The following is a 56,621-nucleotide window of genomic DNA, read 5'->3' as shown; positions in this document are numbered from 1 at the left end:
CTGCGGCAATCCCGTCCTGCTGGAGACCGTCGACCGGATGTGGACCGCGAGCGAGCTGGCTCGCCGCTGGTCGGCACACCGCAACCCCGACCGGGACGGCGTCGACGAACACCGCCGACTGGAGGAGGCGGCGCTGGCCCGCGACGCCGACACGGCGGCTGAGGTACTGGCTCAGCACCTCACCCAGACCGCGGCCGGACTGACCGGCTCTCCCCACGAACCCGCGAAGTAGCCCTGCCGCACAGCGATAAGGAGTTGAGGGCTACCGGCAACCTTGTTACAAACGGGGGCCGGCCGTCAGTCGGCGGGGCGAGGCGGGGCGGTGCATGGCGTGGCACGGGCGGCGGTGGGCGACGGTACGGGCCATAACGGCTCAAGGCGCTGGCCACTCTTGGTGGCGGTGGCGGTCGACTCATTGGGCACGGGCCTGTATCTCCCGCTCTCGCTGCTGTACTTCCTGAGGGTCACTGATCTGGACTTGGCCGCCATCGGCGTGCTCGTCAGTGTGGGTACGGCCCTGACCTTGCCGGTGCCGTTGGTCGTCGGGCGGCTGGTCGACCGGGTCGGGCCGCGACTGGTGGTCGCCGGCGGCCAGGCCGTCCAGGGGTTTGGTTTCCTGCTCTACCTGGCGGTCTCCGGGGCGGGTTCGCTGGTGACCGCGGTCCTGGTGGCATCGGTCGGCCTACGCGTCTACTGGTCATCGGTCTTCACGCTCATCGCCGATCAGGCGGACGCCGAGGATGCGGGAGCCAAGGACCACTGGTTCGCCCGGACCGGAATGATGCGGGAGACGGGGGCCGGTGGTGGGGCGCTGCTGGCGGGCGCGGTGCTCGCCGTCGGCTCCGCGCGCGTGTACGACAGGCTGATCATCGCCAGCGCACTGGCGTTCCTGGCCGCCGCGCTGGTGGTTGTCCTGGCGGTGCCCTCCACCCCGCACGCCCCGCCACCGGTCGAGGGAAGTTCCGGCTACCGGGTGCTACTGCGGGACCGGCCCTACCTTGCGCTGATCGGGACATGCACGATCTTCGCCCTGTGCAGCACGTTCCTCGCCCTGTCACTGCCCGTCTACGTCGTCCAGGGCCTGTCCGGACCCGACTGGGCGCCCGGCCCTCTCCTGGCCCTGAACACATTGCTGCTGGCCACCTGCACAGCCGCCGTGACCCGCTTCGTACGGCGCCGCTGCACGCGCGTCCGCGCCATGGTGTGGGCCGGCGGACTGTGGGCGCTGTGGTGCGCCGCGTCCGCGGCGGCCGCACTGCTGCCGTCCCGAGCGCTGGTGCCGTTCCTGGTGGCGGTGGTGGTGTGCTACACCGTCGCGGAGATGACCTACGGGCCCGCGTCGAACGCGCTCGCCGCGGACGCGGCGCCATCCGGGTCGCGGGGCACCTACCTGGCAGCGTTCCAGTACTCCTTCGCGGGCGCGGACATCCTCGCGCCGGCCCTGTTCGGTCTGCTCTTCAGCCACGGCCACCAGTTGCCGTGGCTCGCCGTCGGTCTCCTCGCCTCACTGGGCGTAGTGCTGATGCTGCGTTTGGAGCACCGACTGCCACGAGAAGACCGAACGCCCCAGCGCAAGACCGACATCCGGAACGAGGCGCAGGAGAGTAAAGCCTGAGAGACCGCTCGCTCAGGCTGTCACTGCGCTGACCGGTGTGCCGTGCTCCGGCAGTCGGCAGTCGGCAGTCGGCAGTCGGCAGTCGGCAGTCGGCAGTCGGCAGTCTGGGCTCGGGCGCACGCGCGCGGACTATTCCTTGCGCGGCCATCTCTGCGCCCCGACGACGACGGTGACATGTAGGCGGCTGGGCAGACGGATGCTGGTGCCACGGCGGACGGGACCGTACCGTCCGCCGTCGCGGGCGGGTGCGGTGGTGGACCCGACAGTTCCTCACCGACGGGAAGGCTGCCGCTGGACGTGGACGTGGGCGTGGGCGTGGACGTGGACGTGGACGAAGCCAGTCGGAGTTCTATCGTGGATGGTGTGACCTACCGCGAGTTCCGTGCGCCGACCGGGCTGCTGCCCGTGGTGGCTTGTCTGTGGCGTAATGACACGCTCGTGGACGGGACGGAGCGGGTGGTTCCGGACGGCTGTGTCGATCTGGTCTGGATGGGCGACGGCCCGCCACTCGTTGTCGGCCCCGACACCGGCCCGGTGCTGTGGGAGCCGACCGGCGCGCCGACCTGCGGCGTACGCCTGCGACAGGGTGCCGCGGGCGACGTGCTGGGGCTGCCGGCCTCCGCCGTCCGCGACCTCCAGGTCCCTCTCACCGAGGTGTGGCCGGAGGCCGGGGCCCTGAGCGAGCAGGTGGCCACGGCCGGTGACACGGCCGAAAGCCTCCGCCTGCTTGCCGGAGCCGTTCTCCACCGCCGGGCCACGCCTGATCCGCTCGCCACCGCGGCGGCCCGCCGCCTGGCGGATCGCGAGATCCGGGTGGCCGATCTCGCCGCCGAACTCGGAGTCGGCGAGCGGCAGCTCCACCGGCGGGTGACCGCCGCGGTCGGGTACGCCCCGAAGACGCTCGCGCGCGTCGCCCGGCTCCGCCGGCTCATCGGGGCCGACGAGGCATCAACGATGTCGCTGGCCGATCAGGCGCTTGCGGCCGGCTACGCCAGTCAGGCCCACATGACCGATGAGGTCCACCGGCTGACGGGAGTCACGCCTGTCCGATTCCTGGAAGACGTCCGGCTGACCGCCGCCTAGCGTCGATGGCATGACTACTCGAACGACCACTGGGACCAGCAGCGAATCCCGTATCGACTCGGCGCGACAGTTCATGGAAGGCACGGCCCGCGTGCTCGAGCGGCGCCAGCTCGAAGTGTTTCTCGACGACGCGCCGGTCGAGCCGGTGCTCGACGCGCTGCGGCCCTACCGGAATCCCGACGGCGGCTTCGGCCACGCGCTCGAACCCGATGTGCGCTGTCCGGGCAGCCAGCCTTCCGCGGCCCTCACCGCACTCGGGGTCCTGGCGGAGACCGGCGCCACGAACGACCCGATGGTCACTGCGACCGCCGACTGGGTCGCCTCGGTCGCCCGAGCCGACGGCGGTGTCGCACAAGTACTGCCCTCCGCACTCGGCCACCCACGTACCCCCTGGATGGAGCCGAACGACGAGTCCAGCTTCCTGACCTTCGCCATCGCCGGCCGGCTGCACCAGTTGGGGGTCGAGCACCCGTGGCTCGACGCCGCGACGGCCTGGAGCTGGCGGGAGCTCGAATCGCAGAAGGAAGCCGACGGCTACACCGTGGAGTTCGCCCTCCAATTCCTCGACGCGGTGCCCGACCCGGACCGCGCCGCCACCGCGATCGACCGGCTGCGGACAGCGATTCGCCCCGACGGCACCGTCCCCGTCCCGGGCGGCATCGAGGGCGAACACATCAAGCCGCTCGAACTCTCACCGCGGCCGGAAACCCCGAGTCGGGCACTCTTCACACCCGCTCAGATCGATGCCGACCTCGAGCGGCTGGAGAGCGAGCAACTGGACGACGGCGGCTGGGACTTCCACTTCCTCCACTGGATGCCGGCGCAGAGCACCGAGTGGCGGGGCATCGTCACCCTCGGCGCCCTGCACATCCTCCGGGAACACGGTCGGCTCTGAGCGGCCCCGGCCGTGTCCGTCCGGTTCAGCGATGCCGGCACGCCTGCGGAAGGTCACGTCCGGGCGCACGATCTGCGCCTCCGACGCCGATCGGCACGGCCCTGGGCGCCGGGAGAACGACTGCCGACGCCGCGCGCGCGGACCGCTGACGGCCAGTACGCGCGACGCGGTTCGGATCATGGCTGTTGTTCTCTGGTGGGAGCCGGTTTTGCCGTGTAGCGTCACTCTCAGATGTCGTGGTTCGCAGTACCTGCCCGCGCTCCGGCGCGGGCGTTTTGCTGTGCAGTGCCGGACCAGGGCGATCACCTCCGGGGCCGCGCGGTGCGGGTCCGATATTGACTGGAAGGCATCAGCATGGCCAAGGGAACCGTCAAGTGGTTCAACGCCGAAAAGGGCTTCGGCTTCATTGCTCAGGACGGCGGGGGACCGGACGTCTTCGCGCACTACTCCAACATCAACTCCACCGGCTTCCGTGAGCTCCAGGAAGGCCAGGTCGTGACCTTCGACGTCACGCAGGGCCAGAAGGGCCCGCAGGCGGAGAACATCACCCCCGCCTGACCCAGCGGTCGGACAACGTCGGCCCCCGGAACACGTGTTCCGGGGGCCGACGCGTCTCTTGAGGAGCGGAACAAAGCAATCGCCCCTCGGAAGAGGGTCCCGTACGGTGCGTGGGTTGTCGTGCGGGAGAGGCGGTTCGGACGTGGCATCCAAGGCAGAGACGCGTGCGCAGTTGGCCGGTGCGGCGCGGGCCGCGCTGGGCGGTGGGCGGCGGCTGGCGGCCGCTGAGCGGATCGCGGGCGGTAGCAAGAAGGGCGTCTACCGCCTGGTGATGGACGACTCGACGACTGCGATCGCCTACCTGTGGGACGACGCCGAGAACTACTGGCCGACGGCCGAGGGCGACGACGACCTCACCGACCCGTTCGCGCCCGGCCTCGGGCTCGACCTGTTCCAGGCCGCGCACAGGCGGCTCGACTCGCTCGGAGTTCGCGTCCCCGCGATCCGTCTGGTCGACCGAGACGGCGCCCACTGCCCGGCCGACCTAGCGGTCGTCGAGGACATCCCGGGCGAGAACTTGGAGGACCTGCTCGCGCGCGACCCGGGCGCGGCCGCCCCGGTCATGGCCCGGCTCGGCGAGGCCCTTGAAGCGATGCGGCAACATCGGGCGTCCACGTACGGCAAGGTGGCCGTGGTCGACGAGGGAGGCACGTCGCTCGGGACGTCGTGCGAGTCGGTCGTGCTGGACCGCGCGCTGCGGGACCTGGCCGAGGCGGCGTCGCGTGATCCGCGGATCGCGGGGGCGCGCGACCGGCTGGAGGAACGGCTGCGGGGTCTGGCGGCGGAGGTGCGGCCGCGAACGGAGTACGCGGTCGTGCACGGCGAACTGGGGCCCGACCACGTGCTGGTGGACGCGGTCGGGAACCCCGTGGCGATCGACATCGAGGACTTGATGTACTTCGACGTCGAGTGGGAGCACGTCTTTCTGCGGATCCGCCTGCACGACGCCTACCGGCCATTGGAGGTGGACGGACTGGACGAGGACCGGCTCGCGCTCTACATGCTGGCGCAGCGTCTGTCGCTGACGGCGGGGCCACTGCGACTGCTCGACGGGGACTTCCCCGACCGGGCGTTCATGGCGGGCATCGCCGAGTACAACCTGAAGCAGGCACTGGAACTGATCCGCACCTGAACGCCCGCCACGTCTCACCTTGTTCCGTCTGCCGGTGTCAGTCCTGCCTCCGGATCCAGGCGTCGGCGAACGCATCGACTCGCAGGCGGCCAAAGCGCGGTGGGGCACCAGGTTCCCGCAGGACTACATGGCCTTCATGTCGTAGTACGGAGTCGGCTTGATCGTCTCGGAGAACTCGATCGGCGAGATCGGAACTCTCGCGCCGTTCCCAACGGAGTCCGGTCTGCTTCCTCCCGATGACTTCGAGGACGAAACGGGGAACGCCCGCTACGTCTGGGAGATCGAAGGCGTAGACCAACTGGCGCAGGCAGCGATGAGCTGCTGCCCCTGAGGGCCGCGCGGGCGAAGTTCCCCGCGGAGACTTGTCCGTACGGCGTCCGGGCGTGTGCTCGGTGACTGGCCCGGGCCGATCTGCTCGACCAAGGTGGTGTCATGCTCGGCGGCGCGCCACCACGGTCGCCAGCGTGATCACGAAGGCCGCGACGGGGAGGCCCACCAGCCAAGCCACGGGGTGAAGGGCCGTTTCGATCCAGCCGTGGTCGGCGTCGTAGGCGTATACCCCCGTCATCAACGCGATGGCCTCGACGACAAAGCCCGCCCAGAAGGCGAACAGCGCGACGAGCGCCGCGATGGTTATGGGTTGAGCGCGCGATGGCGAAGGCCTGCGCGCCTGGGCGATCCTGACCGCAGCCGCGGGTACGGGTGTCCAGCCCTCGCCGCGCCTGAGCATCCACACCTCGCGCAAGGCCTCCACGTCGCGCGTGAAGTCCGGTCGGCTGCGGTCGTTGAGGTGGGGCAGGGTGAACCGGCCGCCCGCCGCGTCGTAGAGGACGGTGAGGTGCCGCGGTGCCACGTCCGAGCCCCTCTGGGGGTTCAACTCGGTCTCGATCGCCTGCACTTCCGGCCACGGCGTCTGGCGGCTGCGGAACACTCCCCGGATCGTCAGGTGCCGCTCGTCGCTGATCGTCGCCGTCGCGTGGATCGCGAGAAACAGGAGGACGAACATCACCGTGAACGCGGCGCCCACGGCTATGGGTACGGCGATCGGCACCCCGTCGTCCGAGGCCATCTCGTAGGTGAGCCCGGCAGCGCCCGCGAGGGGGGCGGCCATGGCGGTCCAGACCCAGCCCTTGCTCCCCGCATAGCGGTACTCGCGACGGTGGACGCGCCCGTGCATGTGCGTCACCCCCGCCTGAACCGCTGTCGGAGCTTGCCCCAGAACGACTGGGACGCGGTGTAGCTCGCGAACCGGGTGTGCTCGTGCGGTGTGGCGATGGCGTCGAAGATGGTCCGCGCCTCGCGGCGGCGCGCTTCGTCGTCCTGGACCATCTGCGGGAACAGCAGATCCCAGCAGGTGCGGCGCAGGGCAAGCAGCGCAGAGTCGCCGACCTGGGAGTGCGAGGACAGCCGGTGCAACGCGCGGGCGAACCGCAGAGGATCGTCCAGTTCGGAGGCGTGTACCCCTAGGGCGAGCCGCAGGGCGAGGAGCAGTTCCTGGGCGTCCGGCTCGGGTGAGTCCTGGGTGAGCGTGGCCTCGACGGCTCGCGCGGCGGGCGGAGTATGCCGAATGCGGCGCAGCCTGCTCGTCAACTCCCGTTCGTGGCCCGGCGGTTCGCCGTGGGCGGCCAAGGCGATCGCCGAGCGGATGACATCGGCCGGGGGCGGCGCTTCCCAGTCGGAGAATATGTCCCTCTCGACCGTGCTGTTGTTGATCTCGTTCAGCGATTCGACGGCCTGCCACCGGCTCGTGTTGTCCTTGTCGTCGAGCGCCAGAAAGATCAGCGAGTCTCTGATCTGCGACCCGGAGGGCCTGACGGTGCCGTCGTCGGGCAGTTGCGTCATCAAGTGCATCAGTCGCACCCGGCCCTGCGGGGAGGTCTCGGCCTCGAACCGTTCCCGCGCCTGAGCCATGGAGACCCCGTAGTGCCGCAGCGAGGCCAACAGCGGATCGAACGCGATGCTCTTGTTGGTGTTGTGGTCGATGAGGGTGACAGCGTTCAGCAACGCAGGCACGGCTCGGTCGGCGTGGATGTCACACAGCGCCTGGGCGGCCGCGGGAATGCACGTACGGTCGGTCAGCGCTGCCGTGAGCACGGGCGCCGCCCGCCGGTCACCGAGCTGATGCAGAGCCTCGATGATCCCCTGTTTGAGGTCGTAGGGGTCCCGATGGTTCGTGTCCTCCACCGACCGCTGAGGGAGGCTGTCGCTGGGGATCGTGCGATAGCGTTCGAGGTCGATGCCCAGTCCGTGCTCGTCACTGAGTCTGTCGCTCTCCTCGTACCAGGCGGTCCATGCGGCCTGGACGGCGTCGACACGCTCGCGATGCCCCGCAGTGGCGGCCAGGAGACCATCGAGCCGCTCGATGAGCGCCTGCACTGCTTGCGGCCCCATCGTTCGCAGCTCGGCGATGGCCAGGTCGCGAGGACTTGGAGCGTCTACGTCGCCGTAGTCGCCCGTCTGCCAGATGCTCAGGCTCTCAACCAGCTCTTCGAGCTTCTTGCCCATCCGCGTCGTGATCCTTCTGTGTGGCCCTCCGGCACGCGCGTCCGAGCGACTGTGCTCGAACGCCGGGCACTCTACTGAGGGGCGCCGGGAGGGGTCCCGAGTAGGAGAGAACCCCACCGATACCAAGGAGGTTCAGATGCTCGAAGGTGTACTGATCGCCGAAAGCCTGCGGGTCGGGGCCCAGCTGACCGGGATCCCACTGCAGGTCACCAAGCTGACACGGGTCGAGATGACCGACCCCGGGCAGGGCCAGCCACGGTTCTGGACGTTGCTGGACTTCGCCGCCGATGAGCTCGAAGCCGAGCGACTCGCGGATCAGCTGGCGTCCAGTCTCTCGTCAACGGGAGGTTGGTACACGGACTTTCACACCTCGCGCGACACGTTCGTGATCTTTGCCGACAAGGTCTTCCGCTACCCCCGCGGGCAAGCCGAAGGCCGTCGCGAAGCTCTGGAGTACGGCCGCTCCGTCGGTGTCCCTGAACAGCAACTCGACTGGCGCGCCTGATCCGGGGGCCCGCTCGCGCGGAGCACGGAGCCCCGGAGCATGGGGAGTTGCGTGATCGGCAGGACAAGTCCCGGCTGCGCCCTAGTTGGTGACGGTGACAGCGACAGCGGTCCCCACAGAGACCGCTGCCACGGTCCGCATCACAGCGGTGTTCACCGCTTCGGCGCCCCAACTGGCCTGCTCCAGTTGCTTCGCACGCTTGTAGACCTTGCCCGACCACGGGATGGAGCGGTGCAGGCTCGGCAGGGTGCCGCTTGCGGAGAGGAGCCCGATCACCGCCGCCGTACGGGCATCTGGCTCCTCGCCATAGGCCAGGACGGCGCGGACCTTCTCCAGGAGGGCCTTCTTGTGCTGGGTGTCCGCGGCCGTCGTGGAAGTCGAACGGAACACGCCCAGCGTCTTCTTGCTCTCTCGGCGCAGCATGCCCCGCTCGACGAGTCGGTCGAGAAGGGTCTCGCCCAACCCGGTGCCGATCTCGATGAGGAGGGTCTGCACACCTCGCAGTCGTTCGGCGACCTTCTCATGGGCGGTCTGGAGCACGGGGTCCGACAGCGGCTCGCCGGAGACGGCGTGGACCTTCAGACCGTTCATTCCCTTGTCGTTCTCGTCGACCGTGATGTGTCCGTCGAGGCCGAGCTCGACGAGAACGGCGCCGCCGAGGGTGTAGTACAGCGTGCCGGCTCCCGCGATCGCTCCCGACTTGTCGTCCATCAGCAGCAGCATCAGATCTTCGACAATGAGGGTCTTGTTCTGCATGGTCCATTTCCAACCGTTGGCGTCCGGAGAGGCCCTCGGGAGCGGGCCTCAGCCCAAGCTAGGCCCGAATGGACAGTGAGAATGGCGGGGCCTGTCATCACTGTTCATGACAGACGTCATGCGTGTCGCAGCTGCTGGCTAGGTGGGGGAGGAGCGTCCTCATGCGCTTTGGAGGCTCCTGTTTCAAATCTCGGCCATTGAACATGATCGTCCTATGAGTCGGCGCCGGGTGACCTTGGACAAGATCGCTTCAGAGGACTGGTCGGCGATTCACTCGTGGGCATGTCGCTCGGAGGCGTGCCGCTACCAGGTGTGGGGACCGAACACGGAGGCTCAGACGCAGGAGTTCGTGGAGGGTGCGGTCCGAGCCTGGTCGGACACGCCCCAGTGCCGGTTCCCTTTTGTCGCCCGCCTGGCGGGCAACGTTGTGGGTATGGGCGAGCTGTTCGTTCGCAGTCATGTCCAGCGCCAAGGCGAGATCACATACATCGTGCATCCGCAGGTCTGGGGGCAGGGCATCGCGACGCAGATCGGGCGGCAGCTCCTCGCATACGGATTCGGCGAGCTGGGGCTCCACCGAATTCATGCCACGTGTGATCCGAGGAACGTCGGCTCCTCCCAGGTACTGGCCAAGCTTGGCATGACGCACGAAGGAAGCCTTCGGCACACTCGGCTGATCCGCGATGGCTGGCGGGATTCCTTGATCTTCGGCGTGTTGGAAGACGAATGGCCCTCGGCTGCCCAGGGGACGCCGTCCGCTCGCAACTGCTGAGTGAGGTGTTGGGCGGCTCACGGGTCGTCTGCCTGTCTGCCGACGGAGTTGCCGTCCGGCGTGCGGTGAACGAGGCCGAAGCCCGGGGCGACCAGGCGCCAACTGGCCTTCGGGTGACCGTAGTTCGTCGCGGCTGCCTTGGAGCACACGCTCTGGCGAGCCGGCCGCGTCGATCGCCGCGTGCCCATGCGCGGCAGTGCCCGCCTCTCGTGTGGCAGAGGCGGGCACACGGCGGTGGATAGCTCGGTCGGTCAGACTCCCGTCGAGTTCTTCACGTACGGCGGCTCCGCCGCGGACTCCGGTGCGGCCGTGGGCGTGGGGCCGCCCTCGCTGAGGCCGAACCGCCCGTGGAACTTTCGCAGGAAGCCGGGTGCGTACCAGGCCGAGCGGCCGAGCAGGCGCATCGCGGCGGGGACGAGGATGCCGCGTACGGCGACCGCGTCGATGAGGATGGCCAGTCCGCTGCCCAGGCCGAACAGCTGCATGAAGCTGAGCTTGGCCGTTCCGAAGGCGAAGAAGCTCACCGCGAGCAGACAGGCCGCCGCGGTGACGATGCGTCCCGTGTGTCCGAGGCCGTTGGTCACGGCGGACTCGTTGTCCTCACCCAGGTCGTGGAGTTCCTTGATCCGGCTCGTGACGAACACCTCGTAGTCCATCGAGAGGCCGAAGGCGATGCAGAACATCAGCACGGTCATGGACACATCCATCGGCTGTGCCGTGAAGCCGAGCAGGGAGGAGAGGTTGCCGTCCTGGAAGATCCAGGTCATGACGCCGAGGGTCGCTCCCAGGCTGATCATGTTCAGGACCAGCGCACGCAGCGGCTGTACGACGCTGCCGGTGAACAGGAAGAGTAGGAGGAAGGTGGTCAGGGCGACCAGGGCCACGGCAAGCGGGAGCCGGCTGCCGACGGAGTCCTTGGAGTCGACCAGTACGGCGTCGACTCCGCCCACCAGGGACTGTGACCCGGCGGGCGGGGCGACCGCCCGTACATCGTCGACCAGGTTCTGGGCCGCGTCGGACTTCGGCGACAGGGTGCTCACCACGTTGATCTGCTGCGCGTCGGGGCGGCCGAGGGCGGCGTTGCCGGGGTCGGTCGCCGTGGACCCTCCGTCGGCGTAGGTTCCCGTGCTGGTCTCGACGCGGACGACACCCTTGAGTCCGGACAGTTCGACCGCGTACGACTCCAGGGGGGCCTTGCTCACGGCTTTGTCGATGACGACGTGGAGGGCCGCGCTGTCATTGCCGTTGAACTTCTCCTGCAGTACCGACGAGACCTGACGGCTCTCGGAGTCCTCGGGCAGCACGCGTTCGTCCGGTGTGCCGAAGGCGATGCCGAGGAGCGGGCTCGCCGCGAGCAGCAGGACCGCGAGCACGGGCAGCGCGGTGAGCGCGGGCCGCCGCATGACGGTGCCGGCCAGCCGTCCCCAGAAGGGGGCCCGGGTGTCGGAGCGGCCACGGTTCGCCTTCGCCCACGGCAGCCGCCCGCTGTTGACCCGGTGCCCAAGGACGACGAACAGGGCCGGCATGACGAACAGAGTGCTGACGGCCGCGATGGCGACGACACCGACGCCGGCATAGCCGAACGAGCGCAGGAAGTACTGCGGGAACACCATGAGTGCCGCGAGCGCGGCCGCGACCGTCGCGGCGGAGAACGCGACCGTACGGCCCGCGGTGCTCACCGTCCGCCGGACGGCGTCGTCCACGCTCGCCCCTGCTTCGAGCTGCTCCCTGAACCGGCTGACCATCAGCAGCGCGTAGTCGATGCCGAGGCCGAGGCCCAGAGCCGTGGTCAGGTTGATCGCGAAGATGGAGACGTCGGTGACGCTGCCGAGGATGAACAGCTCCGCGAACGTGCCCATGATGGCGATGATTCCGATGGCCAGCGGCAACAGGGCCGCGACCATGCTGCCGAAGACGAGCAGCAGCAGGACGAGGGTGAGCGGTACCGCGATGCCCTCGGCCAGTACGAGGTCCTCGCCAGACTGAGTGCCCATTTCGCTGTTCACGGCGGCACCGCCGCCTGCCTGGACCGTGAACGCGTCCTTGTACGGTCCGGTGTAGGCGTCGATGACGCTCTTGGCGTTCTCGTCCCGCTCGGTGCCCTCACCCTTCACATGCGCGAGGACCATGGCCTCGCGGCCGTCCTTGGAACGGAGATCGGGGCTGCCCGTGTCCCAGAACGAGACCACGTTCTCAAGGTTCTTTTCCTTCTTGAGGTCGGCCGCCAGGGCCCGGCCACTCTGCTGGGCGGCCGAGGCGTCGACACGGCCTTCGGAGGCGCGGACCAGCAGGACCAGGTTCGTCTCCCCGCCGAACTTCTCGTCGATGACCTTCGCGGCCCGGGAGGACGGGGAGGCCGGGTCGTCGTAGCCACCTCCCAGCAACTTGCCGAACGCGCCGGCGCCCAGGACTCCCATGAGGGCCACCGCCACGACGGCGACGACGAGTACCAGCCGCGACCGGCGAATCGCCAGTTCGGCTATGCGTTCAAACACGCCCGATCTCCTTTGATGTCCATACGGTGAAAACGACGCGAAACGGCCGGAGTTGACCAACGCGGGGGCCGGCGCGGCGCTCTGCGGAGTCTCTTCACCCCGTCAGAAGCAGGTGCGGTGTCGCACTCTTCGTCGCCGGGAGAGACGTTAGTGACGCGGCAGAAGATTTGGCAGTGTTAGATTTTCTTCACACCCAGCAGATTCCGGGTGGCCCACAGAGGCGGCCGTCGTACGGTCGCCGTATGCCCGCGAAGGAACACGCAATGGCCCCGCCCACCCTGCGCCAGCGACGCCGGGCCGCCGCCACACAGGAGATCCTGGACGCCGCCGAGCTCCACATCGCCGAACGAGGACCCGCGGCCCTGTCCCTGCGAGGTGTCGCCCGCAGCCTCGGAATGACCGTGCAGGCGCTCTACCACTACTTTCCGAGCCGGGACGCCCTCGTCACGGCGCTCGTCACCAAGGCGTACGACGACCTGGCCGATGCCGTACAGGCCACCGTCGACACCGCGCCGGACGACCCGGCCCTGCCGCGCCTGGTGGTCGCGGCCGAGGGATATCGCGCATGGGCCATCGCCCACCCCGAGCGCTTCCAACTCCTCTACGGAACACCGCTGCGGGACTACGCGGCACCGGTCGACGGCCCGACCACCCAGGCGACGCGCCGGATGAGCTCGATCTTCGAGCGCGAGATGTTCGACGGGTTCACCGCGGAGCAACTCGCCGCGGCCGACACCCCCGCGCTCTCTCCCTCACTTCTGGAATACCTGGGACAACTGCCCCATTACGGTTTCGGAAATCTGCCGCCGGCCTCGACCGCTCTCCTGCTGAGCGCGTGGGGACACCTGCACGGCCTCGTCGTCCTGGAGGTGTTCGGGCACACCTCATTCCTCGGTGACCACCAGGCCGAGATCTTCCGCATGGCGATGCGGACCCTGATCGATGACATCCACCGCCGGATCCCCGCACACGTGAGCAAGCCGCACTAGAAAAACTTGGACGGCGATGTCGAGAACCCGTGGCCTGCTCCGTCCCTGCAGTGAACGGGACCACAATGGGTCGCACGGCACCGAGGAGAGACATCATGGCCAAGTACCTGCTGCTGAAGCACTACCGGGGCGCCCCGGCCGCGGTCAACGACGTACCCATGGACCAGTGGACGCCCGAGGAGATCTCGGCGCACGTGCAGTACATGAACGATTTCGCGGCGCGGCTGGAGAAGAGCGGCGAGTTCGTCGACAGCAAGGCGCTGGCTCCGGAGGGGACGTTCGTCCAGTACGGCGGTGAGGGGCGTCCGCCGGTCACCGACGGGCCGTTCGCGGAGACCAAGGACCTCATCGCCGGCTGGATGATCATCGACGTCGACAGCTACGAGCGTGCCGTCGAGCTGGCGGGGGAACTGTCGGCCGCCCCCGGGGCGGGTGGCAAGCCGATCCACGAGTGGCTGGAGCTGCGTCCGTTCTACAGCGCGCCCACGGCCACGGAATGCACTTGGAAGTGAACGAGGCCCTCCTCAGGAGCCTCACGCCGAACGTGCTCGGGATCCTCGTCCGCCGCGGAGCAGACTTCGCGGCGGCCGAGGACGCCGTGCAGGACGCGCTCATCGAGGCGGTCCGCGTGTGGCCCGCCGACCCGCCGCGCGATGCGAAGGGCTGGCTGGTCACCGTGGCCTGGCGCAAGTTCCTCGACGCGACCCGGGCGGACACCGCCCGCCGCCGGCGTGAGGACCTCGTCGACGAGGAACAGGCCCCCGGGCCCGCACCATCGGCGGACGACACGCTCCAGCTCTACTTCCTGTGCGCCCACCCGTCGCTGACGCCGTCGTCGGCGGTGGCGCTCACGCTGCGCGCCGTCGGCGGGCTCACCACCCGGCAGATCGCCCAGGCCTACCTCGTGCCGGAGGCGACGATGGCCCAGCGCATCAGCCGGGCCAAGCGCACCGTCTCCGACGTGCGCTTCGACCAGCCCGGCGACGTCGCCACCGTGCTGCGCGTCCTCTACCTGGTCTTCAACGAGGGCTACTCCGGCGACGTCGACCTCGCCGCCGAGGCCATCCGGCTCACCCGGCAACTCGCCGCCGTGATCGACCACCCCGAGGTGGCGGGACTGCTCGCCCTCATGCTGCTCCACCACGCCCGGCGCGCCGCCCGGACCGCACCCGACGGCAGCCTCGTGCCGCTCGCCGAGCAGGACCGCGGACGCTGGGACACCACCTTGATCGCCGAGGGCGTCGAGATCCTGCAGGCGGCCCTGGCCCGCGACCGGCTCGGTGAGTTCCAGGCCCAGGCCGCGGTCGCGGCACTCCACGCCGACGCGCCCACCGCCGAGGAGACCGACTGGGTGCAGATCGTCGAGTGGTACGACGAACTCGCGGGCCTGACCGACAACCCGGTCGTCCGGCTCAACCGCGCGGTCGCCGTCGGCGAGGCCGACGGACCACGGGCCGGCCTGGCAGCACTCGCGGCGCTCGACGACTCGCTGCCCCGCCACACCGCGGTGGCCGCCTACCTCCACGAACGTGACGGCGACCTCACGACAGCGGCCCGGCTGTACGCCGAGGCGGCCCAGAAGGCACCCAACCTCGCGGAACGCAACCACCTCACCCGCCAGGCCGCCCGCCTCAACACCCGCCGTCCTCGCTGACGCCTTGCGTCAAGTGCTCCCGTCCGCGATGACCTGGCGTGCGAGTGCCAGCAGGTCAGGGATGGCAGGGTGCCCAGGACCCTCCCGCCAGGCGAGGACGACGGGAACGGTCGGCGCGTCCGCGAGGGGGCGGTAGACGGGCGAGGGATGCGTGTAGTTGCTCGGGGTGGCCGACGTGGAGACCCCTATGGAGCGGCCCGCGGCGATGGCGATGAACCATTCGTCGGTGTTGGTCACCTCGATGGTCGCGACGGGTCGGGCCGTCGGTGGCCACAGGTCCGTCGTCGTGGTGCCTGTGACGGTGTTGAGGGCGATCGGATGGGCGGCGAGGTCTGCCAGGGTGATCCGGGGGAGAGCCGCCAGCGGGCTGTCCGCCGGCATGACCACCTCCCGTTCCTCCGACAACAGCGGCTCCGTGCGGAGCCCGGCTGTGGTGACCGCGCCGCGCAGCAGGGCCGCATCGACCTTGCCCTGCGTGAGGCCCGCCGTACGGTCGTCGACGCGGAGCAGCTCCAGCGGAATCCCGGGGCGCGTCTGGTCCCAGCGGCGCAGCAACGGGATCGTGTGGTCGCCGAGCGCCGCCCAGGTGTGGCCCAGGCGCAGCGGCCAGCTTCTCAACCCCCGGGGATCGAGGGCGGTCTCGACGGCGGCGAGGGCGGCGAGTGCTTTGTCGCGGAAGACATGGCCCTCGGCGGTCAACTCCAGGTGGTGTGTGGAGCGGTCGACGAGCCGGGCGCCCAGGTGGTCCTCGAGCTGGCGCAGAGTGCGGGAGAGCGCGGGCTGACCCAGATGGAGACGGGTGGCGGCGCGGGTGACGTTGCCCTCCTCGGCGATGGCGAGGAAGGCCCGCAGGTGCCGCAACTCGATGGTCATGCCTCGGGAGCATAACCGCAGCGGAATCGGCATTTCACGCGGTGCTGCCGGATCCATAGCGTGAAGGGCATGACATCCACGTCGAGCCACTCAACCACGAGGACAGCCGCGCCTGTTCTCGTGCGTCACGCCGCAGGACGCGGCACCCTTGCCGGCGTAGGGCTGGTGCTGGCCGGGACGGTTTCGGTGCAGTTCGGGTCGGCGTTCGCCGCGCTGTTGTTCCCCCGGGCCGGGGCGCTCGGAGTGGTCGCGCTGCGGGTGACGTTGGCCGCGGTGCTGCTGCTGGTGGTCACCCGGCCCCGGCTGCGTGGCCACTCGCGCGCGGACTGGGCGGTGGCCGGCGGATTCGGCCTGGCCCTCGGCGGCATGAACATCCTCTTCTACCAGGCGATCGACCGTATTCCATTGGGGGCAGCGGTCACCCTTGAGGTGCTCGGGCCGCTGCTGCTGTCGGTCATCGCCTCGCGCCGCGCCGCCGGCCTCCTGTGGGCCGGCCTCGCGCTGGCGGGGGTCTGCCTGCTGGGCAGGGGCGGCTTCGGGCACCTGAACGTCGCGGGTGTGGCCTTCGCGCTGAGTGCCGGGGGAATGTGGGCCGCGTACATCGTCCTCAACGCCCGTGCGGGCGCCCGCTTCCCGCGGCTGGACGCTCTCGCGATCGCGATGGCCGTCGCCGCGCTGGTCAGTCTGCCGCTGGGCATCGGGGCGTCGGGCGGGACGCTGCTGGAACCGGGGGTGCTCGGTCTGGGCCTGGCGGTAGCGGTGATGAGCTCGGGGGTGCCGTACACGCTGGAACTGCTTGCCCTGCGTCGGCTGCCCGCGGCGACGTTCGCGGTACTGACGAGTCTGGCGCCCGCCCTTGCCGCGATGGCCGGCTACCTGGTCCTGGACCAAGGGCTGTCGCTGCCGCAATGTGCCGCGATCGCACTGGTGGTCACGGCGAGCGCGGGCGCGGTACGTACGGGCAGCCGCTGAGACGAAGACCCGGCCGTACCGTGGCGGATCCTGCCGGCCGCCGACCGAAGAGTCTGCGCCCTTCCACGCCGGTTCTGCAGCACATTGAACCCATTCCGATGCGAGACCCCAGGAGGCCGAAGTGTCCACATCAGTACTCGACATGTCGATGTCACTCGACGGGTACATCGCCGACCCCAACGACTACCTCGGCGGCGAAGACGGCGAGCGGCTGCACCATTGGTCCGCTCCGGACGGACAGTCCGGACAACTGTCGGCGCCCGCAAGGCAGTTCGCGGACGAGATCATCGCGACCGGCGCTGTCCTCGCAGGCCGGCGGACCGCAGAGCTCATGGACCACTGGGGCGGCGACCACCACGGTGTCCCCACTTCGTGCCCAGCCACCGCCCGCCCGGCCCAGCAGCCGGTGGGGCTATCCGCTGGTGACATACGTGGCCGACGGCATCGAAAGCGCGATGGCACAGGCGAAAGCCGCGGCCGGGGACCGGAACGTCCTGGTACACGGCGCGTACACGGCCCAACGGGCGCTCGCGGCCGGGGTACTGGACGAGGTGCAGATCCATCAGATCCCGGTGCTGCTCGGTGGCGGCCATCGGCTGTTCGACGTCCTGCCGTCGCAGATCGAGTTGGAGGTCGTCCAGGTGATCGAAACACCGGAGGCGACCCACATCCGCTACCGGGTCTGCCGCTGAGCTGGTCGATCAGCGGCGTGGAGCGGGCCGCGGGCAAGGCGCCGGGTTCGCTGGGCAGGCTGCTGCGCAAACCCTTCAGCAGCAGCTCCCGAGCCGTCGGCCACAGCGGCGCCGCGGGCCGTCGTACGCGGGGCCATATGCCTTTCTGACCGGCCGCCCGCACCCGCCCGGCGCTCTCACCCGAGACGTTCGGCGAGGAGGACCTGTCGAAGCGCCGCGTCGAGCTGGCCTCAGCGCCAGCGGTGACTTGGTCGCACCGCTGGCGCCTTGCCGTTCCCGACCGGGCGCCAAGTCCATTGCGACGCTTTGAGCGTCCTGTCGAACTTTGCCGCCGGGATGGTGTGCGTCGACGCAGTAGCCGACTAGCTCCCGGGCGCCACCGTGACCTTGGTGCCCGTCTTGGCCGTGCGGGTGGCCTTGGGGGCGCCAGCGGTCTGCATTTCGGGGCCGGGGGTCACGGTGAATGTGCCGCGCAAGAACTCGCAGCAGGTGGTGATCACGCTGACGTTCCAGGCACCGGCGGCCGCGTCGGACAGATCGACGGTCGCGGTGAGTGTCCGGTTGTCCGCAGACACCGACTGCGTCGTGGCGGTGAGGGTCTTGCCGCTCCGGGTCAGCCGTACGGTGGCGTTCGCAGGCAGCGCGGTGCCGGTCACCGTGAGTGTGACCTTGCTGCCGGCGGCTCCGGTGCCCGGGCCGACTGTGGTGACCGTCACCCTGTCCGGGCCGCAGGGCTCGGAGGTGCAGGCCAGTTTGGCGCTGTAGGCGGTGCTGGACGCCTTCTCCGGCAGGCCGAGCACGAACAGGCTCGGGCTGGCCGTCGAGGACGAACCGCCGACCGCGCACAGACTGCCGGAGGATGACAGTGTGCAGCCGTTGTTCCAGGCGCTGTTGTACAGGGCGGGCACCGCGGTGGCGGTGGCGCCGGTGGTGTCCGTGATCTCCGCGTTGAAGCGGTCGAGACCGGCAGTGGGCAGGACCGCGCACACCGCGGTATGCGACTCGTTGAGTGTTCCGGTGACCGGCCCATAGCCGTAGGACACGGACGGGACTCTGGTGCACTCCGGCGACGGGCCGTCCGCGGTCGCGATGCGCAGGGCGTCCAAGTGGTACTCGGGTGCGGCCTTCAGCGTGGCCGGAGTCTGCACCAGGACCTGGTGGGTGGTGGACCCAGTGGCCGCGCAGGAGCGGTTGCGGAATGAGCACTCGGCGGTGCCGTCACCGCCGAGGACGACGATATTGGCGGTGCCCAGCGTGTCCCGTACGTCGAGGTGGATGACATCCGTGGTGGCGTCGGTGGTGACCTGATGGCAGTTCAGAGAGCCGGGGTCGCCGTACGTACCGAGGACGGACGGGCCGCCGACCTCGGCCGCGGTGGTCTGCGCACAACCTGCCGAGGGGGCGGTCGAGGTGACGTCGCGCCGAGTCAGCGTGTAAGTGGCGGACTGGTCGCGGCCGGTGAAGAGCACGGTGTGGGCCACACCGGGGGTCAGCGGGCAGAGCGTCCAGCCGTTGGTCGTGGCAATACGGTCGCAGACCTTCTTGCCGGTGGAGTCCAGCACCGAGAACTTCGCCGCTACACCGCCGGAGGTGGCGATCAGCTGGAAGACCTCGACGTCACTGTGCGCGCCCGCCGGGACACTCAAGCATTGCGCGAAGGCACCGTTACCGGTGGTCAGCGTGGCCTTGGCGCCGTTGGCCGCAAAGCTTCCTGCGGACAGGACGGGGCAGTCGTTCGCGGCATCGGTGCGGTGGAAGGCGATGGAGTACGGACCCGTCGCGTCCTCCCCGCTGTCGTCGGTGTGTACCAGCGCGCGGAAAGGAGCCGGACCGGCCAACTCACAGTCACCGCTGCCCAGTTCGGATGCGCTGCACTGGGCCGTGCCGTCCCGGTCGAGAACCTCCACGTCGACGTCCACGCCGGAGGAGGAGAGCGGGGTCAGCGCGGCGATCCTGGCGCCCTGTGGAGCGTCCAGTGCCAGGCAGTCGTACTGCCCGACTGTTGTCAAATCGCCCTGGTACAGGCCCATCCCGGTCGCCAGACACCCGGCGTTGGAGGCGCGGCCGAGGACGGCCAGGCCTGCCCGGGAGTCAGGGAAGGGATATGTGCCGTCGAGGACGGCCGTGTAGGTGCCCGGCGCCTTGATCGGGCACGGGTCGGCTCCGTACCGGCACACGCTCAGCCCGGCCGCGTCGTAGACCCGGGCCACCTCGACGGCCCGGTCCTCGCTCACGGAGTGCACGGTGTACGGGCCTGCCATGCCGGTGGTGAAGGTGAAGCACGGGTTGGTGGTGAAGTCCTGCTGCTCCAGCGGGCCGTACGGGCGGACCGGCGCGGTGGTGCAGCCCTGCGGGTCGCTGAGCCGACGCACCTTCACCGCGTACTCGGTGGGGAAGCCGTTCTCCGCGCGCCATACGGTGGAGATCGCCCGGTAGGGGCCGTCGCCGGGGAGGAGACAGCTGTCCTCGTTGTTGTCCGGGAACCGCTCGCAGATACGGGCGCCTGTCGCATCGGTGATCCAGGCGAGGGAGTCGCCGTACACCTTGGAGCCGTAGGTCAGTCGGACTCGGTCGCCGTGCTCGCCCTCGAAAGGCTGGCAGTCGACTTCGACCGGACTCACGGTCGTACGGGTGGCTTCCGGCTGGTCCCAGTTCGTGCCGGCGGTGTCCGCGCAGCCCCGGGTCGAGCCGAGTGGCACGAAGGTGACCGATGTGTCCTCGTCCTCCCAGCCGGTGTTGACGACCCTCAGCGTGTAGGTGCCGGCCGCAGGCACCGTGCACATGCCTTGCGTGGTGTATGCGTCGCCGGAGCAGTCCACCATGCTGCCGTCGGCGGCGACCAGTTGCCTGGTCATCTTGTTGCCACTGCTGTCCAGTGCCGGTGCCAGATAGAGGCCCGGTGTCACGACGGTGACGGTGTAGCAGACGCTTGAGTCGGGCGCGACACGGGCCTTGCCGACGGCGTCGCCCGGGTTGCCGAAGGGTGCGAGTGCGAGCGGCGTGCACTCCTCGTCGGCAGCGACGGCGGGGCTTGCCCCGGTCAGGGTCAGCAGTGAGGCCAACAGCGCGGTGAGAGCGGCGAACACGGCCGGAAACAAGGCCGCCCGCCCCCGTCTCGCAGGCAGACTGGAGTCGTCGTCCGACATGGAATCCCCTCTGGATCATTGGTAGTTGAGGCGATATTCGCACACAGGTGTGACACAGCACTCATGAATATCCAGGGGCTCAAGAAGGCGCTGTCTCGTAGTGGTGGCAGCTGTCAGGTCGGCGATCGGCGTGGGTCGTGCGAATGGTCAGGCCCACGTACTCCCTGTGTGGGGCGAACGCGCCCCCGCCCTGGCAGAACTCCATGAGTCTGCCAGGGCGGGCCGAACCACTACGGGTTCCCGTGCGAGCGGCTGGTCGTGGGCGCGGTCGCGATGACCGTCGGCTCCGCATGGTCGGGTGGCGGGAGTCGGCGGTACGGGAAGGCGGTGGCCGGGGGAGGAGCGGGTCAGCGGGTGAAGGTGGCCCGGTGCTCCTTGAGCGCCTGACAGTTGGAGCCGGTTATCTGCACGTACACGTTGTTGATGTGGCCGCCCCAGTCGACGCAGTGGGCCTTGCCGTACACGTAGGCCGGACCCGCGTACGACGTGTACCGCCCGTAGTCCTCCGCACCTTCGTCGGTGTCGGGGACGTAGATCCAGGTGGACATGTCCACCGCGGTGCCGGGGTTCTTGCGGATCGTCGCGACGCAGTTCTCGCCGTTCGACGAGTTGTACGTCAGGTAGACGGTGCCCAACGAGCCGACGGGCGCCGAGTTCACGGTCTTGTAGCTGCTTCCGCAGACCTTCTGCGGTGTGGTGTTGGGTGCGGCGGAGGCGGGCGCCGCCAACGCGGTGGTGGCCCCCACCGACAGGGCTGCCAAAGCGGCGCCGGTCAGGACGGAACGGTTGAATCTCATATTTCCCCCTTGTGCTTCTTGCAGGCGTTTGCTCCTGCCTGGTGTGACACGCGGGGCATCCGAATGGTTGTGCATGGTTCGCGCTGGGATCCCGCGCCGAGGAAACGCGCTCCGGCCCAACACGCTCTGGGTGCCTGTCTGTTGAGCGGTACCGTTCCTCGGGCTCGGCTCTATCGAGGTGGCCTGACCTCGCGGCGCTGGATGGCGGCAGTGCCTCCGAGGTCGTCGAGAAGGTCGGCCAGCAGTGTGCGGGCGGCGTCGAGGGCCGCGGTGCCGAAGCGCTGCCGGAGTCGTTCCTCCAGCGCCGCCCGGGCATCGCGGGCCGTGGCGACGGCTTCGTGGCCGCGGGAGGTGAGCGTGACGCGGCGGATGCGGGCGTCGTGGGGGTCCGGGACGCGTTCGGTGTAGCCGAGGCGCTCGAGTTCGGCGACTGCTTTCGAGGCGCCCTGCTGGGTCATGTCGAGCTTCTCGGCGAGGTCACCGATGGTGGGCCGGGCATGGAGGAGGTGCTGGAAGACGTAGCCGTGGGACATCCGCAGGTCGGGGAAGCCGTTGGTGGCGAGTTCCGCCTGGACGGCGGAGGTGGCGGCGAAGCCCACGAACAGGGTGAGGGTGCCGGTGTCGAGGTCGTGCGGGTCGAGTGGCTGTTGCATGGGTCCACTCTGCCATTTGACAACCTTGGTTGTGAAACTATGGTTGTTGGTATGTCGGAGCTCAGCGAGCACCCCAACGTCCGCACAGCGGTCCGCTATCACCAGGCGGTTTCCCGCTTCGCTGTAGGCGAGGAACTCGCCACCTTCTTCGACCCGGACGCGGTCCACACGCAGCTGCCCAACGCCCTCTTCCCGGACGGCAGCGTCCGCCCTCTGCCGGACCTGATCGCCGCCGCACAGCAGGGACGGCAACTGCTCGCCGACCAGCACTTCGAGGTGATCAACGCGGTCGCCGCCGACGGGCAAGTCGCCCTGGAGGTCACGTGGTCCGGGACGCTGGCCGTGTCCCTCGGCGACCTGACCGCAGGGCAGGTCCTGCGCGCCCACATCGCGGCGTTCCTCGAATTCCGCGACGGAAAGATCATCGCTCAACGCAATTACGACTGCTACGAGCGCTTCCGCCCTGCGACTCCGGGCGAGACCGATCGACACGCCGAGGACGCGGAGAGCTCGCCCTGAACGTGGGATGTCGGGCCGGCGTTGACGCGGGCAAGCACGCTCTCGGCCAGTTCCTGCGGGGTCAGCTCGCCGTCCAGGAACACGGTGTCGCCGGGCAAGGTGTCGGCCGCGGTCGTGCACGGCTCGATCCTGTCTTTGCACCACTGCCGGACCCGTTCGTCCTTGGCGGGATCGTCGGGGGTGAAGCTCCGTCCGTCGATCCGCTTCACCAGGACTTCCGGCGGGATTTTGAGAAAGAAGTGGTGGGTGACGATGCCCGCGTCCTTGAGTGCGCCGAAGATCTCGCCGACATACCCGGGATCGACCAGCGTCATGGGCACCAGGACCGGGCGCTGATACTCCTGGACCAGACCCACGGCCAGGTCAGCGACCTGCCGCCGCCACAGTCGCAGATCCTGGAAATCGCCGGTCGGCACCTCGACGATCTCGCGCAGCACATACCCGATCATCTCCGGGTCACAGACCAGCGCCTCAGGCCAACGCGGACGCAGTTCATCCACCAGCGTGCTCTTCCCGCTGCCGAACGCACCGTTCACCCAGACGATCACACGCTTCTCCCACCTCATCGTCAGCGACCTGCGTCCTGGGGATTCCGTGCCCAAATCACCTCGCAGCGCCAGGACGGCGTCATTCACCATGACAGATCATGGCCGAACGATCGCCAACTCGGGCCCAAAGCCACTGACTTGCGGGGTCTGGCGGACCCGGTGCCCGTCAGTTCTGGGTGACGTCCTCGGATGCTGCTCGGGCGAGGGTGTCCGCCACCGTTGTGCAGGCGAGCCGGGCCACGGAGCGCAGCTCGGCGTCCGAGGTGCCGGCACGGCTCAGGACGGCCAGCGACTGGTTGACGGCGACGACGAACGTGGCGAGCTCGTCGAGGGTACGGGCGTCGGCCGAGGAGTCCGCCAGCGCCGCGCGCACTCGTTGGCGCTGCACGTCGAGCAGGCCACGCACCTGACTGCTGTTCTCCTCCTTCAAAGTCAGTGACTGCGCGGCGGACTGGGCGATGAGGCACCCCACGGGGACCGACGGGTCGGCGATACGGCCCAGGACCACATCGAAGAATGCCTCGACGGCGCGCACCGGGTTGCCGGGGTGTGCCGCGAGTGCCTGCTCGTACTGTGCGCCGTAGATCGACGCATAGCGGTCGAGGCACTTGCCGAACAGGGCCTCCTTGTTGCCGAAGGCGCCGTAGAGGGAGCCGCGGCCGAGGCCGGTAGCCGAACCGAGGGCATCGAGTGAGGCGTCCGCGTACCCGCGCTGCCAGAACACCCGCATGGCCTGGTCCAGGGCCGCACTGATGTCGAACTGCTTCCTGCCGGACACAGCGTGCACCTCCCGATTCGTGTTCCTGTTGTCCGTTTCGTGTTCCTGCTGTGAGCCTACCCGCATCTTGGACCGATCGGTCAAATTATCTTTGACCGATCGGTCCAACATGGTTGGCGTTGCGGTCAGTGGTTCTCGCACTCGAAAGGCCGCACGATGATCGACGACATCACCCCAGACGTCCGCGTACAGGCGGGTCCACACGTCAACGGGCGCCGACTGTGTGCCGGATTCTGGCTCGTGGCCGCGGTGTACACCCTGGTCATGCTGGGTGGGACGCTGCCGATTCCGCTGTACGCGCTGTGGGCGCCGCAGATGCTTCACCACGACGCTGATATTCGCCGTCTATGCCTTGGGCACCATGCTCGCGCTGATGGTGTTCGCGTCGCTGTCCGACCGCGTGGGCCGGCGTCCCCTCCTGGCTGCCGCGGTGCTTGCCGCGGCCACGAGCACGGCGCTGTTCCTCCTCGCCGACGATGTCGGAACCCTGCTGGCGGCACGGTTCCTCTGCGGCCTGGGTACCGGTGTCTTCACCGCCACGGGGACCGCCGCGCTGGGTGAACTCGCCGGAGCCAAGAACACCCGGCGGGTGTCGACGGTCTCCACGGCGGCGAACATGGGCGGGCTGGGGCTGGGTACCGTTGCCGCCGGTCTGTTCGCGCAGTACGGGGTGGACCCCGCACACCTGGTCTTCTGGGTCTACCTCGCCGGCCTGGTACCGGCGTTCCTGGCCGTCATCGTCACCCCGGAGACCGTCACGGCCCGGCGGCGCCTTGCTGTGTCCGTGCGCCGCCCGACCGTTCCCGGCCGACGTGAGCGGCGGACCGAGTTCCTGCGGGCCGGCACAGCCGTCCTTGCCGCGTTCGCGGTCAGCGGCCTGTTCTCGTCGTTGGTGCCGTCCTTCCTCCGGGAACAGTTGCACGTCCACAACGTCGCGGCTGTTGGCGCGGAGGTCGGGCTGCTCTTCATCGTCGCCCTGATCGCGCAAGTGGCTGCCCCGGAGCGGTGGGTGTCCGGGCGCTGGCCGGCGCCGGCATTCCTCGTGGCGGGGGTCGCGGTGTTCGAGGCCGGGCTGCGGACACGGTCATTGCCTACGTTCGCCGCCGGAACTCTGCTCGCGGGTACCGGCATCGGCCTGGCCTTCCGTCGAGGCGTCGGGGTGACCCAGCGGCTCGCCGACCCGCGGCGCAGGGCGGATCTCCTCTCCACGTACTTCTTGTTCGCCTACACCGGCACGCTCGTGCCCACGCTGGCACTGGAGCTCCTCGACCAGACCATCAACCAGGACGTCGCCACCCTGATCCTCGCCGTCGCCGTCGCCGTCGCTGCGACGCCCCTCGCGAACGCGCTGAGCCGCCGCACTGCCGCCCCTGCCTGAGCGACCACCGCACTGGAGCGACTCCGCCCCTCCTCCTGCCCTGCCCGCTCCACGAAACCTCGTCAAGTCCTGCAAGCCCCACGACAAAGGATGGTCATGAGCCCGCTGCCCACTCACCTGTGCACCCACCTTCCCAAGCCCGAAGGCCCCGGTTCCGTCTCTCAGGTGCCGAACCTCCCGGCCCGATTCGCCGAAACCTTCACCAGCCGGTACGTCGACACCGGTGAACTGCGCCTGCACGCCGTCACCGGCGGTGAGGGCCCTCCGCTACTGCTGTTGGCCGGCCGGCCCCAGACCTGGTACGCCTGGCGTCTCCTGATGCCGTCCCTGGCTCAGGACTTCCAGGTCGTCGCGGTCGATCCACGTGGTGTCGGGCTGTCCGACAAGCCTCTGGACGGGTACGACACCGGCACGCTCGCACGCGACATGGTGGCGCTGATGGACTCGCTCGGGCATCAGCACTTCGCCATGGTCGGTCACGACGTCGGAATGCGGACCGGCTACGCCCTGGCCGCGGACCACCCTGACCGGCTCGACCGCCTGGTCGTCGCCGAGGCCGCGATTCCGGGACTGTCTCCTTCACCGCCTCTCTTCGGCAGCCAGGAGGCCAACGACCGCCTCTGGCGCTTCGCCTTCAACCGCCTCACAGACGTCAACGAGCAATTGGTCAGCGGACGGGAGCATCTCTACTTCGGTCGCCAGTTCGCCACGAAATCCGCGAAGCCGCTGCCCGACTACGCCGTCCAGCACTACGTCGACACCCTTGCTGCCGACCCGGAAGCGCTGCGAGCCAGCTTCGAGTTCTACCGCGCACTCGATGCGACCATCGCGCAGAACCAGCAGCGCCGGACCCGACGGCTGTCGCTCCCCGTCCTGGCGATCGGGGGAGCGGAGAACATGGGCACATCGGTCAGCGAGACGATGAAGCTCGCCGCCGACGACGTGGAGAGCCTTGTCCTCCCGGAGTGTGGCCACTACCCAGCCGAGGAAGTCCCAGAGGCGATGTTGGCCGCGCTCACCGCGTTCCTGGCCCCGTACCGGCACAGGCAGACCGCGTCAGACATTCTCACGGTGGTCCGGGGCGCCGAAGGCTAGCCCGCGGTGCTCCAGGCACTGCTGACAACTCCCTTTGGAGACCCGCGTGTTGGGATCGAAGCACCCGGCCGGGCCGCCCAAGACCTTGTGGACACCGGGCCCGGGCGAAGCGCGGTTCAGTGCTCCGTGGGCTCCGTGGGCTCCGTCGGCTCCGTCGGTCCGGTCGCGCGGGCGTACGCGGTGCGCGTGGAAACCGGGCCTGACGACAGGTCAGGGACACCGGGTCAGGACAGGCCGGTCGAGCCCGGGACGCCGTACCACGTGCTGCCTGCGCCGTCGTTGTCGATGTCGACGTAGATCCGTCCGTCACCGGTGTGGCCGCCCGAGGCCGCCTTCCACGGGGACGTGCAGTCGGTGTTCACGCCATCCGTGCTGTTGACCTGGTTCGTGAAGTCGCAGGTGCGCTTCGTGACGGTGCGGTCGCCCTTCTCGAGCCGGGCCTCGATCTTGAAGGCCTCGACCTTGCGCTGGCCGCCTCCGTCGTCGACCTTGCCGTAGCCGTGCCCGCGGAACTTGCCGCCCTCCGACTTGTCGACGCAGAACGAGTACTCGATGTCGATGTTCTCGCCCGACGTGTCGAGCTCCAGGAGCAACGGCCCGCTGTTGCTGCAGTGCTGAGTGTTCGCCTGGGCGGCAGGTCCGACGACGAGTGCGCCTCCGAAGGCCAGGGACGTGGTCGCGAACACTATGGAAACGCTCTTGAAGTGACGTGCCATCAGGCACATACCCCCATGATTGTCGAACGGCCGGGTCGTTGCCGTACCCGGCCCGGAACCTCCAAGCTAGGGCCGAGTGGATCTTCGGGCGAGCCCTCATCGTCAACCGTCACAGACTGGTCACCGGCGGTGCACGGGCCTTACCACCGACTCCGGTGGTGGCGACGTGCACGTGCCGGCTCTCGACCACGGGATGGCCTCTCCTGAGTCGACGCGCTGAACCGGGACCTGAATCAGGCGGCCGTGGTCGGCGGGCAACTCGCCGAGGCGGTCGAAGTGGTGCGCGCGGTCGAGGAGTTCGGGGGCGGGGCGCCGTCGTCCTGCTTTGCCAAGCCCCGTGGCCGCTGCAACTCAAGGCTCAGGTGAAGGCCTGCCTCGATTATCGCAGCGCTGTTATATTAGCGCTGTGACATATTCTGATCCCACGGCGCTGCCCGATCCCTGGCAGTCGCTGCACAAGCTGCTGGCCGCCATGGACGCCGAGATCGAGCAGGTCTACGTCGAGCGTGGCATCGAGGGGGTGCGGCCGCGGTTCGCCTATCCGCTGATCCGGCTTGCCCACACCGGCCCACTGACCATCCGCGAGCTCGCACAGTCCTTGGACCGCTCGCACTCCGCGATCAGCCAGACCATCGCCGCCATGCGCAAGGAGGATCTGGTCACCTCCGAGCCGGGTCCCGACGCCCGGACCCGGCGGATCGACCTGACCGAGCGCGGCCGGTCGCTGGTGCCGTTCCTGGAGGCCGAGTGGCGCGCCACGCACGCGACGGTCGCTGAGCTGGACGCAGAGATCCCGTACGCGCTGACCACCGTTGTCGAGGAGGTGCGCCGGGCGCTGGAGCACCGGTCCATGCGGCAGCGGATCCTCCAGCACCTCGTCGAGCCAGCGGGATGAGCCGGCGCGTCCGGTTCCTCGACACCCGTCCGCTGCGAAGCAGTCGACCGTTCCGCGACCTGTGGATCGGCTCCTCGGCCTCCCAACTCGGCGGGCAGATAGCCACCGTGGCGGTGCTGGCCCAGGTGTGGGACCTGACCGGCAGCCCGGTGGGCACCGGCGCCATCGGGCTCGCCACCGGCCTGCCGATGGTGCTGTTCGGGCTGCTCGGCGGCACGTTGGCCGATTCCGTCGACCGCCGTGCCGTGGTGCGGGCCACCGCCGCGGGCCAACTGCTGGCCGCCGCGGGGTTGTTGGCCCAGGCTCTGGCGGACAACCGAAGCGTGCCGCTGCTGCTCGCCCTGGTCGCGATGGGGACCGCCTGTGGCGCGCTCGGCGCCCCTGCCCGGCGTACGTTCCCGGTTAGGCTGCTCTCCTCCGACCAGGTCGCGGCCGGTCTCGCGCTGACCAACGTCTCCTTCCAGGCGGCGATGCTGGCCGGGCCCGCGCTGGCCGGGCTGATCATCGCCCGCTGGGGCTTCCCGGCCGCGTACGCCGCACAAGCCATGACCGTCGCGGTCTCGATGCTCGCGGTGATCCGCCTCCCGGCCATGAAACCGGAGGGCGTCGACGCGAAGGGCGGCAGGCGCCGACCGGAACGCGGCGGCTGGGGGATCGTTCTGCGCCGTCCGACGCTGTGGGGCTCGATGGCCGCCGACCTATCCGCGACGTTGCTCGCCATGCCCATCGCACTCTTCCCGCTGGTCAACGAAATCCGCTTCGACGGCAACCCGCAGACCCTCGGCCTGTTCCTCTCGGCCGTCGCGGTCGGCGGGATCACAGCCGGTCTGCTGTCCGGCACGGTGACGCGCTGGCGCCGTGGCGGCCTGGTCCAGTTGACCGCGGCCGGCGTCTGGGGCGTGGCGCTGGCCTGCTTCGGCCTGGCCGGGCCGCTGTGGCTGGCGCTCGGCTGCCTGGCCGTGGCGGGCGCCGCCGACACGGTGTCCGTGGTTACCCGCAGCGATCTGGTCCAGTTGGAGACCCCGGATGCGTACCGGGGACGAGTTTCCTCCGTGGAACACGTCATCGGTGTCGCGGCCCCCGAACTCGGCAACTTCCGAGGCGGCCTGCTGGCGTCGGCCACCTCCGCCTCCTTCTCCCTCGTCGCCGGCGGCCTGTCCGCCGTCCTGGCGATTGCCGCCGTGGCCGCGGCCAATGCTCCCCTCCGCGCCTACCGCACGCCGACTGGCGCCGCGGAACCAGCCGACCGCGAGGTTGCCGACGCGGCGACGGCCGCTGGGTAGGTGTTCCAGCGGTGTGCCAACGGCTTGCCCTCTGACTTCGCTACGAATCCGTCGGGCAGGTGGGCTGCCTCGTCCAGGCCGACGAGAGCTTCGGAGCCTCAGCGTTTCCGTGAGCGGGAGCGGGAGCCGTTGCGAGAACGGTGGGGATGGGGGTGCGGAACATGGTGCGGTTCGTGGACGTACCAGTAGCGGCCGAGCAGGGCGCCGCCGAAGACGACGAAGCCGACGCCGATGAGCCAGGACGTCACGATCAGTACGGTGCCGACGGAACCGTACGAGACCGCGTTGCTCACGATGAGCGGGGAGAAGACCAGGGAGGAGAACAGGCGCAGGCCGCCCAGGCCCACCACCGTGGCGATGGCGCCCGGCAGGAGAGCGCGCCAGGGGATGCGGCCGCCCAGCAGGAAACGCTGCCCCCACCAGAAAAAGAGCCAGCCGAGCAGCGCGGACAGCCCGATCCGGCCCGATGAGCGCAGGGTTCCCGACCCCAGGACGGCCACGCTCTGCGCTTCGGCGAAGAGGTAGGCCGTCAGAGCGACGAGCCACACCACGCGTCGCCATACGGTGTGCCAGCGCCCGGCCGGCAGGTCCCACACCTTTTCGTACCCGGTCTGGACACTGCCCGCGAACGTCACGCCGAAGAGCGCGAGCAGCACCACACTCAGGACGCTGGTCGTGCTCAGGACTTTGCCGGGTGCGGCGAATACGTCCTGTACGGCGTCGGCGGGGCGTCCGGACAGCCCCATGCCGTCGACGATCCACAGGGCGAAGCCGCGTTCCTGGATCGGGAGGGCCGCCGCGACCACGATCAGCAGCGGGGCGAGCGTCACCAGTCCCAGCGCCGCGAAGCCCATGGCCCGGTGCATCAGCTCCACTTCTTTGCCGCGCCGCCATACGTGCGTGCCCCGGTCGTGGAGGAAGTGCCCTAGTTCCGCCGAACGGTGCTTGCGGCTTGGGAGGTGCGTCCGGCTCTTGGCCCTGCCAGTGCTTCTGCATCTGCCCGGTCGGCTGGGGTGCCCGGAATGCTCCGCCCCCGCAGAGTCCGAATGCCCCGTTGAGCCGGACGGCTCAGAGGGCTCAGACGGCTCAGACGGGTCCGAATGGCGGGGCATGTCCCGCGCTCCGCTCCAGTGCGAGAGGGTGACGAGTGCTGAGAGGAACGCGAAGGCCGCGAGCATCGTAAGGGTTACGAGGGCTGCGGGAAACCTGCAGCAACGGTGGCACGACCCCGTGGCGCATGCGTGGTCACCTCGTCCCGTGCTCCCGTTCCCGCGCACCGTCCGCCGGCTCGCCCCCGCTCCGGGCGGCCCCGTGAATCACGAGTGCTGGTTCCAGCGTGCCCCGACCCCTCCGGAAGCGCGACCGGCTCAGCAGATACAGGTACTGGATGAGGGCGGGTCGGGCTGTGGCCTCTTCAGTGGTCTGTGAGGGTTCGAGCGCTGAGGGCGATGCCACATTGACGGCCGAGGCGGACAGGGCGTAGGCGATGGTCGGGGCGTTGCCCGCGAAGCGGAAGGCCAGGGCGCTGGATACCGGCGGCACCGACTGGCCTGCCAGGCCCACGAGCGCCACCGCGTCGCTCCCGACGCGTTGAATTGGCCGGATCTCCTCCAACCCGGGACGGAGCCGCAACGAGGGCGGCCGGTCCCGACGGTTCGCCATAGGCCGTCGGGACCAGTCGGCGCCTGTGCTGTCGAGGTGCGAAGTCTGCGGCGAGGCGGTCGAGGAGACCGGCCGACCTCTCGTTCGTCGTGGCGTGGTCGTCGCTGCGCAGCTCGTCGGGTGCACGGCTGCTCGCGCACCGGGGCGGGGTGCAACAGCGTGCGTCTGATCGGAACGTCAGGGGGCGGTGAGGGGTGTGTCCTCGGCGGGCACCGGTTCGTCCTGGACCGGTTCGCGCAAGAAGGCGGAGAGCAGCATCGCGAGCACCGGCACGGTGGCGAGTACCGCGAGTGCGCCTCGGGGACCATAGTGGGTCGCGATGATGCCCAGTAGCGGCATGAACAGTCCGCCGGCGCTCATCGCGAGGCCGAGAGTGACGCCGGCAGCGGTCCCGGGCCGACTGGGCAAATAGTCCTGGCCGAGCTTGATGAGGACGGCGAACGGGATGTTCGAGATCAGGCCGACCAGCAGCGCAAGCGGCAGCGCGACGTATTTGTCGTCGCAGATCAGCATGAGCCACAGGGCAGGCAGCATGGCCGCGTTGCCGATCTGTACGGTGCGCACCATGCCGAAGTGGTCTGCCAGCCGCCCGCCGAGCAGCGTGCCGGCCACACCGCCGCCGAGTGCAAGTGTCAGGGCGAGACCACCAAGGCCGCTGCTCGCTTCCAGGTGGCGGATCCAGTACAGCGAGATGAAGGTGTTCAGGCCGGTCGAGATGGTGGACCGCACGACCTCGACGGCGGTCAGGGCTGCGAACCGGCCGGGCCGGTCCTTGCCCTGGCGCTGCCCCTTCTTGACCGCCGTATCGGACGTGCGGTTGTGGTGGCGCAGCAGGACGAAGCCCATCAGGACGGCAGGCGGGATGAAAAGCGCGGTCGCGCCCATCCCGAGGCTGTCCAGGGCCGGTGTGACCAGCGCCGGGGCGACGAAGAAACCCACGCTGCCGCCCGCGGCGAAGTAGCTCATCGCGGTGGCACTGCCCCCGGCCGCACGGCGCGCGTCGCGCCCCGCGGGCGGATGGAACATCGCGACACCGACACCCGCCATCAGCAGGAGGGCGAAGACCAGCGGGTAGGAGGGCGTCAGTCCGGACAGGCCTGCCCCGATACCCGCCAGGCTGACCCCCAGCGGCGACATCCAGCGCAGCCGGAACCGGTCGGCGAGAAGCCCGATCGGCACCTGCGGCAACGCGCTGCCGAGCGTCGCGGCAAGGGCCAGCCCCGAAGCCTGCACGTAGCTGAAGTCGCGCTGCAGCACGAAGTAGGGCACTGCGGCGGGTACGAGGCCCTGGTAGAAGTCGTCGACGGCATGGGCGCCGGCCCAAATCCGCATCCGGCGCCAGTGTCCGGTCGGACCACCCGCCTCACGGGGAGTACTCGTTTCCTGGATCGTTGTCACACACTCACGATGGACAGGAACACCCCGGGCGCGCTTCCCGTATTCTGCCTATCCATGTCGCAGATCCGCCACGAGCCTGTCGCGCCGACCGTCACCCGGTTCCTCGGCGGCGGCGAGACCATCGACCGGCACCGCCACGACGACCACCAGCTGATCTACGTCAGCTCGGGCGTGCTCGCGATCACCACGGAACACGGCTCCTGGATCGCCTCCAACGACCGCGCCGTGTGGATTCCGGCGAACACCTGGCACGAACACCGCTTCCACGGCCGGACTCGCTTCCACACCATCGGCTTCCCCGCCCACGGCAGGACACCCCTGCTCGACGCCGAACGCCCCACGGTCATCGCCGTCGACCCTCTGGTGCGCGAACTGCTCATCGCGCTCACCAGTACCACCCTCACGCAGACCGAGACCCGGCACATCGAGGCAGTGCTGCGCGACCGACTACGCCGCGTGACAGCCCAACCCGTTGTCCTGCCCGCAGCCCGCGACCGACGACTGGCCGACGCCTGCCGCCTCGTCGAAGAAGACCTGCACCAGCCCTGCACCCTCGCCCAGCTCGCCGGACGCGTGCACACCAGCGAGCGCACCCTCTCCCGGCTCTACCGCGACGAGTTCGGCATGACATTCCCTCAGTGGCGCACCCGTGTCCGGATCTTCACCGCGATGGTCATGCTCGCCGAGGGCGCCACCGTCACCGACACCGCCCACGCCTGCGGATGGGCGACAACCAGCGCCTTCGTCCAAACCTTCGCCCAGACGGTAGGCGCCACCCCCGGTACCTACCGCGCGGGCATGAGCAAACCGCAGCAGGAATGACGGCCGGAGCGGCGGGGGCGGTCGCGGAGTAGCGCGCGCATGGCGCGGTCCCCAGGCAGCGCGCCGGCGGATCCGACACCAGCTGAATCCAACTCGCCAATCAGGCACGGCTGTCAGGGGCGATACACCTCATTGTGCAAGCCGTTCTCGGCCTTCGGAAAAGTCAGAGCCAGCGGCTTCCCGAACGCACCGTGGCGGGTAGTCATCTCGATGTATGTGCCCGCGGTGGTGAGGTTCTGCCCGGACGACGGAGAGGAGGAATGCCATGCGGACCGGCATCGTCATGCCAGCAGGGCCGGGTGTGGAACACCTGGCCGCCCGCGCGGAGGAGCTCGGTTTCAGCAGTTTCTGGGTGTATGACACGCCGATGGTTCACGGCGATCCGTTCGTCTCGCTCGCGCTCTGTGCCAAGGCCACCCACCGGATCAGGCTCGGCATCGGTGTCACCTCGCCGGCACTGCGCTCCGCCCCCGCCGCCGCGGCGGCCCTCGGCAGCCTCAACGCCCTCGCCCCCGGCCGTATGATCTGCGGGGTCGGCACCGGCAACACCTCCCGCCGTACTCTCGGCATGCGGCCCACGAGGATGGCGGAGCTGGAGTCCTTCACGGCCGCCCTGCGGGATCTGACCGCAGGACGCGAGTCGGAGTACCGAGAGGGAACCCGGTCGAGCAGGGTGCGATTCCTGCACGCCGGCCCGTACGTCAACACCGAGGATCCCGTGGAGTTCGTCGTGGCGGCGTTCGGTCCGAAGGCAGCCGCCGTCGCCGGCCGTCTCGGTGCGGGAGTGATCTCTTTCGGGATGCACGACCCTGCGGCCTGGTCCGCCCTCAGCCCGGCCCGGCGGGCTGCGGCACAGGCCGCGGGCAGCACCGAGAAGACCGAGAAGACACGTTCGTATCTCATGTCCTCCCTGCATGTCCTCGCCGACGGCGAAGACCGCTACGGCGACCTGGTCAAGGACTCGATGGGGCACATCGCGCTGAGCGCACTGATCCTCGGTGTGGAGAACCCCGCCTTCCGCGCGGTCCTCCCCCAGAAGGAGGCCGCAGCCGTCGACCGCCTGCTCCAGTTGCGCGGGACCACACCCACCCACCCCAACCGTCACCACACGCTCTACCACAACTACCTCGGCCGACTGTCCCCCGAGGACCGCGAGCTCATCGTGCCTTCCCTGGTGGACAGGTTCGGCCTGGTCGGCACCAGGGACGAGATCACAGAGCGGATCAACGTGCTGGAGAAGTCGGGGGTCGACGAACTCGTGATCCAGCCCGTTGTGGACCCGGAGACGGAAGTGGCCGAACTCGCGCGGCTACTGGCCTGAGCTGACCTGACGGACGGCCCGCCGGATCCTCCAGCGGGCCGCGCGCCGGACCTCAAGCACGGGACCGCGCCAGACCGCGCGGTGTTCGCACCTTGAAGGAGCGTCATGTTCACGGCGGCCCGACTTCCTTCGTGCTCGCCTCGCCCTGCCGCGCGAGAACCGAAGGGCGCCCCATTCCGTGAGGAGTTCTTGGACACGATCGAGGGTGGCTTGCTGCGTGGGGGAGAAGCCCCCACCTCCGCAGCAGCGACCCCCTCGGCTCGGAGCCCCCGGTTGCCTCACAGACCTGCCCCACCCTAGGGTGAATGCGCTTTCATCTACATGCATGCATCAGGAGAGACGGGGGCCCGACCCATGAACGGCACCGCATCGTGAACGCGATCCCCACGGTGTACGACGTGGCCGAACGCTCCGGCGTATCCATCGCCACGGTTTCGAGGGTGTACCGCAGCCCCGACTCCGTGCGCGCCGCCACCCGGGAACGGGTGCTGGCCGCGGCGGGAGAACTGGGATACGTGCCGAGCGGCAACGCCCGCGGTCTCGCCAGCCGTTCGACCGGCGTCCTCGGTCTGTGCTTCCCGGACTATTCCGACCCGGACACGCTCGGTGCCGAGGACGACGATGCCGCGATGCTCTACTCGGACCAGATCATCCGGGGTATGGAACGCGCGGCCCGTCGGCACGGATACGCGCTGCTGATCGCCGCCTCCCTCGAAGGTGGCCCGGAGAACCTCGTGGCCCAGGTGGCCGGCCGAGTGGACGGCTTCGCGGTGATGGCCCGCACGGTGCCGACCGAGGAGCTCGAAGCGATCTCCCGGCGGCGACCGGTGGTGATGCTGGCCGGTCCTCGCGCGCAGGACCCCTCGCTCGACCACCTCGACCACGTGGAGGTCGCCAACGAGGACGGCCAGTACGAGCTGACCCGCCACCTCGTCCACGACCACGGGCTGCGCCGCCTCGCCTACGTGGGACTCGTCGACGAGTCCCCGGACGTCGAGGCGCGTTTCCGCGGATTCCGCCGGGCCTGCCGCGAGGCCGGGATCGAGACCGCCGCCGCGCCGGCACTGCGCATGCCGATGATGACCCAGGCCGAAGGCGCCCGCGCCGCTGACCTGCTGTGCGAGGGAGACGGCGACCGGCCCGAGGCGTTCGTGTTCGCCAACGACCAGATGGCGGTGGGCGCGCTCCAGGCGCTCGAACGCCGTGGTGTACGCGTGCCCGACGACGTAGTGGTGACCGGCTTCGACGGCATTCCGTTGAGCCGCCTGGTGCGCCCCGCCCTGACCACCGTGCGCCAGCCGATGGTGCGCATGGGGGAGGAGGCCGTCGACCTGCTCGTACGGCGGCTGACCGGACAGCGTCCGGAGGAGCCCGTCTCGCTGATGCTGCCGGTCGGTGTGGTCCGCCGGGCGAGCTGCGGCTGCGACGAGGCGACGGCTCTTTCGACGACGACCGCCTGATCGCCGCCTCTCGGAAGGCCGGTCGCCGACCAGCCTGCGACCGACCGGCCGACTGATTCCCGGGCCCGGCTCACGCTCCCCGCTCCTTGGCTGGACTCGGCCCTCCCTGCGCGGAGCGGCCCTGATCAAGGTGCGCGCACCTCCACGGCCTCCGGACCCACACGGACGTGGGCGCGAACGGACTCACCGCTGCCCCTTCCGCAGTACATGACTCGGTGTCCTGGTCGGCGCCGATCATGCGCATGAACAACGGATGCCACTTCCTGCAGATGTCCAGTTCCGTCAGGGTGAAGTCCAGCGGAATCGGATGGGTAGTCCCTGTCGTAGTCACCGGGCAGGTTCAGGCCGGAACCGCCGGGATCCAGTCCTCGCGCAGGAGTTCGTCCGGGTCTCCGTACTTCGCGGCGACCGCACGGACTTCTGACTACCGGAAAGGTGGTGCGGTTCGAACACTCCCTGGCCCGCGAGCGACCCCGGACCAGTGATGGCATCCGGAATGCACGCGAGGTCCTCGTTTTTCACCGCGCCTCAAAGTGAGGTGGGATGACCATCCCGGACCAGTCCCGTTATGACCTGATCGACTCGATGTCTGTAAGTCAACCGTCAAATCTGCCGTTCATGCTCCGAATGAGAGCTCGTTGTGGTGTCCTGAGCAGTGACGGAAGGACATAGTCAACGACGCTGCAGATGGATCAATCTGGATATGCGTCACGGTTGAGGTCTCGTGGGTAATCTGCTCGCCACAGTGGCACGAGTTCCGGGAGTCACATTGATATTTGAAGCGATGTGGGCCCGTGAAGGGTGCTCCGACTCGCCGATACTGAAGTGCGGCAGCAATTCACAGTACCCAATCGAGCCTTCGAGAGTCACAGGAACGAACTGGCCGAGCCGAATTCGGTTCGAGCTCAACCTGGACATGGGCTCAGTGGATGGAAGAATGCGGGCGTTTCAGGGGGGTCAATGGTTTCAGCAAGGATGGTCACGCGATTAGGCGAGGGACAGCAACTGCCGCGTGGTTGGCTGGTTTACTCGGCAGCCGTTGTCTGCGGAGCGGTCGCTGCCGGGCTTTCCAATATATGGCTCCCGAGCGCCTTCGCAGCGAGTATCGGGGTGGCGGTGGTGGCGGTTTCCGGTCGGATGGCAGATCAGTTGCTGCCCGAGATTGCGCGCGCCACGACCCTCCGTGCATCATGGCCGGAGCACTTGCTGAATGCACGACATCAGGGCTTGCCGCGGGTCAGGGACTTTTCGGACCCAACAGTGCTGGGGGTTCATCCGGTCGGGCCTTCTCCTCGAAGCGACGATCCAGACGGCCAACCTCCATACATCGAACGAGACTCTGATCAATCCCTTCGGGATCACGTGATTAGAGGCGGCTTTATTCTGCTCATTGGCGAATCCACAGCGGGAAAAACTCGATCGGCCTACGAGGCCACGCGCATCGCGCTGCCGGAGTATTTTCTCGTCAGGCCACTTACTCGGGCATCGATCCCTGCCGCCCTCCAAGCAGTGCAGGCGCACAAGCGATGTGTTGTATGGCTCGACGACCTTGAGAACTACCTCGGCCCGGACGGTCTCACGGAGGCGGCCGTGCGCCGCATGACCGGCGAACCCGAGCGCTCCACAGTCCTGGTCGCCACCATGCGTGCAGAGGAACACAGGCGCTACAACGCCAGGGAAGGAAGCCGGCTGACGGGAGCCGACCGCGACCTATGGCGTGCCGAGCGGTCAGTGGTGCAACTAGCCGTACCGATACGCATCGAGCGCCATTGGACGCTGGACGAGTGCGCTCGCGGCCAAGCGCATGCCGGGGATCCCCGCATAGCAAGTGCGCTCACCGCGTGTGACCGATTCGGACTGGCGGAGATCCTTGCCGCAGGCCCGGAACTGCTTGACGCCTGGCGGGATGCCTGGAGCCCTGGCGCCAATCCCCGAGGCGCGGCTCTGGTGACCGCAGCTGTCGATTGCCGGGGAATGGGCCTACGCAGACACCTCCCACTCTCCTGGCTGGAGGAATTACACCAACCGTATCTGGACGCACGTGGTGGAGCCCGCCTGAAACCGGAATCGTTTGAAAACGCTCTGGAATGGGCGTGCCAAGCAACGCATGCCACAACCAGCTTACTCATTGGAGACGTAACTCTGGGCTACACAGTCTTTGACTATCTTCTCGATTCCCCTCGGAAAGCGGCCATTCCAGATCACCTGTGGAATTTCGTGATGCCTAGGGTCACCGCAATTGAGGCCTACAATCTTGGTCTTACCGCACATCGTGATTCCCGCTTCAATCATGCCGAACAAGCCCTGCGTAGGGCTGTGTCGGAGGAAATCCCCGGAGCGGACTTCGCTCTCGCTGTAACTCTGGGAGACGCTGGACAACAGAGAGCAGCGGTAAGCGCCCTACGGGTCATCCTCGCCCACAGAAGGGAAATCGGCAGTACGACGCTCTCGGAAGTCTTCGCCGTACGTCACCAGATTGCCTACTTCATTGGGGAGAGCGGCGATCAGGCCGAAGCAGCAAGCCAGTTCGAGATTCTGGCCAGGGAAACGGAAGCCATCCTCGGGCACCACCACGTCGACACATTGTCGGCGCGACGACAGCACGCACACTTCACGGGCGAAGCCGGTAAACATGCCGACGCGGTGCGCTTACTGAAACCGCTCCTGGTCGACCACATCCGGCTCCTGGGGCGTGACCACCCCCACACACTGGCCACTCGGCGCAGCATCGCCTGGTTCACCGGCCTCGGAGGTGACGTACAGGCCGCAACGACGCAACTGGGTGAGCTACTGCATGACGCGTCCCTGGCTTTGGGAAAAGACGAACCCCACGTACTGGCCATCCGTGGAGCACTCGCCCACTTCACCGGTCGCGCCGGGCGGCCAGAAGAGGCCGCGCAGGTGCTCGACTCGCTACGGCGTGATCGCGAGCGCCTGCTGGGACCGCTGCATCCGCACACGCTGGTGACCCGGCAACAGCTCGCACTCTTCACCGCGCAGGCCGGGCTGTGGAGTGACGCTGTCGGCCAACTCGAACGAGTCGTGTCGGACATGCATCAGGTTCTCGATGTGTCCCACACACATCGACGATCAGCAGAGAAGGCTCTGGAACGCCTCAAACGCGGTGGGCCGGTGTGGCCGCAAGGCGGCGGCTGGGCGTAGACCGACGGCTGCCTCACAGGGACCGGATTGTCCATCGAATCCTGGTGCGACGCCGACGGCACCAGGTCGATCCTCGTGCTTGTCAACGAAGTGAAGCGCGGCTGCGAACCATGTGCGCTGGTGGTTGTGATCGAGTTGGTCGACGACGCGTCCAACGAACGCTCGCTCGGGGGCATTGAGGTGCCGAGGCGGAGTGACGACCAAGTTCGGAACTACAAGATCCGCCGCGACTGTCGGCAACACGGCGACGGTCTCCATCGCGCGGTCCAGGCCGTCGCTCACATGCACAACCTCGCCCTCGCGTCATGAGCGGGCAGCCCCGTTCGCACGCTCTGGCCCGCCCGCGCACAGCCCCGTGCGACACGCTTTAGGACAGATAGGCAGGAAGACGCGTTTCCTCATCTGTCTTTGCCGACGCCACTTGGTGGCTCCGTAGTCCCTTGGCTCCACTAAGGTCCGCGCCGCAGAGATTGGCGTTCTGTAGATCTGCCTTGTCGAGACGGCAGTTCTTGAACGATGCCTTCCGGAGATCCGATCCGTCCAAGTCGGCGTGCCGGAAGTCGCAGTCAGTGAAATCCATTCCTGCGAGCTGTGCACTTCGAAGATTGGTGTGACGGAAATTGACTCCCCGAGTTGCCCAACTTCCTCCTGTGTCCGTGAACGTGGCTCCCTTCATGAAGGCGTAGGCGAAACAAGAATTATCTGTACGGGCGTATTGGAGTTGGGCTTTACGCATTGACGCCACGACGAGTGTGGCATTCCTTATCGCATGTTCGGAGGTCTGCGGAATCCATGTGTAGTCCCCATAGATGGGCTTTCTCGAGGTCAGCCCCTCGGAAGTCCGATTTATTGAAGTCGGCATTCATGAGGTCAAGTTCACGGAAATCAAGCAAAACTAGAGAGCGGTCCGGCAGGCGAATGCGATACACGGCATGGCGGGATGCTTTGGTAACTGTATTGAGGGCGGTCTGCACCTCAGGTGCCATGGGCTCTCCAGGCTCGGGGGTCTCTGCCCACTCGTCCCCTGCTTTCGGGGTGTGCTCCAGCAGATAGTTCTGGAGCACAGTTTGAGCATCTTCACTCTGCTCGGGAGCGTCATGCAGAATCTGCTCCAGGGCGAGGATCCCACCGATGCGCACGTATTGTTTGTCTGAACTGAGGCGTTCGAGCGCCTTAGTGAACCGATCTGTTACTTGGCCGCGCCCCGTCAGTCGGTATGTGCGAGCAGTGTAGATGAGAGCGACAGTGGCGCCCACGGCAACGAGTGATTGGATGACAGCCAGCCTGAGCTGACCCTGGGCTGCCGCTTTTGCGTCCGGAGTGAGGCCTCTAAGGTCTACTCCGATCGTGCCGTCGATCCAATGTGAAAAATCCCTCCCTAGTCCGGTCCGTAGGGCGGTGTAAATGCCAATAGCGACCGCTATCAATGTGATTCTGCTTATCCAGTTCCCTCGTGATCTGTGAGGGATTGGGAACAGCCACCGCTTGGTGCGACCCTTGATCCTGACCTGAACGTAGAGCCAAATAAGGTCCGACAAGCGCATCAAGGCCGAGAGTGCCTTCTTGAGCATTCGGCAATCCAAGCGCACTTCAGGCGGCCCTGTCTCTGAGATCGGCCGAGCTCTGCGTAGGACAACAACATGAGACGAACTCTCTGCCCCCGACTGCCAGGTGCCACGAACGACTGCTGAAGTGGTCGCCCGTCCTTGCCGACGGTGGGGTATCTGGGCCCTGTCCAGGGTTTGTCAGAGTGGTGACCGTGTGTGCGGTAGCCCGTTTCGTCGTGGTGGCGTGGGCCGCGTGCCAGGCGCCCAGCGGCTTCGTAGAACCTGCGTCCGCGTTCTCGTGCGCGCGGGCGTAGGGCGAGGAGACTGGTGGCGGGGTCGAGCAGCCAGCGCAGTGCGGTGATCTTCACCGGGCCTTGCCTGTGAAGGCGCTGAGACGTTGCGCTGCCCTATCGGCGCCGGACGCTTTGGCTGCGTCGGTGAGAAGGGGCAGGAGTTCATTGCATCCCTCTGCCGACAGGCCCGTGAGGAAATCGTGGGGCAGTTGGGCGATCGCCACCCATTGCCGTCAGGGCCCGCCGCTCGAAGCCCTGTCGCAGTTGCTGTCCCCCGTCAGATCGACCTCGATGATGTCGTCGTCGGCCATCTCTGCATCGAGCCTCTCGGCCTGGGCCCGCATGTTCTCCATGAGGACAGGCCCGTCGACGCCCTCGGTAAAGCCGGGGAAGTTCTCGACCTCGGCGGTCGTGGTCAGTGCGCCGCCGACGAATGTGGCGCCGCCGAAGACAGCGGTTTGAGCTCGTCGCGGGCGGTGCAGAGAGCGGCGGTGTATCCGGCAGGGCCGGAGCCGATGACGAGGACCTCGTGTACGTCGTTCGTCGCGGTCACCGTGCTCACGCCTCGCGCTTCGCGTCGATCTCGGCGATCAGGGCCTCGATACGGGTCCGGATCTCGTCGCGGATGGGGCGCACCGACTCGACGCCCTTGCCAGCCGGGTCTTCGAGGGCCCAGTCGAGATAGTGCTTGCCGGGGAAGATCGGGCAGGCGTCGCCGCAGCCCATGGTGATGACGTAGTCGGACGCCTGGACGGCCTCGGTGGTGAGGATCTTCGGCTTCTGGTCGGAGATGTCGACGCCGAGTTCCTTCATGGCCTCGACCGCGGCCGGGTTGACCTGGTTGCCCGGGATCGAGCCGGCGGAACGGACCTCGATCCGGTCGCCCGCGAGGTGGTTGAGGAATCCGGCGGCCATCTGCGAACGCCCTGCGTTGTGGACACAGACGAACAGCACGGAGGCGAGCGGCGGAGTCGAGGACATCGGTTCATTCCTTCGCGAAGCGGATCAAGTGGAGCACTGGTGGTGTCGGGCCCGGCCGGTCAGGCGTGCGGCAGGGAGTCGAGCAGTCCGGTGATGTGGGCGTCGATCTCGTCGCGGATGCCGCGGATGCCGCGGATGCCGCGGATGCCGCGGACTACGGCGGTCGGAGCGCAGGACGGGCGGTGGGGGAGGGGGAGGCAGCCACGGCAATCCCCTTCGGGGTGTGGGCCCCACAGGTGTGGGGATGCGGGTCCCAGGGATCAGTCCAAGCTGGTATCAGCCTCGACTGATGTGACAGTATCAGTGCATGCTGACGTCAGTCGACACTGATCTGATGCGGGTTCTGTCCGACCCGCTCCGCCTGAAGATCGTCACTCTGCTCGCCCAGGAGACGCTCTGCACCACCCACCTGATCGAGGAGACCGGCGCGAAGCAGACCAACCTCTCCAACCACCTGAGAGTGCTGCGAGAGGCCGGGGTGGTGGAGACGGAGCCGTGCGGACGGTTCACCTACTACAAACTCTGCGCCGACGTCATCGCCCGGCTCGCGGGCCAGTTCGCCGACCTGGCCGAGTCCGCCCGTGCCGCCGTCGACAACAAGCGGGCCTGCCCCTGATTCCCGTCGCTCGCCGCGGCCGTTCCAAGGAGTGACTGTTGACCGCCACCCACGAGTCCGCCGCGGAGTCCGTCATGGCCGCCGCCGGCGAGCCGCAGCCCGCACCGGGTGCCACCCCGCCCCGTACACCGCTGACCTCCAGGGCCGCAGCCGAACTGGTCGGCACCGCCGCCCTGGTGGCGATCGTGGTGGGCTCCGGCATCCAGGCCACCGAACTGACCCGTGACGTGGGAGTGCAGCTGCTGGCCAACTCGCTGGCCACGGTCTTCGGACTCGGGGTGCTGATCGTGCTGCTCGGCCCGGTGTCGGGTGCGCACTTCAACCCGGCGGTGACGCTGGCCGACTGGTGGACCGCCCGGCGCGGAGGTGCGGGCGTCACCACCCGGGAGGCCGCCGTGTACGTCCCCGCCCAGATCGTCGGCGCGATCGCGGGAGCCGTACTCGCCAACGCGATGTTCGACGCGCCGCCGGTGACGTGGTCCACGCACGACCGCTCGGCCGGCCATCTGCTGCTAGGCGAGGTCGTCGCCACCGCGGGTCTGATCCTGCTGATCTTCGGCCTCGCCCGTACCGACCGGCTGCGCTTCGCGCCTGTCGCGGTTGCCTCCTACATCGGCGCCGCCTACTGGTTCACCTCCTCCACCTCCTTCGCAAACCCGGCGGTGACCATCGGCCGCACCTTCACCGACTCCTTCGCGGGCATCGCGCCCGGATCGCTCGCGGCCTTCATCGGGATGCAACTCGTCGGCGCCGTGGTCGGGTTGGCACTGGTCGCCCTGATCTTCATGCCGGGCCGAGCCGCCGTGGAGCAGCCCGCCCGATGACGCGGACGACCCACGCTGTGGTGATCGGTGGCTCCAGAGTGCCGATGACTTCACCTCCTTGGGCGGCCACGGCTTCCGGCAGTGACGCGTGATGAATCCTCCGGAGGATCCTCCGACCGCCCTCGCTTCGCCTTCGCCCTCGCCCGCGGCGTGGGTGAGGGGCGACTTTCAGCACACCTGAGGTGGCGGCCATCGCGGCTTCGGTCGGCCGGGCGACTCTAGGGCGAACTCCGGCCGACCTGTTGGGGTAATTCCCGTGATGCCATGGACAGTTCACGGTTCTCTGTACGCAAGCTGTCCCTCGGACCATGAGCATGTCTTTGATCCGACCGCCCACCGCCGACAGCTAAGGAAGCGCCTGTGACAACGAGGCACTGCACCAAGCGAAGAGGCACAGCCCTCGCCTCGGGCATCGTGCTCGTCACTCTGCTCGGAGCATCTCCTGCAGGAGCGGGCGCGCCCGTTCTGCCTGTCGTGACCGCCACCAGTGAGACCGCGGCGCTCTACGACGACCAGGCGGGGGGCAACTCGGATGCCGACGACCCTGCGATCTGGCGCAATGCCGCCGACCCCGGGCGCAGCCTCGTCGTCGCGACCGCCAAGGAGGGCGGGCTGCGTGTCTACGATCTGGACGCGCACCTGGTGCAGTCGCTGCCCGCTCCGCGCCCGCCGGGGCTGGACGACGCACCGGGACGCTACAACAATGTCGACCTCGTCACCGGCCTGCGCACCTCGACCGGCCGGGCCGACGTGGCTGTGGTGAGTGACCGGGGCGGCGACCGGCTGCGGATCTACCGCATCGATCCGTCGAAGCCGGACGGCCCGCTGACCGACGTCACCGACCCGGCCGCCACTCCGGTGTTCTCCGCCGACCAGGCCGAGATCAACGACCAGCGGACCACATACGGCTTGGCCACCTGGACGGACAAGGCCACCGGACGTACGTACGCTCTGGTCAGCCGGCGAGAGCGGACCCGCCTCGCCCTGCTCGAACTCCGCCCGGGCGCGGGTGGCACCGTCGGCTACCGCAAGGTGCGCACCCTTGATCTGCCGTCCTCGTTCCGTCTGCCCGACGGCATGACGTGGAGTTCCTGCGCGGAGCCCGGCGAACTCCCGCAGGTCGAGGGCATGGTCGTCGACCCGGCGACCGGCACGCTCTACGCCGGCCAGGAGGACATCGGTATCTGGCGGCTGCGCGCCGACCTCACGGGCAAGCCGGTCCTGGTGGACAAGGTGAAGGAGTACGGCGTTCCCGGTGTCTACGACGAGGACACCGAGGAGTGCGCACCGGGCGCCGACCCCGGCTACGGCGGCAAGCGTCTGTCGGCCGACGTCGAGGGCCTGACCCTGTTCCAGGAGAAGGACGGCGACGGCTACCTGCTCGCCTCCAGCCAGGGCGACAACACCTTCGCCCTGTACGACCGCGAGGTGGGCGAGGGCAACGAGTACGAGGGCGGCTTCCGTATCGCGGCCGCCACGTCGACGCTCGACAGTGTGGAGGAGTGCGACGGAGCCGCCGTGCTCAACGCCCCGCTGGGAGCCCGCTATCCGCGCGGGCTGCTCGTCGTCCAGGACGGCCAGGAAACCCCGGCGGTGCCGGACGGGGACGGTGGCACGCGCACGGCGACCGGCTTCAAGTTCGTCGACCTCGGCGCCGTGGTGGACGCGGCCGACATGTGATCACCCGCGTACGGCCGTCGGGCAGTGCCCACCGGCGGCCGTGCGCGCGGGTCAGTTCTTGGGGCTGAGGAGCCCGCCGAGTGCGGCCACGACCGAGGGCTCGACGCGGTAGTAGACCCATGTGCCGCGCCGCTCGGAGGTGAGCAGTCCGGCCTCCCTGAGCTTCTTGAGGTGATGGGAGACGGTCGGCTGCGAGACGCCCACGTCGGAGATGTCGCACACACACGCCTCTCCGCCCTCGTGGGAGGCGACCAGGGAGAACAGACGCAGACGAACCGGATCGCCGAGTGCCTTGAACATCCGCGCAGTCCTTTCCGCCTCTTCGACGGTGAAGGGGCGCTCGGACAGCGGCGGGCAGCAGGGCGCCACAGCCTCGGCACCCTCGGGTTCCAGCAGCGGCAGCACCTCGACATTCGACATACGTCTATGTTGACACATGTCGAACTAGTGGGCCAGGAGTCGGAATCCCGACCGCCGCGCGGCTGGGCTGCGAACGGCTGGGCTGCGAGGCGACGGGCGGGGAGGCGCCTTCCCGGTGGAGTGGCGGCCGTGTTCGTCGAGAGCACCCAGCGGGTTCCCGGGGCGGCCCCCGCGCCCGGCCCGCCGGACGGGCGGCTCCCTAGAGCATGCTGAGTGCCTGCATCGCATCGCGTTCGATGCGCGAGAGCTCATCGAGGATGGAGCCGGCCTCCACGAGGTTCTTCGCGTCGCCGGATTCGCCTGCTGCTGTGACGAGTGCGGCCACCTGTGTCCAGAGCGTGGCGGCTTCGGCATACAACCCGTGGCCGGTGCGCAGGTGGCTGCTGTCGATCAGCTCGGCGCACTCGGCGAGGAAGTCGCGGTAGAGATTGCGGAACAGGGCGCCGCCGGTACCGGCCCTCTCCATGAGGAGGGCGGCCCGTGGCAGGTCCTCCCGCGGATCGTCGCTGCGCTGAAGCCACTTCGGCACGTGCTTGGCGGTCTTCTCGATGCCCCGGTGGCCCAGGTTCGCGATGGGCGGGTTCAGGAAGGCGTCGGCGCACGTCTTTATCGCGGGGATGACCCGGTCCTGCGGTGACGTCGGACTGCTGGGCACTGCGAGGGTGAAGGAGCGGTGCTTGGCGGTCATGGGGCCGCGCTCGGCCCTGGCTCTGGCCAGGGCCGCGAGGCTGGTCGAGACGGCTCCGCCCTGCGGGTCGGTGTCCACCAGGTAGGCGTCCTGTTCGTCGTAGCCGTACATGGCCACGACATGCCCGCCGAAGTGCACCTTGGTACTGAAGTAGTCCAGGTGGTAGCTGTCGAGTTGAAGGCCGACCGGCCGGCCGGCGTCGATCGGGGCCGCCACGTTGTGCCATGCCTTGCGCGGGGAGGTGGTCTCCCCGACCATCAGCTCAAGCCCGAGTGCGGCGGCCAGGTTCCTGGTGAGCTCGAACGGCTTGACCCGGCCTCCCAGGAAGGGAAAGCCCATGCCTTTGCTGTCCCAGTAGATGAAGGACAGCCCGGAGCTGAGCCCGAACAGCATGGGCTCGGACAGGTCGAGTCCCTCATGTCGCAGCAGCACGCCGAGCGTCGTCGTCTCGCAGTGCTGCATGCCGCGGACATCGATGTCCTTCACCATGGTCATGCCGCTCATCCTCCAAGGCGCCGGCCGCCGGTCGCCACCCTCCAGGGTGAGAGTGAAGCCCCCATCGTCCGCCCGGACTTCGCGTACAGATCGCCGCTGCATCGATGTGTTCCGCATCGAGACCTCTGGATTCGACAAACGTCTATGTTGACGCTTGTCGAAACAGGTGCCATGCTTGACACGCAAGGGATCGACGGATGTCGAATCAAAGGGGAATCTCGTGAACGCGCCCATCGCCGACCAGCTGCCCGTCGTGGTGATCGGAGCAGGCCCCATCGGCTTGGCCGCCGCCGCCCACCTCGTCGAGCGCGGCATCGAACCACTGGTCCTGGAAGCCGGCCCGTCCGCGGCCACCGCTGTGCGCGACTGGTCGCATGTGCGCCTGTTCTCCACCTGGGCCGAGCTCGTCGACCCCGCCGCCGAGAAGCTGCTGGCCCCCACCGGCTGGATCCGCCCCGACGGAACCACGTACCCCACGGGCGGTGACTGGGCCGAGCGGTACCTCCAGCCGCTGGCCGATGTCCTCGGCAACAGGGTCCGCTTCGGCGCGACCGTGACCGGAGCGGCCCGCGCGGGCCGTGACCGGATCGTCGACTCCGGCCGCAACGAGCAGCCCTTCACCGTGCACCTCACACACGCCGACGGCCGCGAGGAGCGGATCACCGCCCGGGCCGTCATCGACGCCTCCGGCACCTGGTCCGTACCCGGCCCCATCGGCGCGGACGGCCTGCCCGCCCTCGGCGAGAGGACCGCTGCCGAGCGCATCTCCTACCGGGTGCCCGACCTGACGGACCCGGCCGTCCGCGCCCGCTACGCGGGCAGGCGCACCGCGGTGGTCGGCTCCGGAGCCTCCGCCTTCACCGCCCTCGCCTCTCTCGCCGACCTGGCGAAGGACGAGGACGGCACGCACGCGGTGTGGATCCTGCGTCGCGGCATCGGCGCCGGCACGTACGGGGGCGGCGAGGCCGACGAGCTTCCCGCCCGCGGAGCCCTGGGCCTGCGCGCCAAGGCCGCCGTCGAGGCCGGCCATGCAACCGCCGCGACCGGCTTCCGCACCGAGGCTGTCGAGCGCAGCGCCCACGGGGGCCTGGTGCTCGTCGCCGAAGACGGCCGCCGCCTGGATCCGGTCGACGAGATCATCGTCCTCACCGGCTTCCGCCCCGACCTGTCCTTCCTCTCCGAGATCCGCCTCGGCCTCGACGAACGCCTCCAGGCCCCGACCGCGCTGGCCCCGCTCATCGACCCGAACGTCCACTCCTGCGGCACCGTCTACCCGCACGGCGTGAACGAGCTCTCCCACCCGGAGAAGGACGTCTACCTGGTGGGCATGAAGTCCTACGGCCGCGCCCCGACCTTCCTCGCGATGACCGGCTACGAGCAGGTCCGCTCCGTCGCCGCATCACTCGCAGGTGACCAGGAAGCCGCCGAGCGCGTCGAGTTGACCCTGCCCGAGACCGGAGTGTGCGGTGGAGCGGGTCTGTTCGACGACTCCGACCCCGACTCCGACGCCGCCCGGAGCGGCGAAGGCGGCGGATGCTGCGCAGCCCCCACGACCCTGCAGATCGGGATCGGCGCACCGGCCCCGTCCGACGGAGGCTGCTGACCGGCCACCCCACCGCTCACCCATCAGGAGGCTCGCCATGTCCCGCGTACAGCTCGCCCTCCGCGTCCCCGACCTCACCGCGTCCATCGCCTTCTACACCAAGCTGTTCGGCACCGAACCGGCCAAACTCCGCGACGGCTACGCCAACTTCGCCGTCGCCGAGCCGCCGCTGAAGCTCGTCCTGATCGAAGGCACGGCAGGCGAGGACACCCGTATGGACCACCTCGGCGTCGAGGTGGAGACGACCGAAGCCGTGCACGCCGCCACCACACGGCTGGCTGAAGCCGGTCTGGCCACCGCCGAGGAGAACGACACCACCTGCTGCTACGCCCTCCAGGACAAGGTCTGGGTCCATGGCCCGGGCGGGGAACCCTGGGAGGTGTACGTCGTCAAGGCCGACGCCGACACCCTGGCCGAGCAACCGGGCGGCACCTGCTGCACCAGCCCGTCCGAAGCGGTTACGGAGCCGTCGGTCACCGCGGCCGGCACCTGCTGCTGACCGCCCGATGGCAGACCTCGACACCAGCGGGGCCGCGACCGGAACGGGGGACCGGCCGCGGCCCCGCGCGGTCCTGCCCGCCCTGTGCGCCACTCAGATCACCAGCTGGGGGATCGTCTACTACGCCTTCCCGGTCCTCAACACGCGCATCACCGCGGACACCGGCTGGTCCACCACCGCCACGACCGGCGCCTTCTCGAGCGCCCTGATCGTGTCCGCGCTCGCGGGGATACCCATCGGTCGCGTCCTCGACCGTCGGGGACCACGCGCCGTGATGACCACCGGATCACTGCTCGGCGTGATCGCCGTGCTCGCCCTCGCACACGCACCCAATCTGGCTGTCTTCACAGCTGCCTGGCTGCTCGCCGGGCTGGCCATGGCCTCCACCTTCTACCAGCCCGCATTCGCCGCTGTGACCCGCTGGTGGGGAAGGGACAGCGTCCGCGCCCTCACGATCGTCACCCTGGCCGGTGGTCTGGCCTCCACCGCCTTCGCACCACTCACCGCAGTACTCGCCGAAGACTTCGGCTGGCGCACCACCTACACCGTCCTTGCCGTGATCCTCGCAGCCATCACCATCCCCGCTCACGCCCTCGCGCTGCGCACCCCTTGGCCACCCGCCCCGATGCGCCACACCCCACGAGCCCCCAACAGCCCGGTAGTAACCCGCAGTCGCCCCTTCCTGCTTCTCGCTGCCGCGCTCACCCTCAACGGCTTCGCCATGTACGCCGTTGTCATCGCCCTCGTCCCGCTACTGCTGGAACGTGGTGCGAGCCCCACCCAGGCTGCCTGGGCCCTGGGCCTCGGCGGCGCCGGCCAAACCCTCGGCCGCACCCTCTACGCCACCCTCGCCCGGTACACAGGAGTGACCACCCGCACGGTCACGCTGATCGCCGCGGGCGGCGTCACCACGATGGCCCTCGCCGCGGTCCCCGGCCCGTACTCCCTGCTGCTCCTGCTGTCCATCGTCGCGGGCATGGTCCGCGGCAACCTCACCCTGCTCCAGGCCACCGCCGTCACGGACCGCTGGGGCACCACCCACTACGGCCGCCTCTCCGGACTGCTCGCCGCTCCGGCCACCCTCGCCTCGGCCCTGGCACCCTTCGCCGGGGCGGCGTTGGCCGGGACACTGGGCGGATACCCAGGGCTGTTCACCACCCTCGCGTTCGCCTCCGTCGCAGCCGCCGCGCTTGCCCTGGGAGGCACGCCTGCCCGGCGCGGCAGAGCCGCAACAGACCACGAAGGCCGAGGCCGCAGGTGACGAGTCGACTCGACGGGCGGCCACCCCGGATGGAGGACGCCAACTTGGCGCAACGCGGAATCAAACATCCCGGCCGGGGAGAGGCGAAGGCTGGTGCCGCTGATCACGCCGACACCGTCTGCCCGGTGGCGATCAGTTCTGACGGTCGTACTCTGCCGACCGGCAGTCACGATCGCACTGCCGGTTGTGGGACATCACTGCACCCCGCCGCCCCCGCGAACTCGCCACCTTCACCGGGCGCGGCAACCATGTGAACACAGTGGCCTTTGGCCCGGCGGCACCGTCCTGGCCACCGGGGGATGGGACCGCACAGTACGACTGTGGAACGTCAGCGACCCCCGCCACCCGAAGAGGCTGGACACCTCCCCGGCTCTCCGGGGGTGTCGCCGTCGCCTTCAGCCGACGGCGACACCCTGGGCACCACGGAATTCGGTGGTGAGACGCGCCTGTGGAGTGTGACCGGCCGCCGCCTGCACCAGACAGCGGCTCTCGACGGCCACGTCGGTGCCGCCTGCCTTCCCGCCGTCAGCCCTGACGCGAACACCCTGGCCACCATGGGCTCAGACGGCAGGGCCCGCCTGTGGGACACAACAGATCCGAGCCGCCCGCACGGACAGCACCCGATCCCGCCGTCGAAGCTCTCGCCGGGACGCGGTAGCCCGGCGCCGAAGCCCTCACCGAGCCGCGGCGCGTCGGCGCCGATCCCGTCCCGCCTGCCGTAGCCGCCCCCAGTCACGTGATCCGTGGCAGGCGTACGGGGCCCATCGCGCGGTCGCGCCAGCAAAGACCACCCCCGCCGCCGGCCACGCGGCAGCCTTCTGGCGCCTCGCTCATCCGTCAGTGAAGAGAGCCCTGGATCACAGATGCTTTCCCCACACACTGATCCGTTTTACGTTGCTCTCGCACAGGCCCATCGCGGCCGACACCGGGTCGCCGGGCGGTGTGGGCCGCCAGGCGGATGTCCCTCTCGTTACGGGAGTGTGACCAGGACCCCTCTTGTCAGGCTTGGAATCGCTGCAACAGAGTGATGTATGCGCTTACAGGCAGCGCATACATCACTGCTCAAGGAGGAGCCGCCCATGAACCGCGCCGTCGCAACCGGGTCGATCGCACTCACCCTGGCGTCTGCGCTCACCCTCACCGCCTGTGGCGGTTCGGGTGGCGCGGGCGTGGCAGCAGACGCCAAGCAGACCCTGACCGTGTGGGCGATGGGCACGGAGGGGGAGAAGCTCGGCGACGTCGCCAAGGAGTACGAGAAGGCGCACTCCAACATCAAGGTCAAGATCACCCCGATCGGCTGGGACGTGGCCCACCAGAAGCTGGTCGCCGCTGCCGCCGCCGGGAAGCTGCCCGACGTGATGCAGATGGGCGGGAGCTACCTGGGCGAGTTCGCCGACATGGGTGTCCTGGAGCCGGTCGACACCAAGACCTTCCGCGAGGGCGACTTCTTCCCCGCCGCCTGGCAGCAGGGTTCCTACGACGGCAAGACGTACGGCGTCCCCTGGTACGTAGACACCCGCGTGCTCTTCTACCGCACCGACCTCGCCGCCAAGGCAGGGATCAAGAAGGCCCCGGCCACCATGGCCGAACTCCGGAGCGCCGCCGAGGCCTACCAGAACAAGGCCGACACCAAGTGGGGCCTGTCCATCCAGCCTGGCGGACTCGACACCGTACAGAGCTTCTACCAGTTCCTGTACTCCGCCGGCGGCGCCATCATCGACGACAACGGCAAGGCCGTCGTGAACTCCGACGCGGCCGTCAAGGCGCTGGAGAACTACGGCAGTTACTTCGACAAGGGCCTCAGCGAGAAGTCCGTACGCCCCGGCTACGACGTCACCAAGGACTTCAACTCCGGTGCCGTGCCCATGTTCTTCGGCGGTCCCTGGATCACCAACCTCCTCGACGAGAACTACCCCGACATCAAGGGCAAGTGGGCCGTCGCCCCCGTTCCCGCCGACGAGGCGTCCGTGTCCATGGCCGGTGGGTCCAGCCTGGCCGTGTCCGCCGACAGCGACCACAAGGCCGCAGCCAAGGAACTCGTCTCCTACCTGACCGGTGCCAAGGGTCAGGCCGACTGGTTCGAGCGGACCAACGACCTGCCTGCCAACACGGCGGCCTGGAAGACCGGCGAGCTTGCCACCGACCCCACCATGCAGGTGTGGCGGAAGCAGATGGACACCGCCCGCGCCACCCCCTCCCAGCCCAAGCTGACCGAGATCACCTCCAAGGTGGACACGGCCATCGAGTCGGTTACCCAGGGCAAGTCCTCCGCGAAGGCCGCGCTGGACAAGGCCCAGTCCGAGATCGAAAGCCTCGTGCAGTAGAAGGCAGTAGGAGAGCGTCCCCTCATGTCCCTCACCACAGGACCCGCCGTCCCACAGGCGGCCGTCGACAAGAGCCCCGACAGCGCCGGGAATTCCGGTCGCGCCCGCCGGGGCCGCCGCTCACTGAGCAAGCACAACCTGACCGGATGGCTGTTCTCCACGCCGTTCCTGGTGCTGTTCGGCGTCTTCATGCTCTTTCCGATCGTCGCCACGCTCCTGATGAGCTTCACCGACTTCGGCGCCCGGAACGTCACCCGCCCGCTGGAGGCGGAGTTCGTCGGCCTGGACAACTACACACAGCTCTTCCAGGACGACAAGTTCCTCAAGGCCCTGTTCAACACTGCCTACTTCGTGGTCGTCGGCGTCCCCGCGACCATCGTCCTCGGACTGTTGGCGGCGATCCTGCTGAACAACGGCATCGACCGGGCCCGTACGTTGTTCCGGGTCGGCTTCTACGCGCCGGTCGTCACGACCATCGTGGCCGTGGCCGTCGTCTGGCGCTTCGTGCTCGACCCCTCCGACGGGCTGATCGCCTCCCTCGCCTCCGAAGTGGGTCTGACAGCACCGGACTTCCTCGGCTCGGAGACCTGGGCCATGCCGTCCCTGATCACCATGGCCGTATGGCGCAACCTCGGCACCGTGATGGTGCTGTGCATCGCCGGCCTCCAGGCGATCCCGGCCGAGGTCCGCGAGGCGGCCCGACTCGACGGTGCCGGTGCGTGGCAGGAACTGCGAGGCATCACCGTCCCGCTGCTGAGGCCCACCCTGCTGTACGCCACGGTCATCACCACCATCGGCTACCTCAACGTCTTCGAGGAGCCCTTCGTGATGACCCAGGGCGGCCCCTCCGACTCCACGCTGACCGTGTCGCTCGACATGTACCGCGAGGGCTTCAACTTCTTCCACATGGGCTACGCCAGCGCCATGGCGTACGTCCTGTTCGTCGTGATCATGGGCATCACGGTGCTCCAGCTCCGACTGCTGAAGGACAACACCCGATGACCGCCGACACGGCCACCAAGGCCCGGACCCCCCGCCGCACCGGACGGGTGCGCACCCCGCTGCTCTACGCGATCGCCTCGGTCGCACTGCTGGTGATGGCCGCCCCGTTCCTGTGGATGGCGCTGTCCGCGTTCAAGACGAAGCAGGACCTCACGGCGAGCCCGCCCGTGTGGATCCCCTCCCGGTGGACACTGGACAACTTCACGGCCCTGCTCGACCAGCTCGACATGCCGCAGTACTTCCTCAACTCGCTGATCGTGGCCGTCCTGGTGACCGTCAGCAACCTGCTGTTCTGCTCCATGCTCGGCTACGCCCTGGCCAAGCTCGACTTCACCGGGCGCTCCAAGGTCTTCGCGATCGTGCTCGCCGCCCTGATGGTCCCCGGCAACCTCATGATCCTGCCGCTGTACGTGCTGATGAACGGCCTCGGCCTGATCGACACGTACGCCGGACTCGTGCTGCCTTTCGCGGCCGGCGCGTTCGGGGTGTTCCTGATGCGCCAGTTCATGCTGTCCGTGCCCGACGAACTGCTGGAGGCGGCCCGCCTCGACGGAGCGGGGGAGTGGTACATCTTCTGGCGGATCGTGATCCCGCTGGTCAAGCCCGCCCTCGCGACTCTGACGATCTTCACCTTTCTCGGCTCCTGGAACAACTTCATCTGGCCCCTGATCGCCACCAACGACCCGGACAAGTACACCCTGCCGGTGGCGTTGGCGACCTTCGCCAACGATCCCAACCGCACCGTCGGCGGCGGGAACGGCATGCTCATGGCCGGCTCACTCCTCGTTGTACTCCCGGTCCTGGCCGTCTTCATCGTCCTGCAACGGCACTTCACGCAGGGCATCGCCACCGCAGGCCTGAAGTAGCCCCACCGGGCGCCTCTTCCCCCGGCCTTCCCGCACCCGCTTCTCCCGGCTTCTCGCACCCGCCGGTCGCTTCGCCGCGCCCCCCGGGCCGGGTCGCCATGCCACCACCCCCACATCAGAAGGACAGAAACGGACGATGACGCACACCACCACCCGCTTCCCCGACGGCTTCCTGTGGGGCGCCTCCACCGCCGCCCACCAGATCGAGGGCAACAACGTCAACAGCGACTGGTGGCGCAAGGAGCACGACCCCGCGGCCGGGATCGCCGAACCCAGCCTGGACGCCTGCGACAGCTACCACCGCTGGGAGCAGGACATGGACCTGCTCGCCGAACTCGGCTTCACCGACTACCGGTTCAGCATCGAGTGGGCACGCGTCGAGCCGGTTCGCGGAATGTTCTCGTACGCGGAGATCGCCCACTACCGCCGTATGGTCGAAGGCGCCCTCGCCCGCGGTCTGCGCCCCATGGTGACCCTGCACCACTTCACCGTCCCGCAGTGGTTCGAGGACCTCGGCGGCTGGACCGCCGACGGCGCGGTCGACCTCTTCGTGCGTTACGTCGATCGGTGCGCGCCCGTCATCGCCGACGGTGTGCGGCACGTGTGCACCATCAACGAGCCGAACATGATCGCCGTCATGGCAGGAGCCGCGAAGGCCGGGGACAAGGGCTTCCCGCCCGCGGGCCTGCCGACGCCCGACGAGGAGACCACCCTCGCGGTGATCGCCGCGCACCAGGCGGCCGTCAAGACCATCCGCGCCCAGCACCCCGACGTCGAGGTCGGCTGGACCATCGCCAACCAGGTCTACCAGGCACTGCCCGGCGCCGAGCAGGTCACTGCCGACTACCGCCACCCCCGCGAGGACGTGTTCATAGAGGCCGCCCGTGGCGACGACTGGATCGGCGTGCAGTCCTACACCCGCACCAAGATCGCCCCCGAAGGTCCCGTCCCGGCCCCCGACGACGTCGAACGCACCCTCACGCAGTGGGAGTACTACCCGACCGCCGTCGGCCACGCCCTGCGCCACACCGCCGAGGTCATCGGCGACGACACACCCCTGATCGTCACCGAGAACGGCATCGCCACCGCGGACGACAGCCGTCGCGTCGACTACTACACCGGTGCCCTCGGCGCGGTCGCCGCCGCCATCGAGGACGGCCTGAACGTCCAGGGCTACCTTGCGTGGAGCGCCCTGGACAACTACGAATGGGGCTCCTTCAAGCCGACCTTCGGACTGATCGCCGTGGACCCGACCACCTTCGAGCGCACCGCGAAGCCGTCCGCCGTCTGGCTCGGCAGCCTGGGCCGCGACCGCGCCCTGCCGCGCACCGAGTCCTGACACCCTCAAGAACCCGGGAGCCGGCCGGCCCCTGACACCGGCCGGCTCCCGTCCCCTCCGCACGCGTGACAACCCGCCCTTCCCACAACACAACCCGCCCTTCCCACAACACAATCCGGCACCACCACATCACTGCATGACCGCGCCATCGCGCCACCGCACCACGGACACACACCCCTCCGCCTGCCTGCCTTCCCACAGCACAGGAGTCAGAGCCGCATGAACCGTCGTAGCTTCCTCACCGCCGCCGCAACCACGGCCGCGGCCACCTGCGCCACATCCCTCACCGCCACAGCGGCCCACGCCGCCCCAGCCGTACGAACCGACGCGGAACGCCGTCTGCTGCGCGACTGGTTCGTCGCGACCCATCGCTCCATGGAGGCCATGACGACCGAACTCGGCCTGGCCGCCGACAAGATCGACGTCAGCGGGAGCGGTACCCCGGTGCCGTCCGCGCAGACCTCGCCGACCAACATCGGCTGCGGCCTGTGGTCCACCGTCGCGGCCGCCGGACTCGGGGTCATCTCCGCCGGCACCATGCGCCGTCGGCTGGCTCGCACGGTCGCCGCCGTGGAACGCCTGGAGCGCGCCCACGGCTTCTGGTTCAACTGGTATGACGCACACGACGGTTCACTGCTGACGGCCTGGCCGGAGACCGGCGACCCCCTGCGTCCGTTCCTGTCCAGCGTCGACAACGCGTGGCTGGTGACCGGCCTGCGCATCGCCGCGCACGCGGACCCCGGCCTGCGCCCCCGCGTCGCCGCCCTCCTCGCCGACGCCGACTGGTCGTACTACTACACCCCCTTCGATCCGGCCGACCCGGTCGCCGGCCCCGGACAACTGCGCGGCGGCTTCTGGCCGGACAAGCCGGGCAAGGGCGAACCCACCGGCCACCACTACGGCGCCCTCAACACCGAGCCTCGTATGGCCAGTTACCTCGGCATCGCCGACGGCTCACTGCCCACCGAGCACTACTGGCACCTGATGCGCACCCTGCTCCCGGGCATGGGCCAGGAACAGGAACCGCAGGGCGAGTACGTCGAGATCGACGGCG

Annotated in this window: 52 protein-coding genes and 4 pseudogenes (2 of these 56 only partly in view); 36 read left to right on the top strand and 20 right to left on the bottom strand. The window is 68.7% G+C overall.

The annotated features are described in order from the left end of the window. The 7 genes from QF035_RS04230 to QF035_RS04200 all read left to right on the top strand — a co-directional run. Window positions 1-232 carry the 3' end of a GntR family transcriptional regulator gene (locus tag QF035_RS04230; protein ID WP_307518209.1) on the top strand. 464 nt of this gene lie to the left of the window's left edge, so 232 of the gene's 696 nt are visible here — the last part of the coding sequence; the start codon falls outside the window, past its left edge; it ends in the stop codon at window positions 230-232. Between the two features lie 168 nt (window positions 233-400). Continuing rightward, complete coding sequence (locus QF035_RS04225; protein WP_307518207.1) at window positions 401-1,615, top strand: MFS transporter; 1,215 nt, start codon at window positions 401-403, stop codon at window positions 1,613-1,615. 363 nt (window positions 1,616-1,978) lie between these two features. Further along, a complete protein-coding gene (locus QF035_RS04220; protein ID WP_307518205.1) occupies window positions 1,979-2,698 on the top strand; it encodes a helix-turn-helix transcriptional regulator in 720 nt (239 codons plus the stop codon). A 10-nt stretch (window positions 2,699-2,708) separates the two neighbouring features. Beyond that, the gene (locus QF035_RS04215; RefSeq protein WP_307518204.1) at window positions 2,709-3,593 is read left to right on the top strand and encodes a hypothetical protein; all 885 of its coding nucleotides are present in this window, start codon (window positions 2,709-2,711) and stop codon (window positions 3,591-3,593) included. Window positions 3,594-3,947: 354 nt separating this feature from the next. Then, window positions 3,948-4,151, top strand: coding sequence for a cold-shock protein (locus tag QF035_RS04210; protein ID WP_055617413.1), 204 nt, complete (start codon window positions 3,948-3,950; stop codon window positions 4,149-4,151). A gap of 172 nt (window positions 4,152-4,323) precedes the next feature. Continuing rightward, window positions 4,324-5,283, top strand: a complete 960-nt coding sequence (locus QF035_RS04205) for a phosphotransferase family protein (RefSeq protein ID WP_373466925.1) — start codon at window positions 4,324-4,326, stop codon at window positions 5,281-5,283. Window positions 5,284-5,440: 157 nt separating this feature from the next. Further along, window positions 5,441-5,614 carry a hypothetical protein gene (locus QF035_RS04200; RefSeq protein ID WP_307518199.1) on the top strand — a complete coding sequence of 58 codons (174 nt, stop codon included), beginning with the start codon at window positions 5,441-5,443 and terminating at the stop codon, window positions 5,612-5,614. Between the two features lie 99 nt (window positions 5,615-5,713). Here QF035_RS04200 and QF035_RS04195 read toward each other — a convergent pair whose 3' ends face one another. Together QF035_RS04195 and QF035_RS04190 are read right to left on the bottom strand one after the other, a co-directional pair. After that, window positions 5,714-6,460: a hypothetical protein gene (locus QF035_RS04195; RefSeq protein ID WP_307518197.1), complete on the bottom strand. Its 747-nt coding sequence runs from the start codon at window positions 6,458-6,460 to the stop codon at window positions 5,714-5,716. 5 nt (window positions 6,461-6,465) lie between these two features. After that, on the bottom strand, window positions 6,466-7,788 hold the full coding sequence (locus QF035_RS04190) for a hypothetical protein (protein WP_307518195.1): 1,323 nt from the start codon (window positions 7,786-7,788) through the stop codon (window positions 6,466-6,468). A 136-nt stretch (window positions 7,789-7,924) separates the two neighbouring features. On the opposite strand from QF035_RS04190, the gene QF035_RS04185 reads away from it, so the two are divergent. Further along, window positions 7,925-8,293 carry a hypothetical protein gene (locus QF035_RS04185; protein ID WP_307518194.1) on the top strand — a complete coding sequence of 123 codons (369 nt, stop codon included), beginning with the start codon at window positions 7,925-7,927 and terminating at the stop codon, window positions 8,291-8,293. Window positions 8,294-8,374: 81 nt separating this feature from the next. Here QF035_RS04185 and QF035_RS04180 read toward each other — a convergent pair whose 3' ends face one another. Continuing rightward, window positions 8,375-9,049 (bottom strand): GOLPH3/VPS74 family protein, encoded by a 675-nt coding sequence (locus QF035_RS04180; protein WP_307518193.1) that lies wholly within the window; start codon window positions 9,047-9,049, stop codon window positions 8,375-8,377. 214 nt (window positions 9,050-9,263) lie between these two features. Here QF035_RS04180 and QF035_RS04175 point away from each other — a divergent pair, with 214 nt between their 5' ends. After that, entirely contained in the window at window positions 9,264-9,821 is a 558-nt protein-coding gene (locus QF035_RS04175) for a GNAT family N-acetyltransferase (RefSeq protein ID WP_307518192.1), read from the top strand. A gap of 251 nt (window positions 9,822-10,072) precedes the next feature. On the opposite strand, the gene QF035_RS04170 is transcribed toward QF035_RS04175, so the two are convergent. Next, window positions 10,073-12,316, bottom strand: coding sequence for an MMPL family transporter (locus QF035_RS04170; RefSeq protein WP_307518190.1), 2,244 nt, complete (start codon window positions 12,314-12,316; stop codon window positions 10,073-10,075). 242 nt (window positions 12,317-12,558) lie between these two features. On the opposite strand from QF035_RS04170, the gene QF035_RS04165 reads away from it, so the two are divergent. The 3 genes from QF035_RS04165 to QF035_RS04155 all read left to right on the top strand — a co-directional run bounded on the left by QF035_RS04165 (window position 12,559) and on the right by QF035_RS04155 (window position 14,959). Beyond that, on the top strand, window positions 12,559-13,305 hold the full coding sequence (locus QF035_RS04165; RefSeq protein WP_307518189.1) for a TetR/AcrR family transcriptional regulator: 747 nt from the start codon (window positions 12,559-12,561) through the stop codon (window positions 13,303-13,305). 95 nt (window positions 13,306-13,400) lie between these two features. Further along, on the top strand, window positions 13,401-13,817 hold the full coding sequence (locus tag QF035_RS04160; RefSeq protein WP_189842512.1) for a YciI family protein: 417 nt from the start codon (window positions 13,401-13,403) through the stop codon (window positions 13,815-13,817). Then, on the top strand, window positions 13,814-14,959 hold the full coding sequence (locus QF035_RS04155) for an RNA polymerase sigma factor (RefSeq protein ID WP_307530889.1): 1,146 nt from the start codon (window positions 13,814-13,816) through the stop codon (window positions 14,957-14,959). Before QF035_RS04160 ends, QF035_RS04155 begins: the two co-directional genes overlap by 4 nt. A 9-nt stretch (window positions 14,960-14,968) precedes the next feature. Here QF035_RS04155 and QF035_RS04150 read toward each other — a convergent pair whose 3' ends face one another. Then, on the bottom strand, window positions 14,969-15,832 hold the full coding sequence (locus QF035_RS04150) for a LysR family transcriptional regulator (protein WP_307518188.1): 864 nt from the start codon (window positions 15,830-15,832) through the stop codon (window positions 14,969-14,971). A gap of 69 nt (window positions 15,833-15,901) precedes the next feature. On the opposite strand from QF035_RS04150, the gene QF035_RS04145 reads away from it, so the two are divergent. The 3 genes and pseudogenes from QF035_RS04145 to QF035_RS04135 form a co-directional block, all read left to right on the top strand. Beyond that, window positions 15,902-16,804: an EamA family transporter gene (locus QF035_RS04145; protein WP_307518187.1), complete on the top strand. Its 903-nt coding sequence runs from the start codon at window positions 15,902-15,904 to the stop codon at window positions 16,802-16,804. A gap of 121 nt (window positions 16,805-16,925) precedes the next feature. Beyond that, window positions 16,926-17,496 (top strand): annotated as a pseudogene (locus tag QF035_RS04140) (dihydrofolate reductase family protein). A 23-nt stretch (window positions 17,497-17,519) separates the two neighbouring features. Then, window positions 17,520-17,645, top strand: a pseudogene (locus tag QF035_RS04135) (DUF6411 family protein); the annotation flags it as partial. A gap of 213 nt (window positions 17,646-17,858) precedes the next feature. On the opposite strand, the gene QF035_RS04130 reads toward QF035_RS04135, so the two are convergent. The 3 genes from QF035_RS04130 to QF035_RS04120 form a co-directional block, all read right to left on the bottom strand. Further along, window positions 17,859-20,642 carry a Tat pathway signal protein gene (locus QF035_RS04130; protein WP_307518186.1) on the bottom strand — a complete coding sequence of 928 codons (2,784 nt, stop codon included), beginning with the start codon at window positions 20,640-20,642 and terminating at the stop codon, window positions 17,859-17,861. 347 nt (window positions 20,643-20,989) lie between these two features. Continuing rightward, entirely contained in the window at window positions 20,990-21,439 is a 450-nt protein-coding gene (locus tag QF035_RS04125; protein WP_307518185.1) for a spore-associated protein, read from the bottom strand. A 170-nt stretch (window positions 21,440-21,609) separates the two neighbouring features. Further along, a complete protein-coding gene (locus tag QF035_RS04120) occupies window positions 21,610-22,092 on the bottom strand; it encodes a MarR family winged helix-turn-helix transcriptional regulator (protein ID WP_307518184.1) in 483 nt (160 codons plus the stop codon). 51 nt (window positions 22,093-22,143) lie between these two features. Between QF035_RS04120 and QF035_RS04115 the strand changes: the two genes are divergently transcribed. After that, window positions 22,144-22,611 (top strand): nuclear transport factor 2 family protein, encoded by a 468-nt coding sequence (locus QF035_RS04115; RefSeq protein ID WP_307518183.1) that lies wholly within the window; start codon window positions 22,144-22,146, stop codon window positions 22,609-22,611. Here QF035_RS04115 and QF035_RS04110 read toward each other — a convergent pair. Beyond that, complete coding sequence (locus QF035_RS04110) at window positions 22,539-23,159, bottom strand: AAA family ATPase (RefSeq protein WP_307518181.1); 621 nt, start codon at window positions 23,157-23,159, stop codon at window positions 22,539-22,541. The two genes, QF035_RS04115 and QF035_RS04110, sit on opposite strands and share 73 nt — an antisense overlap. Before the next feature lie 166 nt (window positions 23,160-23,325). Then, the gene (locus QF035_RS04105; protein WP_307518179.1) at window positions 23,326-23,937 is read right to left on the bottom strand and encodes a TetR/AcrR family transcriptional regulator; all 612 of its coding nucleotides are present in this window, start codon (window positions 23,935-23,937) and stop codon (window positions 23,326-23,328) included. 361 nt (window positions 23,938-24,298) lie between these two features. Between QF035_RS04105 and QF035_RS04100 the strand changes: the two genes are divergently transcribed. Together QF035_RS04100 and QF035_RS04095 are read left to right on the top strand one after the other, a co-directional pair. Beyond that, a complete protein-coding gene (locus QF035_RS04100; protein ID WP_307530887.1) occupies window positions 24,299-25,315 on the top strand; it encodes an MFS transporter in 1,017 nt (338 codons plus the stop codon). Window positions 25,316-25,411: 96 nt separating this feature from the next. After that, the gene (locus QF035_RS04095) at window positions 25,412-26,410 is read left to right on the top strand and encodes an alpha/beta fold hydrolase (RefSeq protein WP_307518178.1); all 999 of its coding nucleotides are present in this window, start codon (window positions 25,412-25,414) and stop codon (window positions 26,408-26,410) included. A gap of 224 nt (window positions 26,411-26,634) precedes the next feature. Here QF035_RS04095 and QF035_RS04090 read toward each other — a convergent pair whose 3' ends face one another. Continuing rightward, window positions 26,635-27,096, bottom strand: coding sequence for a hypothetical protein (locus tag QF035_RS04090; RefSeq protein ID WP_307518177.1), 462 nt, complete (start codon window positions 27,094-27,096; stop codon window positions 26,635-26,637). A gap of 436 nt (window positions 27,097-27,532) precedes the next feature. Between QF035_RS04090 and QF035_RS04085 the strand changes: the two genes are divergently transcribed. Together QF035_RS04085 and QF035_RS04080 are read left to right on the top strand one after the other, a co-directional pair. Next, on the top strand, window positions 27,533-28,021 hold the full coding sequence (locus QF035_RS04085) for a MarR family winged helix-turn-helix transcriptional regulator (protein WP_307518174.1): 489 nt from the start codon (window positions 27,533-27,535) through the stop codon (window positions 28,019-28,021). Then, entirely contained in the window at window positions 28,018-29,304 is a 1,287-nt protein-coding gene (locus QF035_RS04080; RefSeq protein WP_307518173.1) for an MFS transporter, read from the top strand. The genes QF035_RS04085 and QF035_RS04080 overlap by 4 nt, the downstream gene beginning before the upstream one ends. Window positions 29,305-29,402: 98 nt before the next feature. Here QF035_RS04080 and QF035_RS04075 read toward each other — a convergent pair whose 3' ends face one another. The 3 genes from QF035_RS04075 to QF035_RS04065 form a co-directional block, all read right to left on the bottom strand. Beyond that, the gene (locus QF035_RS04075; RefSeq protein WP_373466603.1) at window positions 29,403-30,170 is read right to left on the bottom strand and encodes a YhjD/YihY/BrkB family envelope integrity protein; all 768 of its coding nucleotides are present in this window, start codon (window positions 30,168-30,170) and stop codon (window positions 29,403-29,405) included. 379 nt (window positions 30,171-30,549) lie between these two features. Next, window positions 30,550-30,876 (bottom strand): hypothetical protein, encoded by a 327-nt coding sequence (locus QF035_RS04070; protein WP_307518169.1) that lies wholly within the window; start codon window positions 30,874-30,876, stop codon window positions 30,550-30,552. A gap of 267 nt (window positions 30,877-31,143) precedes the next feature. Further along, window positions 31,144-32,298, bottom strand: a complete 1,155-nt coding sequence (locus QF035_RS04065; RefSeq protein WP_307530885.1) for an MFS transporter — start codon at window positions 32,296-32,298, stop codon at window positions 31,144-31,146. 120 nt (window positions 32,299-32,418) lie between these two features. Here QF035_RS04065 and QF035_RS04060 point away from each other — a divergent pair, with 120 nt between their 5' ends. From QF035_RS04060 to QF035_RS04040, 5 genes and pseudogenes are all read left to right on the top strand, one after another. Beyond that, window positions 32,419-33,186 (top strand): AraC family transcriptional regulator, encoded by a 768-nt coding sequence (locus tag QF035_RS04060; RefSeq protein ID WP_307518168.1) that lies wholly within the window; start codon window positions 32,419-32,421, stop codon window positions 33,184-33,186. Between the two features lie 265 nt (window positions 33,187-33,451). Further along, window positions 33,452-34,507 (top strand): LLM class flavin-dependent oxidoreductase, encoded by a 1,056-nt coding sequence (locus QF035_RS04055; RefSeq protein ID WP_307518166.1) that lies wholly within the window; start codon window positions 33,452-33,454, stop codon window positions 34,505-34,507. Window positions 34,508-34,878: 371 nt separating this feature from the next. Continuing rightward, complete coding sequence (locus QF035_RS04050) at window positions 34,879-35,967, top strand: LacI family DNA-binding transcriptional regulator (RefSeq protein ID WP_307518165.1); 1,089 nt, start codon at window positions 34,879-34,881, stop codon at window positions 35,965-35,967. Window positions 35,968-37,077: 1,110 nt separating this feature from the next. Then, complete coding sequence (locus tag QF035_RS04045) at window positions 37,078-39,129, top strand: tetratricopeptide repeat protein (protein ID WP_307518164.1); 2,052 nt, start codon at window positions 37,078-37,080, stop codon at window positions 39,127-39,129. A 207-nt stretch (window positions 39,130-39,336) separates the two neighbouring features. After that, a pseudogene (locus QF035_RS04040) lies at window positions 39,337-39,438 on the top strand (IS5/IS1182 family transposase); the annotation flags it as partial. A 58-nt stretch (window positions 39,439-39,496) separates the two neighbouring features. Here the strand turns inward: QF035_RS04040 and QF035_RS55650 are convergent. The 4 genes and pseudogenes from QF035_RS55650 to QF035_RS04025 form a co-directional block, all read right to left on the bottom strand. Further along, entirely contained in the window at window positions 39,497-39,805 is a 309-nt protein-coding gene (locus QF035_RS55650; protein ID WP_373466923.1) for a pentapeptide repeat-containing protein, read from the bottom strand. Between the two features lie 52 nt (window positions 39,806-39,857). Next, window positions 39,858-40,700 carry a pentapeptide repeat-containing protein gene (locus tag QF035_RS04035; protein ID WP_307518163.1) on the bottom strand — a complete coding sequence of 281 codons (843 nt, stop codon included), beginning with the start codon at window positions 40,698-40,700 and terminating at the stop codon, window positions 39,858-39,860. A 538-nt stretch (window positions 40,701-41,238) separates the two neighbouring features. Further along, window positions 41,239-41,522: pseudogene (locus tag QF035_RS04030) on the bottom strand (NAD(P)/FAD-dependent oxidoreductase); the annotation flags it as partial. A gap of 5 nt (window positions 41,523-41,527) precedes the next feature. After that, entirely contained in the window at window positions 41,528-41,950 is a 423-nt protein-coding gene (locus QF035_RS04025; RefSeq protein ID WP_307518162.1) for an arsenate reductase ArsC, read from the bottom strand. 307 nt (window positions 41,951-42,257) lie between these two features. Here QF035_RS04025 and QF035_RS04020 point away from each other — a divergent pair, with 307 nt between their 5' ends. The 3 genes from QF035_RS04020 (at window position 42,258) to QF035_RS04010 (ending at window position 45,070) form a co-directional block, all read left to right on the top strand. Then, window positions 42,258-42,566 carry an ArsR/SmtB family transcription factor gene (locus QF035_RS04020; protein WP_307518161.1) on the top strand — a complete coding sequence of 103 codons (309 nt, stop codon included), beginning with the start codon at window positions 42,258-42,260 and terminating at the stop codon, window positions 42,564-42,566. A 38-nt stretch (window positions 42,567-42,604) separates the two neighbouring features. Continuing rightward, window positions 42,605-43,390 (top strand): aquaporin, encoded by a 786-nt coding sequence (locus tag QF035_RS04015; protein WP_307518160.1) that lies wholly within the window; start codon window positions 42,605-42,607, stop codon window positions 43,388-43,390. Window positions 43,391-43,801: 411 nt separating this feature from the next. Then, window positions 43,802-45,070 carry a phytase gene (locus QF035_RS04010; RefSeq protein ID WP_307530883.1) on the top strand — a complete coding sequence of 423 codons (1,269 nt, stop codon included), beginning with the start codon at window positions 43,802-43,804 and terminating at the stop codon, window positions 45,068-45,070. A gap of 51 nt (window positions 45,071-45,121) precedes the next feature. On the opposite strand, the gene QF035_RS04005 is transcribed toward QF035_RS04010, so the two are convergent. Together QF035_RS04005 and QF035_RS04000 are read right to left on the bottom strand one after the other, a co-directional pair. Next, complete coding sequence (locus tag QF035_RS04005; protein ID WP_307518159.1) at window positions 45,122-45,490, bottom strand: ArsR/SmtB family transcription factor; 369 nt, start codon at window positions 45,488-45,490, stop codon at window positions 45,122-45,124. Between the two features lie 199 nt (window positions 45,491-45,689). After that, window positions 45,690-46,673 (bottom strand): BtrH N-terminal domain-containing protein, encoded by a 984-nt coding sequence (locus QF035_RS04000; protein ID WP_307518158.1) that lies wholly within the window; start codon window positions 46,671-46,673, stop codon window positions 45,690-45,692. Between the two features lie 220 nt (window positions 46,674-46,893). Here QF035_RS04000 and QF035_RS03995 point away from each other — a divergent pair, with 220 nt between their 5' ends. The 8 genes from QF035_RS03995 to QF035_RS03960 all read left to right on the top strand — a co-directional run. After that, on the top strand, window positions 46,894-48,276 hold the full coding sequence (locus QF035_RS03995; protein ID WP_307518157.1) for an NAD(P)-binding domain-containing protein: 1,383 nt from the start codon (window positions 46,894-46,896) through the stop codon (window positions 48,274-48,276). Between the two features lie 37 nt (window positions 48,277-48,313). Further along, entirely contained in the window at window positions 48,314-48,775 is a 462-nt protein-coding gene (locus QF035_RS03990) for an ArsI/CadI family heavy metal resistance metalloenzyme (protein ID WP_307518155.1), read from the top strand. A gap of 7 nt (window positions 48,776-48,782) precedes the next feature. Beyond that, on the top strand, window positions 48,783-50,036 hold the full coding sequence (locus QF035_RS03985) for an MFS transporter (RefSeq protein WP_307518154.1): 1,254 nt from the start codon (window positions 48,783-48,785) through the stop codon (window positions 50,034-50,036). A gap of 1,079 nt (window positions 50,037-51,115) precedes the next feature. Next, a complete protein-coding gene (locus QF035_RS03980; protein ID WP_307518153.1) occupies window positions 51,116-52,360 on the top strand; it encodes a sugar ABC transporter substrate-binding protein in 1,245 nt (414 codons plus the stop codon). A gap of 24 nt (window positions 52,361-52,384) precedes the next feature. Next, the gene (locus QF035_RS03975; protein WP_307518152.1) at window positions 52,385-53,362 is read left to right on the top strand and encodes a carbohydrate ABC transporter permease; all 978 of its coding nucleotides are present in this window, start codon (window positions 52,385-52,387) and stop codon (window positions 53,360-53,362) included. Continuing rightward, window positions 53,359-54,228: a carbohydrate ABC transporter permease gene (locus QF035_RS03970; protein ID WP_307518151.1), complete on the top strand. Its 870-nt coding sequence runs from the start codon at window positions 53,359-53,361 to the stop codon at window positions 54,226-54,228. The genes QF035_RS03975 and QF035_RS03970 overlap by 4 nt, the downstream gene beginning before the upstream one ends. A gap of 136 nt (window positions 54,229-54,364) precedes the next feature. Then, on the top strand, window positions 54,365-55,567 hold the full coding sequence (locus tag QF035_RS03965) for a glycoside hydrolase family 1 protein (protein WP_307518150.1): 1,203 nt from the start codon (window positions 54,365-54,367) through the stop codon (window positions 55,565-55,567). A gap of 219 nt (window positions 55,568-55,786) precedes the next feature. Further along, on the top strand, window positions 55,787-56,621 hold the 5' portion of the coding sequence (locus QF035_RS03960; RefSeq protein ID WP_307518149.1) for a glucoamylase family protein. 590 nt of this gene lie beyond the right edge of the window; only the first 835 of its 1,425 coding nucleotides appear in the window; its start codon is at window positions 55,787-55,789; the stop codon falls past the right edge of the window.

Source organism: Streptomyces umbrinus, from assembly GCF_030817415.1.
Taxonomy (GTDB): domain Bacteria; phylum Actinomycetota; class Actinomycetes; order Streptomycetales; family Streptomycetaceae; genus Streptomyces; species Streptomyces umbrinus_A.
Note: the sequence above shows the minus strand (reverse complement) of the source record. Positions and strands in the feature narration are given on the sequence as shown.

What these genes read in the sequence shown, in the direction of transcription:
- QF035_RS04215 (WP_307518204.1), top strand. Translation starts at nt 2,709, where the DNA reads ATGACTACTCGAACGACCACTGGGACCAGCAGCGAATCCCGTATCGAC.
- QF035_RS04210 (WP_055617413.1), top strand. Translation starts at nt 3,948, where the DNA reads ATGGCCAAGGGAACCGTCAAGTGGTTCAACGCCGAAAAGGGCTTCGGC.
- QF035_RS04195 (WP_307518197.1), bottom strand. Translation starts at nt 6,460, where the DNA reads ATGCACGGGCGCGTCCACCGTCGCGAGTACCGCTATGCGGGGAGCAAG.
- QF035_RS04190 (WP_307518195.1), bottom strand. Translation starts at nt 7,788, where the DNA reads ATGGGCAAGAAGCTCGAAGAGCTGGTTGAGAGCCTGAGCATCTGGCAG.
- QF035_RS04185 (WP_307518194.1), top strand. Translation starts at nt 7,925, where the DNA reads ATGCTCGAAGGTGTACTGATCGCCGAAAGCCTGCGGGTCGGGGCCCAG.
- QF035_RS04180 (WP_307518193.1), bottom strand. Translation starts at nt 9,049, where the DNA reads ATGCAGAACAAGACCCTCATTGTCGAAGATCTGATGCTGCTGCTGATG.
- QF035_RS04175 (WP_307518192.1), top strand. Translation starts at nt 9,264, where the DNA reads ATGAGTCGGCGCCGGGTGACCTTGGACAAGATCGCTTCAGAGGACTGG.
- QF035_RS04165 (WP_307518189.1), top strand. Translation starts at nt 12,559, where the DNA reads ATGCCCGCGAAGGAACACGCAATGGCCCCGCCCACCCTGCGCCAGCGA.
- QF035_RS04160 (WP_189842512.1), top strand. Translation starts at nt 13,401, where the DNA reads ATGGCCAAGTACCTGCTGCTGAAGCACTACCGGGGCGCCCCGGCCGCG.
- QF035_RS04150 (WP_307518188.1), bottom strand. Translation starts at nt 15,832, where the DNA reads ATGACCATCGAGTTGCGGCACCTGCGGGCCTTCCTCGCCATCGCCGAG.
- QF035_RS04145 (WP_307518187.1), top strand. Translation starts at nt 15,902, where the DNA reads ATGACATCCACGTCGAGCCACTCAACCACGAGGACAGCCGCGCCTGTT.
- QF035_RS04130 (WP_307518186.1), bottom strand. Translation starts at nt 20,642, where the DNA reads ATGTCGGACGACGACTCCAGTCTGCCTGCGAGACGGGGGCGGGCGGCC.
- QF035_RS04125 (WP_307518185.1), bottom strand. Translation starts at nt 21,439, where the DNA reads ATGAGATTCAACCGTTCCGTCCTGACCGGCGCCGCTTTGGCAGCCCTG.
- QF035_RS04120 (WP_307518184.1), bottom strand. Translation starts at nt 22,092, where the DNA reads ATGCAACAGCCACTCGACCCGCACGACCTCGACACCGGCACCCTCACC.
- QF035_RS04115 (WP_307518183.1), top strand. Translation starts at nt 22,144, where the DNA reads ATGTCGGAGCTCAGCGAGCACCCCAACGTCCGCACAGCGGTCCGCTAT.
- QF035_RS04100 (WP_307530887.1), top strand. Translation starts at nt 24,299, where the DNA reads ATGCTCGCGCTGATGGTGTTCGCGTCGCTGTCCGACCGCGTGGGCCGG.
- QF035_RS04095 (WP_307518178.1), top strand. Translation starts at nt 25,412, where the DNA reads ATGAGCCCGCTGCCCACTCACCTGTGCACCCACCTTCCCAAGCCCGAA.
- QF035_RS04080 (WP_307518173.1), top strand. Translation starts at nt 28,018, where the DNA reads ATGAGCCGGCGCGTCCGGTTCCTCGACACCCGTCCGCTGCGAAGCAGT.
- QF035_RS04075 (WP_373466603.1), bottom strand. Translation starts at nt 30,170, where the DNA reads ATGCACCGGGCCATGGGCTTCGCGGCGCTGGGACTGGTGACGCTCGCC.
- QF035_RS04065 (WP_307530885.1), bottom strand. Translation starts at nt 32,298, where the DNA reads ATGCGGATTTGGGCCGGCGCCCATGCCGTCGACGACTTCTACCAGGGC.
- QF035_RS04060 (WP_307518168.1), top strand. Translation starts at nt 32,419, where the DNA reads ATGTCGCAGATCCGCCACGAGCCTGTCGCGCCGACCGTCACCCGGTTC.
- QF035_RS04055 (WP_307518166.1), top strand. Translation starts at nt 33,452, where the DNA reads ATGCGGACCGGCATCGTCATGCCAGCAGGGCCGGGTGTGGAACACCTG.
- QF035_RS55650 (WP_373466923.1), bottom strand. Translation starts at nt 39,805, where the DNA reads ATGAAGGGAGCCACGTTCACGGACACAGGAGGAAGTTGGGCAACTCGG.
- QF035_RS04035 (WP_307518163.1), bottom strand. Translation starts at nt 40,700, where the DNA reads ATGCTCAAGAAGGCACTCTCGGCCTTGATGCGCTTGTCGGACCTTATT.
- QF035_RS04025 (WP_307518162.1), bottom strand. Translation starts at nt 41,950, where the DNA reads ATGTCCTCGACTCCGCCGCTCGCCTCCGTGCTGTTCGTCTGTGTCCAC.
- QF035_RS04020 (WP_307518161.1), top strand. Translation starts at nt 42,258, where the DNA reads ATGCTGACGTCAGTCGACACTGATCTGATGCGGGTTCTGTCCGACCCG.
- QF035_RS04005 (WP_307518159.1), bottom strand. Translation starts at nt 45,490, where the DNA reads ATGTCGAATGTCGAGGTGCTGCCGCTGCTGGAACCCGAGGGTGCCGAG.
- QF035_RS04000 (WP_307518158.1), bottom strand. Translation starts at nt 46,673, where the DNA reads ATGACCATGGTGAAGGACATCGATGTCCGCGGCATGCAGCACTGCGAG.
- QF035_RS03990 (WP_307518155.1), top strand. Translation starts at nt 48,314, where the DNA reads ATGTCCCGCGTACAGCTCGCCCTCCGCGTCCCCGACCTCACCGCGTCC.
- QF035_RS03985 (WP_307518154.1), top strand. Translation starts at nt 48,783, where the DNA reads ATGGCAGACCTCGACACCAGCGGGGCCGCGACCGGAACGGGGGACCGG.
- QF035_RS03980 (WP_307518153.1), top strand. Translation starts at nt 51,116, where the DNA reads ATGAACCGCGCCGTCGCAACCGGGTCGATCGCACTCACCCTGGCGTCT.
- QF035_RS03975 (WP_307518152.1), top strand. Translation starts at nt 52,385, where the DNA reads ATGTCCCTCACCACAGGACCCGCCGTCCCACAGGCGGCCGTCGACAAG.
- QF035_RS03970 (WP_307518151.1), top strand. Translation starts at nt 53,359, where the DNA reads ATGACCGCCGACACGGCCACCAAGGCCCGGACCCCCCGCCGCACCGGA.
- QF035_RS03965 (WP_307518150.1), top strand. Translation starts at nt 54,365, where the DNA reads ATGACGCACACCACCACCCGCTTCCCCGACGGCTTCCTGTGGGGCGCC.